General features: G+C 63.3%; 57 protein-coding genes and 1 riboswitch (1 of these 58 cut by a window edge). Of the genes, 34 read left to right on the forward strand and 23 right to left on the reverse strand.

The window, feature by feature from the left end:
- Nucleotides 1–80: 80 nt before the first annotated feature.
- On the reverse strand, nucleotides 81–2039 hold the full coding sequence (locus QM609_RS08020) for a glycoside hydrolase family 15 protein (RefSeq protein ID WP_003944557.1): 1959 nt from the start codon (nucleotides 2037–2039) through the stop codon (nucleotides 81–83).
- An 82-nt stretch (nucleotides 2040–2121) separates the two neighbouring features.
- Here QM609_RS08020 and QM609_RS08025 point away from each other — a divergent pair, with 82 nt between their 5' ends.
- From QM609_RS08025 to QM609_RS08045, 6 genes are all read left to right on the forward strand, one after another.
- On the forward strand, nucleotides 2122–2328 hold the full coding sequence (locus QM609_RS08025; RefSeq protein WP_007731042.1) for a hypothetical protein: 207 nt from the start codon (nucleotides 2122–2124) through the stop codon (nucleotides 2326–2328).
- A gap of 123 nt (nucleotides 2329–2451) precedes the next feature.
- Complete coding sequence (locus QM609_RS29200; RefSeq protein WP_309599318.1) at nucleotides 2452–2541, forward strand: Ms4533A family Cys-rich leader peptide; 90 nt, start codon at nucleotides 2452–2454, stop codon at nucleotides 2539–2541.
- A gap of 196 nt (nucleotides 2542–2737) precedes the next feature.
- The gene (locus tag QM609_RS08030) at nucleotides 2738–3769 is read left to right on the forward strand and encodes a sulfate ABC transporter substrate-binding protein (RefSeq protein ID WP_003944569.1); all 1032 of its coding nucleotides are present in this window, start codon (nucleotides 2738–2740) and stop codon (nucleotides 3767–3769) included.
- Nucleotides 3770–3776: 7 nt separating this feature from the next.
- Complete coding sequence (gene cysT / locus QM609_RS08035) at nucleotides 3777–4625, forward strand: sulfate ABC transporter permease subunit CysT (RefSeq protein WP_030536617.1); 849 nt, start codon at nucleotides 3777–3779, stop codon at nucleotides 4623–4625.
- Complete coding sequence (gene cysW / locus QM609_RS08040; protein ID WP_003944503.1) at nucleotides 4622–5428, forward strand: sulfate ABC transporter permease subunit CysW; 807 nt, start codon at nucleotides 4622–4624, stop codon at nucleotides 5426–5428. The genes cysT and cysW overlap by 4 nt, the downstream gene beginning before the upstream one ends.
- On the forward strand, nucleotides 5425–6474 hold the full coding sequence (locus tag QM609_RS08045) for a sulfate/molybdate ABC transporter ATP-binding protein (RefSeq protein ID WP_007731046.1): 1050 nt from the start codon (nucleotides 5425–5427) through the stop codon (nucleotides 6472–6474). The genes cysW and QM609_RS08045 overlap by 4 nt, the downstream gene beginning before the upstream one ends.
- A gap of 125 nt (nucleotides 6475–6599) precedes the next feature.
- Here the strand turns inward: QM609_RS08045 and QM609_RS08050 are convergent, their stop codons facing one another.
- From QM609_RS08050 to QM609_RS08080, 7 genes are all read right to left on the reverse strand, one after another.
- A complete protein-coding gene (locus QM609_RS08050) occupies nucleotides 6600–7496 on the reverse strand; it encodes a universal stress protein (RefSeq protein ID WP_003944544.1) in 897 nt (298 codons plus the stop codon).
- A gap of 55 nt (nucleotides 7497–7551) precedes the next feature.
- Complete coding sequence (locus QM609_RS08055; protein ID WP_030536614.1) at nucleotides 7552–8328, reverse strand: DUF998 domain-containing protein; 777 nt, start codon at nucleotides 8326–8328, stop codon at nucleotides 7552–7554.
- Between the two features lie 94 nt (nucleotides 8329–8422).
- On the reverse strand, nucleotides 8423–9178 hold the full coding sequence (locus tag QM609_RS08060; protein ID WP_007731050.1) for a sirohydrochlorin chelatase: 756 nt from the start codon (nucleotides 9176–9178) through the stop codon (nucleotides 8423–8425).
- Between the two features lie 4 nt (nucleotides 9179–9182).
- Nucleotides 9183–10469 carry a sulfate adenylyltransferase subunit 1 gene (locus QM609_RS08065; protein WP_020969973.1) on the reverse strand — a complete coding sequence of 429 codons (1287 nt, stop codon included), beginning with the start codon at nucleotides 10467–10469 and terminating at the stop codon, nucleotides 9183–9185.
- On the reverse strand, nucleotides 10469–11404 hold the full coding sequence (gene cysD, locus QM609_RS08070; RefSeq protein WP_007731054.1) for a sulfate adenylyltransferase subunit CysD: 936 nt from the start codon (nucleotides 11402–11404) through the stop codon (nucleotides 10469–10471). The genes QM609_RS08065 and cysD overlap by 1 nt, the downstream gene beginning before the upstream one ends.
- Nucleotides 11401–12114, reverse strand: a complete 714-nt coding sequence (locus tag QM609_RS08075) for a phosphoadenylyl-sulfate reductase (protein ID WP_047270796.1) — start codon at nucleotides 12112–12114, stop codon at nucleotides 11401–11403. Before QM609_RS08075 ends, cysD begins: the two co-directional genes overlap by 4 nt.
- Entirely contained in the window at nucleotides 12111–13841 is a 1731-nt protein-coding gene (locus tag QM609_RS08080) for a nitrite/sulfite reductase (RefSeq protein WP_042450188.1), read from the reverse strand. Before QM609_RS08080 ends, QM609_RS08075 begins: the two co-directional genes overlap by 4 nt.
- A gap of 502 nt (nucleotides 13842–14343) precedes the next feature.
- Here QM609_RS08080 and hemW point away from each other — a divergent pair.
- Nucleotides 14344–15570, forward strand: coding sequence for a radical SAM family heme chaperone HemW (hemW, locus tag QM609_RS08085; RefSeq protein WP_042450186.1), 1227 nt, complete (start codon nucleotides 14344–14346; stop codon nucleotides 15568–15570).
- A gap of 35 nt (nucleotides 15571–15605) precedes the next feature.
- Nucleotides 15606–16226 (forward strand): CG0192-related protein, encoded by a 621-nt coding sequence (locus QM609_RS08090; RefSeq protein ID WP_050654662.1) that lies wholly within the window; start codon nucleotides 15606–15608, stop codon nucleotides 16224–16226.
- A gap of 3 nt (nucleotides 16227–16229) precedes the next feature.
- On the opposite strand, the gene QM609_RS08095 is transcribed toward QM609_RS08090, so the two are convergent.
- Nucleotides 16230–16553 carry a type II toxin-antitoxin system VapB family antitoxin gene (locus tag QM609_RS08095; protein WP_003944521.1) on the reverse strand — a complete coding sequence of 108 codons (324 nt, stop codon included), beginning with the start codon at nucleotides 16551–16553 and terminating at the stop codon, nucleotides 16230–16232.
- A 157-nt stretch (nucleotides 16554–16710) separates the two neighbouring features.
- Here QM609_RS08095 and hrcA point away from each other — a divergent pair, with 157 nt between their 5' ends.
- From hrcA to QM609_RS08120, 5 genes are all read left to right on the forward strand, one after another.
- Nucleotides 16711–17754, forward strand: a complete 1044-nt coding sequence (hrcA, locus tag QM609_RS08100; protein WP_003944583.1) for a heat-inducible transcriptional repressor HrcA — start codon at nucleotides 16711–16713, stop codon at nucleotides 17752–17754.
- Nucleotides 17755–17834: 80 nt separating this feature from the next.
- Nucleotides 17835–18986, forward strand: a complete 1152-nt coding sequence (gene dnaJ / locus QM609_RS08105; RefSeq protein ID WP_003944460.1) for a molecular chaperone DnaJ — start codon at nucleotides 17835–17837, stop codon at nucleotides 18984–18986.
- Between the two features lie 2 nt (nucleotides 18987–18988).
- Entirely contained in the window at nucleotides 18989–19750 is a 762-nt protein-coding gene (locus QM609_RS08110; protein WP_003944495.1) for a 16S rRNA (uracil(1498)-N(3))-methyltransferase, read from the forward strand.
- Nucleotides 19751–19873: 123 nt separating this feature from the next.
- Entirely contained in the window at nucleotides 19874–21112 is a 1239-nt protein-coding gene (locus tag QM609_RS08115; protein ID WP_003944568.1) for a L,D-transpeptidase, read from the forward strand.
- Nucleotides 21113–21126: 14 nt separating this feature from the next.
- A complete protein-coding gene (locus QM609_RS08120) occupies nucleotides 21127–21903 on the forward strand; it encodes an alpha/beta hydrolase family protein (RefSeq protein WP_050654648.1) in 777 nt (258 codons plus the stop codon).
- Here QM609_RS08120 and QM609_RS08125 read toward each other — a convergent pair.
- Nucleotides 21895–23499, reverse strand: coding sequence for an MFS transporter (locus QM609_RS08125; protein ID WP_050654649.1), 1605 nt, complete (start codon nucleotides 23497–23499; stop codon nucleotides 21895–21897). The genes QM609_RS08120 and QM609_RS08125 overlap by 9 nt on opposite strands.
- Nucleotides 23500–23627: 128 nt before the next feature.
- On the opposite strand from QM609_RS08125, the gene QM609_RS08130 reads away from it, so the two are divergent.
- The 5 genes from QM609_RS08130 (at nucleotide 23628) to era (ending at nucleotide 28383) form a co-directional block, all read left to right on the forward strand.
- Nucleotides 23628–24323: a TetR/AcrR family transcriptional regulator gene (locus QM609_RS08130; protein ID WP_007731067.1), complete on the forward strand. Its 696-nt coding sequence runs from the start codon at nucleotides 23628–23630 to the stop codon at nucleotides 24321–24323.
- Between the two features lie 112 nt (nucleotides 24324–24435).
- Nucleotides 24436–25524, forward strand: coding sequence for a PhoH family protein (locus QM609_RS08135; protein ID WP_003944580.1), 1089 nt, complete (start codon nucleotides 24436–24438; stop codon nucleotides 25522–25524).
- 48 nt (nucleotides 25525–25572) lie between these two features.
- Nucleotides 25573–26115 (forward strand): rRNA maturation RNase YbeY, encoded by a 543-nt coding sequence (gene ybeY / locus QM609_RS08140; RefSeq protein WP_003944525.1) that lies wholly within the window; start codon nucleotides 25573–25575, stop codon nucleotides 26113–26115.
- Nucleotides 26116–26136: 21 nt separating this feature from the next.
- Nucleotides 26137–27441 carry a hemolysin family protein gene (locus QM609_RS08145; protein WP_003944509.1) on the forward strand — a complete coding sequence of 435 codons (1305 nt, stop codon included), beginning with the start codon at nucleotides 26137–26139 and terminating at the stop codon, nucleotides 27439–27441.
- A gap of 24 nt (nucleotides 27442–27465) precedes the next feature.
- A complete protein-coding gene (era, locus tag QM609_RS08150; RefSeq protein WP_003944451.1) occupies nucleotides 27466–28383 on the forward strand; it encodes a GTPase Era in 918 nt (305 codons plus the stop codon).
- Nucleotides 28384–28455: 72 nt separating this feature from the next.
- Here the strand turns inward: era and QM609_RS08155 are convergent, their stop codons facing one another.
- Together QM609_RS08155 and QM609_RS08160 are read right to left on the reverse strand one after the other, a co-directional pair.
- Nucleotides 28456–29010, reverse strand: coding sequence for a TetR/AcrR family transcriptional regulator (locus QM609_RS08155; protein ID WP_050654650.1), 555 nt, complete (start codon nucleotides 29008–29010; stop codon nucleotides 28456–28458).
- 4 nt (nucleotides 29011–29014) lie between these two features.
- Complete coding sequence (locus QM609_RS08160) at nucleotides 29015–30433, reverse strand: amidase (RefSeq protein ID WP_050654651.1); 1419 nt, start codon at nucleotides 30431–30433, stop codon at nucleotides 29015–29017.
- A gap of 329 nt (nucleotides 30434–30762) precedes the next feature.
- Here QM609_RS08160 and kdpF point away from each other — a divergent pair, with 329 nt between their 5' ends.
- Genes kdpF through QM609_RS08190 form a run of 6 tightly spaced genes read left to right on the forward strand, consistent with a single transcriptional unit; the run spans nucleotide 30763 to nucleotide 38530 of the window.
- Entirely contained in the window at nucleotides 30763–30861 is a 99-nt protein-coding gene (gene kdpF, locus QM609_RS08165) for a K(+)-transporting ATPase subunit F (RefSeq protein WP_007731078.1), read from the forward strand.
- On the forward strand, nucleotides 30861–32546 hold the full coding sequence (gene kdpA / locus QM609_RS08170; protein ID WP_003944472.1) for a potassium-transporting ATPase subunit KdpA: 1686 nt from the start codon (nucleotides 30861–30863) through the stop codon (nucleotides 32544–32546). The genes kdpF and kdpA overlap by 1 nt, the downstream gene beginning before the upstream one ends.
- Nucleotides 32543–34648: a potassium-transporting ATPase subunit KdpB gene (gene kdpB / locus QM609_RS08175; protein WP_050654652.1), complete on the forward strand. Its 2106-nt coding sequence runs from the start codon at nucleotides 32543–32545 to the stop codon at nucleotides 34646–34648. The genes kdpA and kdpB overlap by 4 nt, the downstream gene beginning before the upstream one ends.
- A gap of 6 nt (nucleotides 34649–34654) precedes the next feature.
- On the forward strand, nucleotides 34655–35305 hold the full coding sequence (locus QM609_RS08180; RefSeq protein WP_050654653.1) for a potassium-transporting ATPase subunit C: 651 nt from the start codon (nucleotides 34655–34657) through the stop codon (nucleotides 35303–35305).
- Nucleotides 35306–35312: 7 nt separating this feature from the next.
- Nucleotides 35313–37853 (forward strand): sensor histidine kinase, encoded by a 2541-nt coding sequence (locus tag QM609_RS08185; protein WP_050654654.1) that lies wholly within the window; start codon nucleotides 35313–35315, stop codon nucleotides 37851–37853.
- Nucleotides 37850–38530: a response regulator gene (locus QM609_RS08190; protein WP_050654655.1), complete on the forward strand. Its 681-nt coding sequence runs from the start codon at nucleotides 37850–37852 to the stop codon at nucleotides 38528–38530. The genes QM609_RS08185 and QM609_RS08190 overlap by 4 nt, the downstream gene beginning before the upstream one ends.
- A 9-nt stretch (nucleotides 38531–38539) precedes the next feature.
- Here QM609_RS08190 and QM609_RS08195 read toward each other — a convergent pair whose 3' ends face one another.
- The gene (locus QM609_RS08195; protein WP_050654656.1) at nucleotides 38540–39520 is read right to left on the reverse strand and encodes a zinc-binding alcohol dehydrogenase family protein; all 981 of its coding nucleotides are present in this window, start codon (nucleotides 39518–39520) and stop codon (nucleotides 38540–38542) included.
- On the reverse strand, nucleotides 39517–39978 hold the full coding sequence (locus tag QM609_RS08200) for a MarR family winged helix-turn-helix transcriptional regulator (RefSeq protein ID WP_050654657.1): 462 nt from the start codon (nucleotides 39976–39978) through the stop codon (nucleotides 39517–39519). The genes QM609_RS08195 and QM609_RS08200 overlap by 4 nt, the downstream gene beginning before the upstream one ends.
- A gap of 122 nt (nucleotides 39979–40100) precedes the next feature.
- On the opposite strand from QM609_RS08200, the gene dinB reads away from it, so the two are divergent.
- On the forward strand, nucleotides 40101–41399 hold the full coding sequence (gene dinB / locus QM609_RS08205) for a DNA polymerase IV (protein WP_082238948.1): 1299 nt from the start codon (nucleotides 40101–40103) through the stop codon (nucleotides 41397–41399).
- On the opposite strand, the gene QM609_RS08210 is transcribed toward dinB, so the two are convergent.
- Together QM609_RS08210 and QM609_RS08215 are read right to left on the reverse strand one after the other, a co-directional pair.
- Nucleotides 41396–42676 carry an LLM class flavin-dependent oxidoreductase gene (locus QM609_RS08210; protein WP_050654658.1) on the reverse strand — a complete coding sequence of 427 codons (1281 nt, stop codon included), beginning with the start codon at nucleotides 42674–42676 and terminating at the stop codon, nucleotides 41396–41398. The genes dinB and QM609_RS08210 overlap by 4 nt on opposite strands.
- Nucleotides 42676–43440: a 3-oxoacyl-ACP reductase gene (locus QM609_RS08215; protein WP_046379952.1), complete on the reverse strand. Its 765-nt coding sequence runs from the start codon at nucleotides 43438–43440 to the stop codon at nucleotides 42676–42678. The genes QM609_RS08210 and QM609_RS08215 overlap by 1 nt, the downstream gene beginning before the upstream one ends.
- A 17-nt stretch (nucleotides 43441–43457) precedes the next feature.
- Nucleotides 43458–43551: riboswitch (TPP riboswitch) on the reverse strand.
- A gap of 138 nt (nucleotides 43552–43689) precedes the next feature.
- On the opposite strand from QM609_RS08215, the gene QM609_RS08220 reads away from it, so the two are divergent.
- Together QM609_RS08220 and QM609_RS08225 are read left to right on the forward strand one after the other, a co-directional pair.
- Nucleotides 43690–44130 carry a DoxX family protein gene (locus QM609_RS08220; protein ID WP_003944516.1) on the forward strand — a complete coding sequence of 147 codons (441 nt, stop codon included), beginning with the start codon at nucleotides 43690–43692 and terminating at the stop codon, nucleotides 44128–44130.
- 103 nt (nucleotides 44131–44233) lie between these two features.
- Entirely contained in the window at nucleotides 44234–45223 is a 990-nt protein-coding gene (locus tag QM609_RS08225) for an AurF N-oxygenase family protein (RefSeq protein WP_050654659.1), read from the forward strand.
- Here QM609_RS08225 and QM609_RS08230 read toward each other — a convergent pair.
- Nucleotides 45220–45969: a TetR/AcrR family transcriptional regulator gene (locus tag QM609_RS08230; protein ID WP_003944575.1), complete on the reverse strand. Its 750-nt coding sequence runs from the start codon at nucleotides 45967–45969 to the stop codon at nucleotides 45220–45222. The two genes, QM609_RS08225 and QM609_RS08230, sit on opposite strands and share 4 nt — an antisense overlap.
- 96 nt (nucleotides 45970–46065) lie before the next feature.
- On the opposite strand from QM609_RS08230, the gene recO reads away from it, so the two are divergent.
- From recO to QM609_RS08245, 3 genes are read left to right on the forward strand one after another with little or no spacing between them, the layout of a single operon-like run.
- Complete coding sequence (gene recO, locus QM609_RS08235; protein ID WP_029255636.1) at nucleotides 46066–46881, forward strand: DNA repair protein RecO; 816 nt, start codon at nucleotides 46066–46068, stop codon at nucleotides 46879–46881.
- The gene (locus QM609_RS08240) at nucleotides 46838–47656 is read left to right on the forward strand and encodes an isoprenyl transferase (RefSeq protein WP_003944543.1); all 819 of its coding nucleotides are present in this window, start codon (nucleotides 46838–46840) and stop codon (nucleotides 47654–47656) included. The genes recO and QM609_RS08240 overlap by 44 nt, the downstream gene beginning before the upstream one ends.
- Complete coding sequence (locus QM609_RS08245; protein WP_019749000.1) at nucleotides 47653–48075, forward strand: YbjN domain-containing protein; 423 nt, start codon at nucleotides 47653–47655, stop codon at nucleotides 48073–48075. The genes QM609_RS08240 and QM609_RS08245 overlap by 4 nt, the downstream gene beginning before the upstream one ends.
- A 5-nt stretch (nucleotides 48076–48080) precedes the next feature.
- Here the strand turns inward: QM609_RS08245 and QM609_RS08250 are convergent, their stop codons facing one another.
- Nucleotides 48081–48512 (reverse strand): Fur family transcriptional regulator, encoded by a 432-nt coding sequence (locus QM609_RS08250; protein ID WP_003944514.1) that lies wholly within the window; start codon nucleotides 48510–48512, stop codon nucleotides 48081–48083.
- 11 nt (nucleotides 48513–48523) lie between these two features.
- Complete coding sequence (locus QM609_RS08255) at nucleotides 48524–48907, reverse strand: ArsR/SmtB family transcription factor (RefSeq protein WP_003944457.1); 384 nt, start codon at nucleotides 48905–48907, stop codon at nucleotides 48524–48526.
- A 198-nt stretch (nucleotides 48908–49105) separates the two neighbouring features.
- Between QM609_RS08255 and QM609_RS08260 the strand changes: the two genes are divergently transcribed.
- Together QM609_RS08260 and QM609_RS08265 are read left to right on the forward strand one after the other, a co-directional pair.
- Nucleotides 49106–50497 carry a glycine--tRNA ligase gene (locus QM609_RS08260; RefSeq protein WP_003944491.1) on the forward strand — a complete coding sequence of 464 codons (1392 nt, stop codon included), beginning with the start codon at nucleotides 49106–49108 and terminating at the stop codon, nucleotides 50495–50497.
- 94 nt (nucleotides 50498–50591) lie between these two features.
- Nucleotides 50592–51173 (forward strand): dihydrofolate reductase family protein, encoded by a 582-nt coding sequence (locus QM609_RS08265; protein ID WP_007731101.1) that lies wholly within the window; start codon nucleotides 50592–50594, stop codon nucleotides 51171–51173.
- Here the strand turns inward: QM609_RS08265 and QM609_RS08270 are convergent.
- Entirely contained in the window at nucleotides 51148–51639 is a 492-nt protein-coding gene (locus QM609_RS08270) for a MepB family protein (RefSeq protein WP_007731102.1), read from the reverse strand. The two genes, QM609_RS08265 and QM609_RS08270, sit on opposite strands and share 26 nt — an antisense overlap.
- Nucleotides 51640–51687: 48 nt before the next feature.
- A complete protein-coding gene (locus QM609_RS08275) occupies nucleotides 51688–52053 on the reverse strand; it encodes a nuclear transport factor 2 family protein (protein WP_030536594.1) in 366 nt (121 codons plus the stop codon).
- 138 nt (nucleotides 52054–52191) lie between these two features.
- On the opposite strand from QM609_RS08275, the gene QM609_RS08280 reads away from it, so the two are divergent.
- On the forward strand, nucleotides 52192–52998 hold the full coding sequence (locus QM609_RS08280) for a helix-turn-helix domain-containing protein (RefSeq protein ID WP_030536593.1): 807 nt from the start codon (nucleotides 52192–52194) through the stop codon (nucleotides 52996–52998).
- On the opposite strand, the gene QM609_RS08285 is transcribed toward QM609_RS08280, so the two are convergent.
- Both QM609_RS08285 and QM609_RS08290 read right to left on the reverse strand, forming a co-directional pair.
- Complete coding sequence (locus QM609_RS08285; protein WP_003944487.1) at nucleotides 52973–53710, reverse strand: polyprenol monophosphomannose synthase; 738 nt, start codon at nucleotides 53708–53710, stop codon at nucleotides 52973–52975. The two genes, QM609_RS08280 and QM609_RS08285, sit on opposite strands and share 26 nt — an antisense overlap.
- A 99-nt stretch (nucleotides 53711–53809) precedes the next feature.
- The gene (locus QM609_RS08290) at nucleotides 53810–55876 is read right to left on the reverse strand and encodes a TPM domain-containing protein (RefSeq protein WP_030536592.1); all 2067 of its coding nucleotides are present in this window, start codon (nucleotides 55874–55876) and stop codon (nucleotides 53810–53812) included.
- A gap of 69 nt (nucleotides 55877–55945) precedes the next feature.
- Here QM609_RS08290 and QM609_RS08295 point away from each other — a divergent pair, with 69 nt between their 5' ends.
- On the forward strand, nucleotides 55946–56522 hold the 5' portion of the coding sequence (locus QM609_RS08295; RefSeq protein WP_007731109.1) for a YdcF family protein. It continues 113 nt past the right edge of the window; only the first 577 of its 690 coding nucleotides appear in the window; it begins with the start codon at nucleotides 55946–55948; its stop codon lies off the right edge, out of view.

Here is a 56522-nt window from a genome sequence, read left to right on the forward strand (position 1 = left end):
GGCCCCGGGGGGGGGCCGCTCCCCCGGGGGGCGCCCTTCCCCCCCCGGGGGGCTTAAAACCCCCCCCCACAGCAGGGGGTCTAGGTCGCGTTGTGCGCGGGCTGGAAAGCTCCGGCTTCGGCAGCTTCCTCGGCGCGGATCACGTGGACCACGGCGTTGATCAGCGCCAGGTGTGTGAACGCCTGCGGGAAGTTACCCAGATGGCGACCGGTGTGCGCGTCGATCTCCTCCGCGTACAGCTTGAGCGGGCTCGCGAACCCGAGCAGACGCTCGCAGAGATGCTTTGCCCGATCCAGTTCGCCGATCTCGACGAGGGCGGAGACGAGCCAGAAGGAGCAGATGGTGAACGTGCCCTCTTCTCCGCTCAATCCGTCGTCGGTGGTGTCGACGCGATAGCGCAGGACCAACCCCTCTTCGGTGAGCTCGTCGGCGATCGCCAGCACCGTCGCCCGGATGCGCGGATCGTCGGCCGGCAGGAAGCGCAGCAGCGGTGCCAACAAGAGCGACGCGTCGAGTGAATCGTGGCCGTACCGCTGCGTCAGAACTCCGCGCGAGTCGACACCGTGCGCGAGGATGTCGGCCTTGATCTCGTCCGCGATGGCTGTCCATTGCTGTGCAAAGCTCTTCTCGCCCTGCATCTCTGCCAGCTTGGCGCCGCGATCGAGAGCGACCCAGCACATGATCTTCGACGACGTGAAGTGCTGCGGTTCACCGCGCACCTCCCAGATCCCGCGGTCGGGCTGGCGCCAATGCTTGATCGCTTCCTCGACCTGCTTCTTGAGCAGCGGCCACAACGCCTCGGGGACGCGCTCGCGGGTACGGATGTGGAGGTACACCGAGTCGAGCATGGTGCCCCAGATGTCGTGCTGCTGTTGATCGAACGCCCCGTTGCCGATACGCACCGGACGGGCGCCGTCGTAGCCGGACAGATGGTTGAGTTCGGATTCCTCGAGCGTGCGCTCGCCGCCGATGCCGTACATCACCTGCAAAGGATGCGGCTGACCGTTGTCCGAACTCGACACGTCGTAGATGAAGTTGAAGAAGTCGTTGGCCTCACGGTCCAACCCGAGCGTGTAGAGGCCCCACAGCGCGAAGGTGGAATCGCGAACCCACGCGTAGCGATAGTCCCAGTTGCGTTCTCCGCCTGGTGTTTCCGGTAGCGAGGTCGTCGAAGCCGCGAGTAGGGCTCCGGTCGGTGCGTAGGTGAGCCCCTTGAGTGTGAGCGCACTGCGCTGTAGGTATCCGCGCCACGGGTGATCGGGGAACTTGCCGATCGTCACCCACTCACGCCAGGACTTGGACGTCTGCCACATCTTGTCGGCGGCCTCGTCGAACGTCTGCGGCGCGGGAAGATCCGACCACGAGAGCGCGACGTACACGTTGTCGCCTTCGACCAGTCGCGTCCGCGCTCGTGCTTCACGACCTTCCAGACCCAGTCGTAGGTCGGTGGTCAAGCGCAGAGTGGGATGGTCTCCGGGCTTGGCGGAGCGACACGTTGCCGTTGCTTCCTCGTAGACCTTTCCGGTGTACTCCCAATTCGCCGTGCCACGGTGATAGTCGAACGCGGGCTCACAGCTCATCTCGAGTTCGACGGTGCCGCTGACGCATTTGACCGTACGGAGAAGGGTGTGTTCGGCATCCCAGTCGGTCGGTGTGCGCTTGTGCGTGTTCGATCGCTTGTCGACGTTGTGCCAGGGACCGAGAACCAGGGCGTCGCGGACGACGAGCCAGCCGGTCTCGGTCTGCCAGGTGGTCTCGAGAATGAGTCCACCCGGCAGATAGCGCCGAGCGGCCGGCACGTTCTGGCCGTAGGGGCCGATACGGAAATGGCCTGCGCTGCGGTCGAGGATGGCACCGAACACGCTGGGGGAGTCCGGGCGGGGAACGCACATCCACTCGACAGATCCGTTACGGGCAATCAGGCACGAGGTTTCGCAATCGGAAAGAAACGCATAGTCGTCGATCGGGGGAAAGTTGCTTCGATGGTGACCCGTGGAGGCGGGAGGAATCGTCTGCACCACTTCGTCGTCAGCACTCATTCGGCCATCATCCGGCCAGAATCGGCACACGTCCAATCCACACGCTGTCGGGACCGTATCGTCCGAAGGATAGGGTGTTGGCGTGGATCGGATTGCGGATTGGTGGGACAGCTTCGAGCTGTGGATGGCGGGGCTCCCGTTCATCCCGCAGGTCGCGTTGGTCCTGATCGTCGTCGTTCCGCTGTGCCGCCTGGTGGCCATCGGTCTGGATCGCGTGTTGGCCGCCGTTCTCGCTCTGCCGCTCTTCGGCTGGTTGCGTAGGAATTCTCGAGAAGTAGAGGAAAGCTGATGCCCCGCTCACGGGTCACTCTCGCCCTGATAGCCCTGATTCTCCTCGTGATCGTCGCGTGGCTTCTCACCCGTTAGTTCTCCCGATTAGAGCGGGCGCCGGTGCTCTGCTAAAGTCCACCGCGTGTCCGAAGCAACAGCTCCCGTAATCCGCCACCAGTTGGCGTTGATTGCTGTCGGCATGCTCGACGTCGCTGACGTCGCCTGTTGTTGATTTCCTGAGTTCGACCTCTCCGGTGGTGCTGCGCACCCCACTCGAACTTCTCTGCGCGTAACTCGCGCCCCCGATTCAGGGCTCATCGCCCGTCGGCTCTCCATGTCTGAACATCCCGATGGAATCAGCCCCAGAGGTCTCGGACTTGTCGTTTGACCAACCCTCGTTTGTCAGTCCTTTCAGGAAGGTATCTGCAATGAAACGCCGTTCCCGCACACTTCTCACTGCTATCGCGACCATGGGGGCCGTGGTACTCACAGCGTGCAGTGGTGGCTCGAGCGACACCGTGGGTGGTGACAGCGCCGCCAGCGACGGTAGCGCCGGCACGATCAACCTGTTCGCCTACGCCGTGCCGAAGCCTGGCTTCGACAAGCTCACCGCAGCCTTCCAGGCGACCGACGAGGGCAAGAACGTCAACTTCAATCCTTCCTACGGCGCCTCGGGCGACCAGTCGCGCAAGGTGAAGGACGGTGCCGAGGCAGACTTCGTCAACTTCTCCGTCGAGCCCGACATCACCCGTCTGGTCGATGCCGGTCTGGTAGATCAGAACTGGAACCAGGACGCCTACAACGGAATTCCGTTCGGATCGGTAGTCACCATCGTGACGCGTCCGGGCAACCCGAAGGGCATCAAGGACTGGGACGACCTGCTTCAGCCCGGCCTCGAGGTCGTCACGCCGAACCCGTTCAGCTCCGGCTCGGCCAAGTGGAACCTCTTGGCGCCGTACGCCGCCAAGAGCGACGGTGGCAAGAACCCGCAGGCGGGTCTCGACTACGTCACCGCCTTGGTCAACGACCACGTCAAGATCCAGCCCAAGTCGGGACGCGAGGCTTCGGAAGCCTTCCTGCAGGGTAGCGGTGACGTTCTGATCAGTTACGAGAACGAGGCACTGTTCATCGAAGGCAACGGCGACCCGGTCGAGCACGTCACCCCGCCCACGACCTTCAAGATCGAGAACCCCGTTGCCGTGATCTCGAACAGCAAGGTCCTCGACAAGGCGACCGCGTTCAAGGACTACCTGTACACGACCGAGGGTCAGACGCTCTGGGCCGAAGCAGGATTCCGTCCCGTGGATCCCGCCGTCGCTGCCAAGTTCACCGACAAGTTCCCCGAGCCGACCAAGCTGTGGACCATTGCAGACCTCGGCGGCTGGAAGGCCGTGGACAGTGCTCTGTTCACCAAGGACACCGGTTCGATCGCAGTGATCTACGACAACGCGACCAAGTAAGACTGACGTGACTGACACTATTGACCCCACCCCCGTGGCTCGTCGGCGAAAACTCGCGCGGGTCACGGGGAGTGTGGGGCCGCTCGGAATCGGAGTGGCCACCCTGTGGCTCTCCGTCATCGTTCTGCTTCCGCTCGCCGCGTTGACCGCCACCGCGTTCGACGAGGGGATCTCCGGATTCTGGGACGCCGTCACCGCACCCGTCGCCTTGGCGTCGTTGCGCGTGACGTTGTTGGTCTCGGTGATCGTGGCATTGATCAACGTCGTGATGGGCACGATCATCGCGTGGGTGCTGGTCCGGGACGACTTCCCGGGCAAGCGCATCGTCAACTCGATGATCGATCTGCCGTTCGCGCTACCGACCATCGTGGCATCGATCGTGCTGCTGTCCCTCTACGGCCCGCAGTCACCGATCGACATCCATCTCAATGCAACTCAGCCCGGACTGATCGTGGCATTGGCCTTCGTGACCTTGCCGTTCGTCGTCCGTTCCGTGCAGCCGGTGCTGATGGAGGTCGACCGCGAAGTCGAGGAAGCCGCTGCGTCGTTGGGAGCTTCCAACTGGACGATCTTTCGCTCGGTTGTTCTCCCGACGTTGGCGCCTGCCGTCATCTCCGGTGCGGGCCTCGCGTTCGCCAGAGCGATCGGTGAATACGGCTCGGTCGTTCTGATCGGCGGCAACATCCCACGCGTGACACAGATGACGTCGCAGTACATTCAGCAGCAGATCGAGATCGATCGTCCGACCAACGCCGCTGCCGTCTCGGTAGCGTTGCTGGCCATCGCATTCGTGACGCTGTTCGTCCTGCGAATCTTCGCCTCGCGGGGACAGCGACGTGAGGAGAGTTCCCGATGAACGTGTCCAGAGGATCGAAGATCGGTCTGCGGACCATCGCTCTCGTCTACCTGTTCGTGTTGCTGGTCGTGCCGATCGGTGTGATCCTGACGCGAACGTTCGAGAACGGAATCGGCCCGTTTCTCGAATCGATCACGACACCGGCAGCGATTTCCGCGCTGAATCTTTCGCTGATCATCGTGGCGATCGTGGTTCCGATCAACGTGGTGTTCGGTGTCGTCACGGCTCTGGCACTCGTGCGTGGGCGTTTCCCGGGCCGCGGAGTTCTGCAGTCGGTGGTCGACCTGCCCTTCGCGGTCTCGCCCGTCGTCGTCGGTGTGTCGTTGATTCTCCTGTGGGGTGCCAACGGTTGGTTCGGCGGCATCGAATCGTTGGGGTTCAAAGTCATCTTCGGGTTGCCAGGCATGGTGATCGCGACGATTTTCGTGACGCTGCCCTTCGTCGTCCGGGAAGTCGAACCCGTACTTCACGAGATCGGCGACGAGCAGGAACAAGCAGCCGCGACGCTCGGTGCCTCGGGCTGGCAGACGTTCTGGCGGATCACCTTGCCCGCGATCCGTTGGGGCCTGACGTACGGAATCGTGTTGACGGTGGCGCGTTCGCTCGGTGAATTCGGCGCAGTCATCATGGTCTCTTCCGGCTTCCCGGGGGTATCCCAGACACTGACATTGCTGGTGCACTCGCGATACATCGACGACCACAACACCTTTGGTGCGTATTCGGCGGCAACGCTGCTGATGGGCATCGCCATCATTGTCCTGTTGCTGATGACGCTGCTGGACCGTAAGAGGAGCACCACATGATCACAGTGACCGGGGCCCGCAAGAACTACGGTGATTTCGCGGCGCTCGACGACGTGACGGTCAACATTCCCTCGGGTTCGTTGACGGCATTGCTCGGGCCCAGTGGCTCGGGAAAGTCGACGTTGCTGCGTTCGATCGCAGGGCTCGAAGAACTCGATTCGGGAACCATCACCATCGCAGGCAAGGACGTCACCGGCGTCTCGCCGCAGAAGCGTGACATCGGTTTCGTGTTCCAGCACTACGCGGCGTTCAAGCACATGACCGTGCGGGACAACGTGGCGTTCGGGCTCAAGATCCGCAAGCGCCCGAAGCCGGAGATCGAGAAGAAGGTCAACGAACTACTGGGGATCGTCGGTCTCGACGGGTTTCAGCATCGGTACCCCGCGCAGCTCTCCGGCGGTCAGCGTCAGCGCATGGCGTTGGCGCGCGCTCTGGCTGTGGATCCACAGGTGCTCCTGCTCGACGAGCCCTTCGGCGCGCTCGACGCGAAGGTGCGTGCCGACCTGCGCACGTGGTTGCGTCGCCTGCACGACGAGGTGCACGTCACCACCGTCCTGGTCACCCACGACCAGGAAGAGGCTCTCGACGTCGCCGACCGCATCGCGGTGCTGAACAAGGGGCGGATCGAGCAGATCGGTGAACCTGCCGACCTGTACGACCGCCCGTCCAACGACTTCGTGATGTCCTTCCTCGGATCCGTCGCGAAGCTCAACGGGCAGTTGGTCCGTCCGCACGACATCCGCCTCGGCCGCGATCCGAGCATGGCTCTCGCGCAGGAATCCGGAACGGCCGAGTCGCTCGGCGTCACACGCGCAACAGTCGAGCGCGTCGTGTACCTCGGCTTCGAGGTTCGAGTGGACCTGCGCAACGAGGCAACCGGCGAGCTCTTCTCGGCTCAGGTCACGCGCGGTGACAGTGCAGCGCTGCACCTCGAGGCGGGGGAGACGGTGTACGCGCGTGCTACCCGGGTGCCGGATCTGCCGGAGACCCCGGTGTCGACGCCGGTGCAGGAGCCGGTCACGGTGAGCGTGGTCGGCCAGGTATGACCCGCTCGCCCTGTTCGACCTGTTGTACCCCCACTCCTGTTTGAGCGAACGGCACTTTCGGACTCCTGATGGCGCCGAAAGTGCCGTTCGCTCAGAGTTGGGGGTCGGGCAACAGCGAGACGAGTTCAGCCCTCTCGGCAGACGAGGACCGGGCATTGGGCGTGGTGGATGAGGCTCTGACTGGTCGATCCGACTATCGACGCCATGAACGGGCTGCGGCCGTGGCTACCGACGACTACGAGTTGCGCTTCCGCCGAGTGCTCGAGCAGTGCCTTCATCGGTCCGCTGCGCTGGACACTGCGGGTGACTTCGACATCGGGGTACTTCTCCGTCCAGCCGGCGAGGCACTCGGACAGCAGTGCATGCTCATGCTGTTCGTACGGTCCCCAGTCGACGAAGCGCCTGGCTTCGGAGTACCCGCCCAGCGAGGCGTGCTCGTTCCACGTGTGGACCGCAACCAAAGGTGCGCCGAGGAACGCGGCAAATTCGAAGGCATGCGCGACGGCGAGTTCGCTGAGCTTGCTCCCGTCGACGCCGACGACGATGGGCCTGGTGTCGGCCATCGCGTGATCACCCGTACCGCGGAATACGGCCACGGGACAGTGCGCGCGGTTGACCACCCGAATGGTGTCGGATCCGAGAAACACGGACTGCATTTCGCTGGTGCCGGCCTGACCCAGTGCAACGATGCGAGCCGACTTCGAGAGTTCGACGAGTGTGGTTGCGGGAGTACCGGTCACGAGGCCACGTTCGACGGTGACGTCGGTGTGATCATCGCGGATGGCGTCCTCGGCCTCGTCGAGCAGTTTTGCACCCTCGACGCGAAGGTGGTGGTCGAACATCTCTTCGTCGGTGACGTTTGTACCGCCACCGGACTCGGGTTGTCCTGGCAGCACGTGGGTCAGGCGAAGTGGTTCGTCGAATCTCTTTGCAGCCGAAGCTGCCCACCTCGCGGCGTTGACCGCGCTTGCCGAGCCGTCGATACCGGCCACGATTCCGTGTCGAACAGATGCACTGGTCATGGAAGTCTCCTCGCGTCGCCTCCTTACCAGTGTGTCCCTGCTCACCCCCGGTTCGCTACAAACCGGTCAGCTCCCGTGGTGCGAGAACGTCGGTGGGCACTGCCGCGCGAGATCGACGCGGGCGCAACGACAACAGAGCGGTGATGAATCCGTTACCGGACAGTGTCAGTTCCACGTTCTTCAACACGGTTCGGCGCATCAACGCGAGCAGGGCCGCGACGCCGGTGACGGCCATCCACATAGGCAGCGGGTACAGCGTCAGGCGTTCACCAAGGCCGAAAGTGAGGGTTCGTCCGAGAAGCAGTACGGCACCGACGATTCCGGTAGCCGCGCACAGCCCTGACCACACTGCGATCCATTTGCTGTGCTTCCAGAATTGAATTGCCATGAGGACGAGAACGGCATGACGTGCGACGAAGCCGGGAAGTACGGCGGTCCAATGAACGAAGGTCCCGTCGTTCGCCGGGAAGAGGCCGGTGGCCGCGGTGCTCAATGCAACGACGACGGCAAGACCGAGAATCCACTTCTTCGCACGACCGTCCGGAATGTACTTGTGCAGCAAGGCTGCACCGAGGATGGTGAGCGCACCGAGGATCATGAAGGCCGCGTTCATCACGTCGTGCATCGGCGAACACGAATCCACGCTGCATGTCGTCACGCCCAGCGAACTGATGGAGTCGCGCGCGAAGCTGTACGGCGTCTTCCATGCTCCGGCTGTGAAGATTTCGACAAGCAGGTAGAGCACCGACAGGACCCATGCGATGCCGGCTGTGCCGAGGCGAAGATTGTGAGTGATGGTGTTCCCTCTCGCGGCGCTCTGAGGGGATTGCACCCAAAGATCTGTTTCGCAGGCGAAGGAGGTACCTTCGCGAGCTGGACAGATCCAACACTACGGTAACAATCTGATAACGGCCTGTGAAACCGGATCAGGCGGAGCGGACCAGACGGTCGGGTAGTGCATCAGCGACTTGTCGGTAACGGTCGATCATCGTTTCGATCAGTAGAGAGTGCCCACCGATCGTGTCGGCGAAACGCGCGCGCGGACATGCAGTTGCTGCGGCAGCGCTGAGTCGATCGGTCAGTAGGCCGGGAGCCAAGAACCACGGTGCGACGACAACACGTTCGGCGCCGTCCTGCTCGAGTGCGGAGATCGCCTGGGCAACTGTCGGTTCCGCGGATGTCGCGAAACAGATTCGAACGCCCGACCAGTTGGTTCCGCCGAGGAGAGTGGACGCCAATTCTGCGGTCGCGGCATTGGCGCGCGCGTCGGACGAGCCGACTGCCGCAAGAGCGACACCGACCGACGGATCGTCCGGGCGGGCACCCGCTTCGAGAATTCGCTCGCGTACTGCCTCGATCAGCCGAGCATCGCGACCCAGCACGTCTGCTTGGAACACGGTCAACTGGGGGTGGCGTGTCGCGGCAGCGGCCAAGAGTCCGGGCAGATCTACCCGGGCGTGGAAGGCATTGCCCAGCAGCATCGGAACAACAACGGCGTGAGTGTGGCCGTCGTGTGCAACTCCGTCCAGGACCTGATCGATGGACGGTGCATTGAGGTCGAGGAACGCCAGCCGGACATCGAGGTCTGGCCGGACTTCACGAAGAGCTGCCACCGCAGCCGCGATCACCCGAGCAGAACGGGGGTCACGGCTGCCGTGCGCAACAGCGATGAGCGGAACCATCGACTTAGACGCGCTCGCCCAATTCGACAGCGGAAATGACGTCGCCCACCAGGCCGGCTGCGAGAGTGTTTCCACCAGCGGGATCGATCAGCAGGAAGCTGCCGGTGTGGCGGTTGACGGCGTAGTCGTCAGCCACGATCGGCTCGGCCACCCGGATCGAGATCTTGCCGATCTCGTTGAGCTCGAGAGTGTCCGGGCCCTGATCCGTGGTGAGGTCCTGCTCGTTGAAGCGTTCCACCAAGCTGCCCACGATGGCCTGCGTCGTTCGCGTGCCGTGCTTGAGCAGCAGACGTGCACCGGGGCGCAGCGACTTCTCGGCCAGCCAGCAGACAGTGGCGTCGAATTCGCCGATCGGCTCGGGTGCGTCGGACGGCGATGCGATGGTGTCGCCGCGTGAGACGTCGACGTCGTCGGCCAGGATCAGCGTGACGCTGCGTCCGGCGTGGGCGACGTCCAGTTCGCCGTCGGCCGTGTCGATACGTGTGACGGTGGTGCGCGTACCCGAGGGCAGGATCACCACTTCGTCGCCGGGCACGACGGAACCGGCAGCGACCTGACCGGCGTAGCCGCGGTAGTCGAGGAACTCTGCGGTGCGGGGGCGGATCACGTACTGCACCGGGAAACGCAGACCGACGCGATGTGGCTCGGCGTCGACCGGAATCGACTCGAGGTGCTCGATCAGTGTGGGGCCGGTGTAGTACGGGGTCTTGTCGGAGCGGATGGCGACGTTGTCACCGTGCAGTGCCGACACCGGGATCTCGACGACGTCTTCGCTTGCCCAGCCAAGTGAGCTGGTGAGTTCGTTGAACTCGGCGGAGATCGAGGTGAAGACCTCTTCGGGGTTCTCGACGAGGTCGATCTTGTTCACGGCGAGAACGAGCTTCGGGACACCGAGCAACGCGAGAACCGCTGCGTGCCTGCGAGTCTGCGCGATGACGCCCTTGCGAGCATCGACCAGCAGGATCACGAGCTGAGCCGTCGAGGCACCGGAGACCGTGTTGCGGGTGTACTGCACGTGGCCCGGTGTATCGGCGAGCACGAAGGTGCGCTTGGGGGTCGCAAAGTAGCGGTACGCCACGTCGATGGTGATGCCCTGCTCACGCTCGGCGCGCAGTCCGTCCACCAGGAGCGAGAGGTCAGGGGTGTCGAGACCGCGGTCCACCGACGCACGGGTCACGGCGTCGATCTGGTCGGCGAGAACGGATTTCGTGTCGTACAACAGACGGCCCACGAGGGTGGACTTTCCGTCGTCGACGCTGCCGGCAGTTGCCAGTCTGAGCAGATCGCTCATCAGAAGTAGCCCTCTCGCTTGCGGTCTTCCATGGCCGCTTCGGAAACTCGGTCGTCGCCACGGGTCGCGCCGCGCTCGGTCAAACGTGATGCCGCAACCTCGGCCAGGATGGCCTCGTTGTCAGCGGCATCGGAGAGGACTGCGCCGGTGGTCGAACCGTCGCCGACGGTGCGGTAACGCACCGAAAGGGTCTGCAGCTCTTCGCCGTCAGCCGGTCCACCCCAGACGCCGGGCGTCATCCACATGCCGTCGCGCTGGTACACCGGACGCTGGTGGGCGTAGTAGATGCTGGCGAGTTCGACGTTGTCGCGGGCGATGTAACGCCAGATGTCCAGCTCGGTGAAGTTGCTGAGCGGGAAGACGCGCACCTGCTCGCCGGGGGAGTGGCGACCGTTGTACAGGTTCCACAGTTCCGGGCGCTGCTTCTTGGGGTCCCACTGACCGAAAGCGTTGCGCAGCGAGAAGATCCGCTCCTTGGCGCGGGCCCGCTCCTCGTCGCGGCGAGCGCCACCGAAGACGGCGTCGAAGCGGTTCTCGGAGATCGCGTCCAGCAACGGCACGGTCTGCAGAGGATTGCGGATACCGTCGGGACGCTCGGTGAGGCGGCCGTCCGCGATGTACTCCTCGACGCTGGCCACGTGCAGGCGCAGGTTGTACTTGGCCACCACGTGGTCGCGGAAGTCGAGGACTTCCTGCAGGTTGTGGCCGGTGTCGACATGCAGCAGGGTGAACGGCAACGGCGCAGGCCAGAATGCCTTGATCGCCAGGTGCAGCAGCACGGTGGAGTCCTTACCGCCCGAGAAGAGAATGACCGGGCGTTCGAACTCGCCGGCCACCTCTCGGAAGATGTGGATCGCTTCGGACTCGAGGGCATCGAGAGTATCGAACTGTGTGCCGTCGAGCTGAGGCCGCGAAGGTGTCAAGTCAACTGTCATGATGCGTGCAACCCGCATTCTGTCTTGGAGGCACCGGCCCAACGACCGCTACGCGGATCGCTGCCGGGGGCTGGCTTGCTGGTGCAGGGTGCGCAGCCGATGGACGGATATCCCTCGTCGACAAGGGGATTGACGAGGATGGAATTGGTATCGATGTAGTTCTGCATCTCCTCGTCCGACCAGGGAGCGATCGGGTTGATCTTCACGAGTCCGAAGGCTTCGTCGAAGGAGATCAGGGGAGCGTTGGCGCGGGTGGGCGCTTCGACGCGGCGGATGCCGGTCACCCACGCGCTGTACCCGGACAGTGTCTGCTTGAGCGGCGCGACTTTGCGTAGTGCGCAGCAGCGGTTGGGATCACGGGCGAACAGATCCTTGCCCTCGGCGACATCCTGCTCGGCGACGCTTGCCAGCGCACGAGCGTTGATGACGTTGACGCCGTACACCTGCTCGACCGCGTCACGCGTGCCGATGGTTTCGGGGAAGTGGTAGCCGGTGTCGAGGAAGAGTACGTCGACGCCCGGATGCACCTGTGCGGCAAGGTGAACCAACACCCCGTCCTGCATGTTCGACGCCACGATGTACGAGTCACCGAACGTGTCCTCGGTCCACTGCAACAGTTCCTGTGCGCTGGCTCCGTCGAGTTCTATTGCACCGCGCTCGGCGATGGACCGAAGCTCGTCGGCAGTTGCTCGCGAAATGTCCACTGTCATCGCAAATCTCCTTCGTCTGCGCGCACTGCCCATTCGGCGAACCGTTCACCTTCGTTGCGGTTCTTGACGAACTGACGTACGACGCGGTCGATGTAGTCACCCATCTCGACGCTGGTGACCTTGTGCTGGCGCAGCTTGCGTCCGAAGGCGCTGTCGAATCCGAGGCTGCCTCCCAGGTGAACCTGGAAACCCTCGACTTGATTCCCCTCACCGTCGTCGACGAGCTGGCCCTTGAAGCCGATGTCGGCGATCTGCGAGCGAGCGCAGGAGTTGGGGCAACCGTTGATGTTGATGGTGATCGGCACGTCGAGCTGGCTGTTGATGTCGGCAAGACGCTGTTCGAGTTCGGGCACGAGCACCTGCGAACGCTTGCGGGTCTCGGCGAACGAGAGCTTGCAGAACTCGATGCCGGAGCAGGCCATCAGGTTCTTGCGCCAGTGCGACGGACGGGCGGGAAGACCCAGCGCGTCGAGATCGGCGATGAGCGGCTCGAGCGTCTCGTCGGCGACGTCGAGGATGATCAGCTTCTGGTACGGAGTGAAGCGGATCCGGTCGCTGCCGGCCTTCTCGGCGGCGTCGGCGACCTGAGCCAGGATGTCTCCCGAGACGCGGCCGGCGATCGGAGCGAAACCGACTGCGTTGTGGCCGTTGCGGGTCTTCTGGATACCGACGTGATCGATCGGGCGCTTGGGCTTCTCGGGCGCGGGGCCGTCGATGAGCGGACGCTTCAGGTACTCGGTCTCGAGAACCTCGCGGAACTTCTCGATACCCCAGTCCTTGACGAGGAACTTGAGCCTGGCCTTCGCGCGCAGACGGCGGTAGCCGTAGTCACGGAAGATCGAGACGACGCCCTCCCAGACATCGGGGACCTCGTCGAGCGGAATCCAGGCGCCGACGCGCTGCGCCAGCATCGGGTTGGTGGACAGTCCGCCGCCGACCCAGAGGTCGAGGCCCGGGCCGTGCTCGGGGTGGTTCACGCCGATGAAGGCGATGTCGTTGATCTCGTGAACAACATCCTGCTGACCGGAGATAGCGGTCTTGAACTTGCGCGGCAGGTTGGAGTACTTGGGGTCGCCGATGTAGCGGCGCACGATCTCGTCGATCGCCGGGGTGGGATCGAGGACCTCGTCGAGCGATTCGCCGGCCAGGGGAGAACCGAGGACGACGCGAGGGCAGTCACCGCACGCTTCGGTGGTCTTGAGCCCGACGGCTTCGAGGCGCTTCCAGATCTCCGGGACGTTCTCGACTTCGATCCAGTGGAACTGAACGTTCTCACGGTCCGACAGGTCGGCGGTGTTCCGGCCGAATTCCTTCGAGATACCGGCGATGGTGCGCAGCTGCTCGACGTTCAGAGCGCCGGCGTCGCAACGCACGCGCATCATGAAGTACTTGGCCTCGAGCAGGTCGATGTTCTCGTCGCCGGTGAAGGTGCCGTCGTAGCCTTCTTCGCGCTGGGTGTAGAGACCCCACCAGCGGAAGCGGCCGCGAAGGTCGCCCTTGTCGATGCTGTCGAAGCCCTGCTTGGAGTAGATGTTCTCGATGCGGGCCCGAACGTTGAGCGGGTTGTCGTCCTTCTTGGCCTGCTCGTTGGCGTTGAGAGGCTCGCGGTAACCGAGGGCCCACTGACCTTCGGCGCGACGCTTGGCGGGACGCGCAGCGCGTGCAGGCCGGGCTTCGGCAGCTGCTGCCGAATCGGCGGGTGTGGCGGCGTCGGTGGTCGACGTCATCGATGAACTCCTGGATCTGGGCGGTTGATCGGCACGCGGCACGCACTATCGATGAACTGTGGCGGTGTCTGATCGGGACGCACCGGTCCGTGTCGGAAATCGAGGGGGCTGTCCTCGGTCTCGGAAAGCTCGCGGCCGGCAGGTGTGCTCACGAAAACGAACAGCTGGAGAAGCTGCGTCCCTGAAAAGGCATGTCTCTGCAGAGAGTGTTTCGGTGAAGCAGATGGAGATGAGCGGGAAAGGCTGGAAGATCAGTGAAAGATCAACAGCTACACAGGTGCAGACACGACGAGCTGCACACACGCTTGAAGTCGACATGGCGACGCGCCACAAGTCGCACTCCGAGTCCGGTCATGCGGTCCATTGTGCCACGTCAACTCGATAATTCCGACTCGGGCGCATATTTCCACGAAAAACGGGGGAAATATCGAGTTCAAGCCATACGCCGACCTGCATCGCAGGCTGAATAGGTGTGCGTTCCGGATGCTGGGACACTGGAGGTGTGAATGCCACCAGCACGACTCCCACTCGACAGAGCGAGGCGACGCCCTTCGCCTTGCCCGCGCGATCGCTCGAGGGTGTCGGGAAACGGCCGTTCGGGATCTACATCCACGTCCCGTTCTGTGCCACCAGGTGTGGGTACTGCGATTTCAACACCTACACGGCCGGTGAGCTCGGAACCTCGGCGTCGCCGCAGTCGTGGCTGGAGGGTCTGCGGCGCGAACTCGATCTCGCGGCCGAGATGACGGGCGCCCCGGCGGCGGAGACGGTGTTCGTGGGCGGTGGAACGCCGTCGCTGCTCGGTGGCGACGGATTGTCCGACGTGCTGTCGGCGGTGCGGAGCAGCTTCGGCTTGGCGTCCGGCGCCGAAGTGACCACGGAATCGAACCCCGAATCGACGTCGCCGGAGTTCTTCGGTGCTCTCCGCAGTGCGGGATTCACCCGGATTTCCCTCGGCATGCAGTCGGCCGCCCAGCACGTTCTGAAGATCCTCGACCGCACCCACACTCCCGGTCGCGCCGTCGCTGCCGCGAAAGAGGCTCGCGCAGCTGGTTTTTCGCACGTGAACTTGGATTTGATCTATGGAACGCCAGGGGAGCGCGATCAAGATCTGGACGCCTCTCTCGATGCGGTTCTCTCCGCCGATGTCGATCACGTCTCGGCCTACGCGTTGATCGTCGAGGACGGCACCGCCATGGCTCGCAAGGTCAGGCGCGGCGAGCTGCCCGCCCCGGACGACGACGTGCTGGCCTCGCGGTACGAACGAATCGATTCACGCCTGTCCGAGGCAGGCTTGCGGTGGTACGAGGTCTCCAACTGGGCAAAGGCGGAAACCGCGGACTCCGGTGACACCCGGTGTCGTCACAACCTCGGCTACTGGGACGGCGGTGACTGGTGGGGTGCCGGTCCGGGCGCGCACAGCCACGTCGGCGGAGTGCGGTGGTGGAACGTCAAGCACCCGGCGCGGTACGCGGAACAGTTGGCGCTCGGCGAACTTCCCGTCGGCGGCAGCGAAGAACTGACCGCCGAGGACGAACACATGGAGCGAGTCATGCTGACCGCACGGTTGCGTACGGGACTTCCGTTGTCGGAACTGTCTGCATCCGAACGTCTTTCGGCCGAACAGGTGGTAGTCGACGGGTTGGCCGTGATCGAGAACGATCACGTGGTTCTCACCGACCGTGGTCGCCTGCTCGCCGATGCGGTGATTCGCACGATCCTGACCTGACGCGCAACCATCCTTCGCCGCGTAATGTGGCCGTGGTGGCCATCATTCATCGTGCGCAGCTGAATCCGTCCAAGAACGACCTGCTCCGAGCGTGGGTGCCCAAGCAGCCGTGGCTCGGGTCGGTCGACTGTTCGACGCTCGAACGCGTCGACGCCTATCGTTTCGACGACCCGGACGGTGAGGTCGGAATCGAGACGCACCTGATGCGCTCTGCCGACGGTCGAATTCTTCAGGTCCCGCTCACTTATCGAGGTGCTCCGCTGGACGGGGCGGACGCCGCACTGATCGCGACCATGGATCATTCGGTACTGGGCGAGCGGTGGGTGTACGACGCATGCTGTGATCCGGTCTACGTCAGCGCGGTGGCGACCGCGATTCTGACCGGTGGGGCCGGAGTCGAACTGGTCTTCGCGGACACCGCCGATCGCATCCTCGTGACAGCTCACGTAGTTGGCAGCGGTACGGCCCGCGCTTCCGTACCGGCAGTCGAATCCGTGACCTGCTCGACAGTCGGCACCGACACGATCATCCGCGCGGGAGATCTGGAACTGACTGTGGCGAGAGTGATCGACGCAGATCGAGTCTCGGGCTCGGCGACGCTCACCGGAACCTGGCCGGGGCAAACGACACCTGCGTTGCTCGTGACTATCGCCTGAGCGTCAGCGGACTCCCTCGATGACACCGGGCATCGCGTCGAAGTCGAAGACACGCGCGTGCAGCACGACGCGGTTTCGCAGGGCCGAACGAACCGCTCGGTGCAGACCGTCCTCGAGGTAGAGAGTGCCGCGCCACTGCACTGCGTGCGGGAACAGATCGCCGTAGAAGGTCGAGTCCTCCGACAGCAGGCGATCGAGTTCGAGGACCTTCGTGGTGGTCACGATCTCGTCGAGTCGAACCTGACGTGGAGGGAACTTCGACCAGTCGCGTAGAGACAGTCCGTGATCGGGATACGGTTTGCCGTCCATCACGCCTTTGAAGATCATGTGCCGCCTTGTCCATGGTTGTGCGATCGACCTTTCGCCGATCTCACTCCACAGTAAGGGCAACAGCCGTCTCTGGCGCTCGGGCGATTAGACTGCCAGTGGAAACCGATGTGTAAATGTCGGTGTTCGTTCTTTTCAGGAAACGGAGGTGGCAACGATGTCGAGTACCGACGACAGGCGTTTCGAGGTCTTACGTGCAATCGTGGCCGATTACGTCTCCACCCAGGACCCGGTGGGATCCAAGGCACTGGTCGAGCGTCACAACCTCGGAGTGTCGAGCGCCACTGTGCGCAACGACATGGCATTCCTCGAGGCCGAGGGCTACATCGCCCAACCGCACACCAGTTCCGGCCGCGTCCCCACCGACAAGGGGTACCGCGAATTCGTCGATCGCATCGCCGACGTCAAGCCCATGTCCGGGCCCGAGCGTCGAGCGATCCTCGAGTTCTTGGAGTCGGGTGTCGATCTCGACGACGTTCTGCGCCGCGGTGTGCGACTGCTCGCGCAACTGACCCGTCAGGTCGCGGTTGTCCAGTACCCGTCGCTGTCCGCGTCGTCGGTTCGCCACCTCGAGGTGGTCGCGTTGACGCCGGCGCGCCTGCTTCTCGTTCTCATCACCGATTCCGGCCGCGTCGATCAGCGAATCGTCGAACTCGGAGACGTCCTCGAAGACGAAGACCTTTCCCGGTTGCGTACGCTTCTCGGCGGAGCACTGGAAGGCAAGCGCCTGGCCGCCGCGTCGATTGCCGTAGCGGAACTGGCCGACGAGTCTCCGGCCGACCTTCGCGACGCCGTGATCCGCTCGGCAACGGTTCTGGTCGAGACCCTGGTCGAACATCCGGAAGATCGTCTCGTTCTGGGCGGAACCTCGAATCTCACGCGCAACGCCGCCGATTTCTCCGGTCTGGCCGGCTTCCCCGGTTCGCTGCGCGCTGTGCTCGAAGCACTGGAAGAGCAGGTAGTGGTCCTCAAACTGCTCGCTGCGACGCAGAACTCCGGCACGGTCACCGTTCAGATCGGTGAAGAGACGCAGGTCGAACAGATGCGCGGAACCTCTGTGATTTCGACTGGCTACGGCGCGGCCGGTACCGTTTTCGGTGGTGTCGGTGTGCTCGGACCCACTCGGATGGACTATCCGGGAACAATTGCATCGGTTGCCGCCGTTGCCAGATACATCGGCGAAGTTCTCTCCGAGCGATGACGGACGTCGACATTCGTCGGCACGCCTCCTCGCGAGGACTGAGGAAAACCTAGAAGTAAGAGAAGGACGAGAGACTCAACGTGGCACGGGATTACTACGGATTGCTCGGCGTCGACAAGAACGCGACAGACCAGGAGCTCAAGCGCGCTTACCGCAAGCTGGCACGCGAACTGCACCCGGACGTCAACCCTGACGAGGCGGCGCAGGCCAAGTTCAAGGAGATCTCGACGGCCTACGAGGTCCTGACCGACCCGGAGAAGCGTCGCATCGTCGATCTCGGCGGAGACCCGCTCGAGTCCGGTGGTGGCGGCGGTGGTGGCTTCGGCGGCGGATTCGGTGGCGGCGGCCTCGGCGACGTCTTCGAAGCATTCTTCGGCGGCGGTGGCGGCGCAGGTCGTGGGCCGCGCGGTCGCGTTCAGCCCGGAGCCGACTCGTTGCTTCGCACCAAGCTGACCCTCGCAGAATGTGCGACGGGAGTCAGCAAGCACGTGACCGTCGAGACGGCCATTCTGTGCGACAGCTGCACCGGAGCCGGAACCAACGGCGACTCCAAGCCTGTCCGCTGTGAGACCTGCAACGGTGCCGGCGAAGTTCAGTCCATCCAGCGCTCGTTCCTCGGTCAGGTCATGACCTCGCGTCCCTGCCCGACGTGCCGCGGTGCCGGTGAGACCATCCCGGATCCCTGCCACAAGTGTGGCGGCGACGGCCGAGTTCGGGCCAAGCGTGACATCACCGTGAAGGTTCCCGCGGGCGTCGCCGGTGGCATGCGCATCCGTTTGACCGCGCAGGGTGAAGTGGGCCCGGGCGGCGGACACCCCGGCGACCTCTACGTCGAGATCGTCGAGCAGCAGCACGATGTCTTCGTTCGAGACGGTGAAGACCTGCACTGCACGATCCGCGTTCCGATGGTCGACGCAGCGCTCGGTACGACTGTCACCGTCGACACCATCATCGACGGCCCCAAGGAAATCACCATCGAGCCAGGCACCCAGCCCGGACACGTTGCTGTTCTTCGCGGTCATGGCATGCCGAAACTGCGGTCGGGAGTGCGCGGCGACGTGCACGCTCACCTCGAGGTGGTCATCCCGAGCCGTCTCGATCACAAGCAGTCCAAGCTGCTCAAGGAATTCAAGCTGCTCCGCGATCGTGACGAGGCCGAGGTTGTCTCGACGGCCTCGCAGAACAGCGGTGGATTGTTCTCGCGTCTTCGCGAAGCATTCAGCGGCCGCTGACGGTGGCCGCAACGGTCTTCTTTCTCGACCCGGTTCCCGGCGTCGGTGAAATCGCAGTTCTGGACGGACAGGAGGGTCGCCACGCGGCCACTGTCCGCCGGATCGGCGTCGGTGAGCGATTGGTGTTGGCCGACGGCCGTGGCCGGGTGGCCGACGCCGAGGTGACGAGCGTCGGCAAGGACCGCCTGGAACTGTTGGTCAGTGACGTTCAGGTTCTCGAGCAGCCCAAGCCGTTGGTGACCCTCGTTCAGGCACTTCCCAAGGCCGAGCGTTCCGAGTTGGCCGTCGAACTGGCGACCGAGGCGGGGATCGACGCGGTGATCCCGTGGCAGTCCTTGCGTTGTGTCGCCAAGTGGGAGGGCCCCAAGCTCGCCAAGGGCGTCGCACGCTGGCGAAGTGCGGCAGTGTCTGCGGCAAAGCAGTCCAGACGCGCGTTCGTCCCGGAAATTGCGGAACTGCACAAGACGCCGGCGGTGATCGCGTTGGTTCGTGACGCCGTTGCCCGTGGCGCTGTGGTTGCGGTGCTTCACGAATCGGCGACGACGCCGTTGGCCGGTTTGCCGCTGGCGAGCGCGGACGAGGTATTTCTGGTTGTCGGTCCCGAAGGTGGGCTGGACGATTCGGAGATCAGCGCGTTGTCGGAGGCCGGGGCCACTCCGGTGCTTCTCGGCCCGACGGTCCTGCGTACGTCGACCGCCGGGGCTGTTGCTCTGGGCGCGATCGGAGTGCTGACCGATCGTTGGGGACCACGGCCACTGCACTGATCTTGTTGTGATCCCGAGCTGAATCGGATCCGGCGCTCAGCGAAGTGTCAGATTTGCGCACTATCGTAAAGACGTCGGGGGTCGCCTTCGGCGTGAGTTGGTTCGGGGATTTCAGGAGGCCAGATGTTGTCACGTGCGCATATGCGAATCGTTGGAGCGGTGTGTGCCGCGGCGGCGTTGATGCTCGTCGCGGGGTGCACGGTCTCCACCGGAGACAACACGGGTTCCTCCAGCAGCGCCGTCACCACTACCCCGACCAGCGAGGCGCTCGTCACCGTCACACCGGCGGACGGCGGAACTCCGGTGAGTCCACTCGACCCCATCGAGGTCCAGGTCGCGAAGGGAACACTGACGACCGTCGCGCTGACCAATCCCGAGGGTAAGGAAGTCGCCGGTATCACCACGCCGGACAAGACGTCCTGGAAACCGAGCGAACCACTCGGATACGGCAAGACTTACAAGCTGGTCGTCGACGCCGTCGACGCGAACGGTGTTGCCACGACCAAGAACACGACGCTGACCACCGTCGCGCCGAGTAACCAGACCCGGGCGTATATCAACACCACCGGTGGCGCCTCGATATCGGACGGTGGCACGTACGGTGTCGGCACCGTCGTCGCCGTTCATTTCGACGAGTTGATCGGTGACAAGGCCGCGGCCGAGAAGTCTCTGCTGGTCACAACCAATCCGCCCGTACAGGGATCGTGGTACTGGGTCGACGGTCAGAACGTTCACTGGCGACCGCAGAACTACTACGCACCAGGCACGACGGTCTCGGTGAACGCGAACATCTACGGCAAGCAGCTCGGCAACGGACTGTACGGCCAGCAGGACGACACCGTGTCCTTCAAGATCGGCGACTCCCACGTCTCGGTCGCCGACGACAACACCAAGATGGTGACCGTCTACGAAAACGGTCAGGTGATCAAGGAAATGCCGACCTCGATGGGAATGGGCGGCACCGAGACGATCGGCGGCACGACGCTCTCGTTCTGGACCCAGCCCGGCACGTACACCGTGATGGACAAGGCAAATCCCGTCATCATGGATTCGTCGACCTACGGTCTGCCGATCAACTCGCGCCTCGGCTACAAGGAATCCATCAACTGGGCCACCCGCATCAGCACGGACGGTATCTATCTTCACGAGTTGGAGAGCACCGTCTGGGCGCAGGGAAACACCGACACCTCGCACGGTTGCCTCAATCTCAGTGCGGCCAATGCCAAATGGTTCTTCGATTTCTCGCAGCCGGGAGATGTCGTCGAGATCAAGAACACCGGCGGCGCTCCGCTGGAGGTGTGGCAGAACGGCGACTGGACCCTTTCCTGGGCAGACTGGGCCGCAGGCAGCGCCCTCGCCTGAGATAGATTTCCTCGGTGCCTCGATTCAAGATTCCGTACGGCCGACACGAGCAGCAGTTCGGGCATCTCTACGTTCCCGACGGAGTCGTTGACGGCCCGATCCCGGTCGTCATGCAGATCCACGGCGGCTTCTGGAGCGGGCAGTACGGATTGACTCTGGGCACCGCATTTGCTGTCGAACTCGCGCGGCACGGCGTCGCGGTGTGGAACATCGAATACCGCCGTCTCGGGGCGGGCGGTGGTTGGCCGGAGATGTCCGCCGACGTGAAAACGGCATACGACGAAATCCCCGGACTGGTTGCCGCGAAGTCCTCGGCCGAATTGGATCTGAATCAGATTCGCTTGCTCGGGCATTCGGCCGGAGGACATCTTGCAGTGTGGCTGGCGGGGGAGAAGGACACGTTCACCCGGCCTGAACGGGTCATCGCCCAGGCGGCCGCACTCGATCTGGCGTCGGCAGGCGAGCGTGGACGACGGATCAGCTTCATCGAGGATCTGTTCGGCGTTCCGTTCGACGCGGACCCGGATCTGTATCGCAGTGCGTCGCCGCAGCATCGATTGCCGATCGGCGTCCCCGTTGTGTGCGTTACGGGTGCGGAGGACCTGCAGGTGCCGGCCAAGGTGAGCTCCCGGTACGCGAAAGCCGCGGAAGCGGCTGGTGATCCCGTGTCACTGCGTGTGATCGAGGGCGAAGGACACGACGCATTTCTCTCACCCTCGACCGAGTCGTGGCGGGTCTCCCGCGAGTTGGTTCTCGCCGAAGACCCGCTGGCTCCGAGCACGTCAGACTGACGCGGGGTCCACTTCCACAGGGGCCTTCTTGCCCGGCAGGATGAACGCCACGACAACTGCCCCCACGAACAGTGCAAGACCGCCCGCCCAACTGGCCGCCGAAATCGCGTCGGCGTAGGCACTGCCTGCGGCGTCGAGCAACGGCCCTGCCTGAGCTGCAGCCAACGGGTTGCCTGCCATCTCTTCGGCGACCAACGAAGCGCCGCCGACGGATTCGCCCGACACCTCCATCGCGTACGCGGCCTGTTGTGCAAGTTCGCCCGTCAACTGCGGAACCTGCATTCCATCGATGAATCCGGCAATCGAATCCTTGTAGCTCGCAGCGAGGATCGAGCCGAGGATCGCGATACCCAGCGAGCCGCCGAGTTCGATGGCGGTGTCGTTGAGGCCACCCGCAGCACCGAGATCGTCCTCGGAGAAGTTGTCCATGATGGCGTCGGTGGCCGGCGGTTCGCTGAGACCGATGCCCAGGCCGAGCAGGATCAGTGGGACTGCGAACATCCAGTAGCCCGAATCGCCGTCGACCTGCGTGAGAATCAGAACGCCGATCGCGGCGACCACCATGCCGCCGACGATGGACGCCCGGCCGCCGATCAGCGGAGTGATCCGCCCACTGACAACGGCGCCGATCGAAACGGCAATTGCCAAGGGCAGCAAACGAACACCGGTTTCGAGTGCGCCGTAGCCGAGGATGAACTGGAACTGCTGTGAGATGAAGTAGATGGCGCCGAAGGCGGCCAGGAACAGCAGAAGTACGGCGAGCGTCGCGCCGCCGACCATGCGCTGGCCGAGCTTACGGACGTCGAGCAGTGGCTGCGGGTGACGCAGTTCCCAGACGACGAACGAGACGAGGCCGATCGCAGCGAGTACCGCGGCACCGATGGGTCCGCCGGTCCACCCGAAGTGGAATCCGTTGATGATCGAGTACACGAGCGAGCCGATGGTGACCACCGAGAGTGCGCCGCCGATCCAGTCGATCCGGCCCAGGTGCTCGGCCTTGCTCGGCGGCACCAGAATTACGGCGGCGACGGCAGCGACTGCGGCGATCGGGACGTTGATCAGGAAAGTGATGCTCCAGGAATGACTGTCGAGAATCCATCCGGCCAACAGCGGACCGAGTGCAATCGCGAGACCCGACGTCGCCGCCCACGCCGCGATGGCGCGTGATCGCTCCGCTTTGGGAAAGGTAGCGACCAGAAGCGAAAGCGTCGCGGGCATGATGATCGCGGCGCCGACGCCCATGATCATTCGTGCCGCGATGACGGCGTTGGTGGTGTCCGCGATGCTGCCGAAGACGGCGCCGCCGGCGAACACGGCGAGTCCGGCGAGAAGTGCGCCGCGGCGACTGTACTTGTCACCGATCACGCCGAACAGCAGCATCAATGCGGCGTAGGGGACGGTGTAGCCGTCGATGACCCATTGAAGTTGCGTGCTGGTGAGGCCGAGGTCTCTGGTCATGTCCGGCGCCGCGACGATCAGCGCGGTATTCGCCATCACGACGATCAGCAGACTCAGGCACAACACCCCGAGCGCGGCCCACCGCCGTGAGTACGGCTGGTCCATCTCCGAGACAGGTTTGCTCATGAGTGTCGTCATGACGCGACTCCGTTCCTGATGATCGAAGACACTCCTCGATCTATTTGCACACTGATGTGTAAGTTAATAACTTGCACACCGATGTGCAACTATGATTGACCTAGATCACAGTTGGGCAGTCGAAAGAGGTGGAACGCGCATTGACGCATTCGGGCACAGTCGTTTCGGGAACTGCCGAATCGGGCGGACGGCAGCGTCGTAGTCAGGCCGCGGCCAATCGCAATCGCATCATCGAGGCGGCGATCACGGCGTTCGCTGCTGATCCGGATGCGAGCATGGACGACGTCGCAAAGGCCGCCGGTGTGGTCAGGCGAACCGTGTACGCGCATTTCGACAGCCGAGAGGCGCTGATCAACGGCATCGTGGACGAGGCGTCGACCGATCTCGTAGCTGCGCTGAGCCAAGCCGGCGAGCCGCCCGAGCGCCCGGATCTGGCGACTGCCGTACTGGCATTGCTGTCATGGCCGGTCGGTGATCGCTTCCGGATGCTGCTCAGCTTTGCTCGCAAAGAGTTGGGGGAGCAGCGGATTCTCGATCTGATGGAGCCCGCGCGCGCCGTGAGTATCAGCGTCGTCGAGCGCGGTCAGCGTGACGGAACCTTCTCGAAATACCTGCCGGCCGAGACTCTGGTAGCGATGACCGAGGCGATCACGATCACTTTGTTCGATCAGGCCAACAGTGGGCTGATCACGGACTCGGGCGAATCCTTTGCCGCCGTGTGCCTGGTCATCGCGGGTATCAGTCCGGACAGAAGCTCCGAGATCGTCGCCGAAGCGTCGGAATGGATCCGCGAATCGCTGCCGTCCGGTCGCCGCGAGGATTAGGCCGGGACGATTAACAAGTGGGCCGTGTCCGACTCTGGCGCTAGACTTCGAAGTATCGAGGCTCACGAGTCGAGTGGGCTGATCGGACCAGAAAGCAGGCCATATTCACCACGTGAGTGAACACAGTGAACTCGACGGGAACCGTGTAACTACCATCACCGAGCGCGCTCTGCCCGCAGAGCGCACCGTCCGTTCGAGTATGGATCTGGCGCCGGAGACCGTGCGTCAAATCCTGGGGGCGACGGACGAGAATCTCACCGCGATCGAACGTGAGCTTCGTGCCGACATTCATGTACGTGGCGGAACCATCTCCTTGTCGGGGACGGCTGCAGACGTGGCGCTGGCAGAACGTGTGTTCAGTGAATTGGCGTCGCTGGCCGGTCGAGGGCAGCCCATTGCCCCGGACGCTGTTCGACGAACCATCGGCATGCTCACCAACGAGGTCGGCGAGTCTCCGGCCGAGGTGCTCTCCCTCGACATTCTTTCGCGTCGGGGCAAGACGATTCGGCCGAAGACCCTCAACCAGAAACGCTACGTCGACGCCATCGACGAGAACACCATCGTGTTCGGAGTCGGCCCGGCCGGTACCGGCAAGACCTACCTCGCCATGGCCAAGGCCGTTCAGGCGTTGCAGGCCAAGCAGGTCTCTCGGATCATCTTGACCAGGCCGGCAGTCGAGGCCGGGGAGCGACTGGGCTTTCTGCCCGGCACGCTGCACGAGAAGATCGATCCGTATCTCCGCCCGCTGCACGACGCATTGCACGACATGATGGATCCCGAGGCGATTCCGAAGTTGATGCAGGCCGGAGTCATCGAGGTCGCTCCGCTCGCCTACATGCGTGGCCGGACGCTCAACGACGCCTTCATCATCTTGGACGAAGCGCAGAACACCACGGCCGAGCAGATGAAGATGTTCCTGACCCGCCTCGGGTTCGGTTCCAAAATCGTGGTCACCGGAGACGTGACCCAGGTCGATCTGCCGGGCGGGGCCCGTTCGGGTCTGCGCGCGGCATCCGAAATCCTCACCGGGATCGACGATATTCATTTCGCCACTCTCGACAGCAGCGACGTCGTACGTCATCGGCTGGTCTCTCACATCGTCGACGCTTACGAGCGTCACGAATCGGATCGGTCCGGCGAGTTGGCGGTCGGAAACCGGGCGCAGCGCCGCGCTGCACATGCTCATTCACCGCGACGGTAGGCTGAGCGACGCATCAACCCCTACTTTTCCCAGGAAAGAGCGTCGCACATGAGCATCGAGGTCTCGAACGAATCTGGCATGGACATCTCCGAACCGGAGTTGATCAGCGTTGCCCGTTTCGTGATCGCTCGGATGGATGTCCATCCGGCGGCCGAGCTGTCGATGGTTCTCGTCGACTCCGCGACGATGGCGGATCTGCACGTTCGCTGGATGGACCTGCCGGGTCCGACCGACGTCATGTCGTTCCCGATGGACGAACTCGAGCCGGGTGGCCGTCCCGATTCCCCCGAGCCGGGGCCGTCGATGCTCGGCGACATCGTGCTGTGTCCGTCTTTTGCCGCGGATCAGGCTGACAAGGCCGGGCATTCACTGGCTCACGAACTTGCCCTCCTGACCGTCCACGGTGTGTTGCACCTCCTCGGCTACGACCATGCGGAGCCGGAGGAGGAGAAGGAGATGTTCGGCTTGCAGAACAGCCTCCTCGAAGAGTGGTACGAAGACCTTCGCCGTATCGACCGCGAAGCAGCACTGGCCGAACGCGATCAGAAGCTGCTCGGTAAGACCGGTTTCGTCGACGGAGTGGACCGATAACAGTTATCCGGGGGTTCTGTAGTGAGTAGCGCCATAGCGCTCTTTGTTCTGGCGATTGCTCTTGTCCCGGTCGGTGGTGTGTTCGCGGCCGTCGACTCGGCGCTCAACACCATTTCGTCGGCGCGGATCGACGAGATGGCAAAGGAAGAGCGAGCCGGCGCCGCGCGAGTGCAACGCATCCTGACCGATCGTCCGCGATACGTGAATCTGATGGTCCTGCTTCGCATTTTGTGCGAGATCACGGCCACCGTCGTACTCGTGGGCGGCCTGATCGACGTCCTCTCGCTGGGCTGGGCACTGACCGTCACCGCGGTGATCATGGTTCTCGTCTCGTACGTGGTCATCGGCGTCGGACCGAGAACGCTTGGGCGCCAACATGCGTACTCCATCGCGATGGCCGCGTCGCTGCCACTGCTGTGGATCGGGGTTCTGCTGGGGCCGATCAGTCGCGTCCTGATCCTCGTGGGTAACGCATTGACCCCGGGTAAGGGCTTCCGCAACGGCCCGTTCGCGTCGGAAATCGAGTTGCGTGAACTCGTGGACATGGCGCAGGAACGTGGCGTCGTGGCCGACGAAGAACGCCGAATGATCCAGTCCGTCTTCGAGCTCGGAGACACGTCGGCACGCGAGGTGATGGTGCCGCGCACCGACATGGTGTGGATCGAGAACGACAAGAATGCCGGGCAGGCGACGTCGTTGGCCGTCCGCAGTGGTCACTCGCGCCTGCCGGTCATCGGGGAGAACGTCGACGACGTGCTCGGTGTCGTCTACCTCAAGGATCTGGTCAAGCAGACCTACCACCTGCCCGACGGCGGCCGGAACGTCAACGTCTGCGACGTCATGCGGCCTGCCGTCTTCGTTCCCGACTCGAAGCCGCTCGACAGCTTGCTGGCCGAGATGCAGCGCGACCGCAACCACATGGCGATACTCGTCGACGAGTACGGCGGAATCGCCGGGCTCGTCACGATCGAGGACGTCATCGAAGAGATCGTCGGTGAGATCGCCGACGAGTACGACGAGGACGAGACGCCGCCCATCGAGGATCTCGGTGACGGAATGTTCCGCGTATCCGCGAGACTTCCCATCGAAGACCTCGGTGAATTGTTCGATCTCGAACTCGAACTCGACGAGGTGGAGACCGTCGGCGGGCTGATCGGATACGTACTCGGCCGAGTGCCACTTCCCGGTTCCGAAGTGGAGTACGACGGTTTGATCCTGCGCGGCGAGGGAACCAATACGGGCCGAGGCCGGGTACGCATCAGCACGGTGTTCGTGCAGCGCATCCCGCCGTCCGAAGACGAAGAGACAGAAGACACCGATGACTGAGCGAGAGTTCAGCGAGGAGCAGTTATGAGCAAGAACGAATTCCGGTCAGGCTTCGTGTGTTTCGTGGGTCGACCCAATACGGGCAAGTCCACGCTGACCAACGCGTTGGTCGGCAGCAAGATCGCGATCACGTCCTCGCGCCCGCAGACGACGCGCCACACGATTCGCGGCATCGTTCACCGCGAGCATGCGCAGCTGATCCTGGTGGACACCCCTGGACTGCACAAGCCCCGCACTTTGCTCGGGCAGCGCCTCAATGACCTGGTTCGCGACACGTACTCCGAGGTCGACGTCATCTGCCTGTGCATCCCGGCCGACGAGGCCATCGGGCCCGGAGACCGCTGGATCGTGCAGCAGGTCCGTCAGATGGCGCCCAAGACCAAGCTTGTCGGCATCGTGACCAAGATCGACAAGGTCAGCCGCGACGCCGTCGGAAAGCAGTTGCTCGCGCTGTCCACCCTGCTCGGCCCCGAATCCGAGGTCGTTCCGGTGTCCGCGAAGTCGGGTGAACAGGTCGAGATCCTGGTCGACGTCCTCGCCGGTCTGATGGACGAGGGCCCGGCCTTCTACCCGGACGGCGAATTGACGGACGAGCCCGAAGAGGTGCTCATGGCCGAACTGATCCGTGAGGCTGCGCTCGAGGGGCTCGGCGAAGAATTGCCGCACTCTCTGGCTGTGGTGATCGAGGAGGTCATCCCGCGTGAGGGTCGCACCGAGAAGCAGGGCGAGATGCTCGACGTGCATGCGTTGCTCTACGTCGAGCGGCCCAGTCAGAAGGGCATCGTCATCGGTAAGGGCGGGGCGCGTCTGCGGGAAGTCGGTACCAGTGCGCGCCTGCAGATCGAGAAGCTGCTCGGTGTGCGGATCTTCCTGGAGCTGCACGTCAAGGTCGCCAAGGACTGGCAGCGCGACCCGAAGCAGCTCGGCCGGCTGGGCTTCTAGGGCCTTCGGCCCCGTGAGCGGTTAACCTTCGGCCCCGTGAGCGGTTAAGGAGTCCAGGGACTGCCTAACCGCTCACAGGGGCCGGAGGACCCTGAGGATCGCCGCGCCGATGTCCTGCTCGTCGACGCCGGTGGCCAGGCGTCGGAGTTGGAGCCCGGTGATGACGGCGACGAGCGTCGATGCAATCGACTCCGGATCAGGTACACCGAGTGCCGTCAGAATCGTGACGGTCAAATCGTCGTAGGCGGCAAAGCATTCGACGGCGACTTCGTGGAGTTCGTGGTCGCGCCCGGCGGCGATGTACATCTCGAACGGCGCGATCCGCTCCGCCGAGAACGAAAGATCTCGCGTCACCTTTTCGGCTATTGCCGCGGCGTCCTCGACGCTCAGACCTTTGTCGCGGTACTCCTCGGCCAAGGCGCGCAGGCGCGTCGTCTCGTCGGTCACGAAACGAGACAGCGCGGCCCGCAGCATGTCCGACTGGCTGGCGAAGTGATACGTGATCGATCCGAGTGAGACGCCGGCCTGCGCGGCGATGCGCCGGTTGCTCACACCCGGGATGCCGTCGGTACCGACGACGTGCAGAACGGCGTCGAGTATTCGCGCGCGGACGTCCCTGTTACTCATCGAGTCACCACCACGGCTCGGGGCGGACCTGATCCCAACGCAGGACCGATTCCAATTGTGAAGCGAGGGAGACCAACAGAGGTTCGGTGTTCTCGTTGCCCATCAACTGCGCACCGATGGGAAGGCCGGTGTTGCTGAACCCGGCCGGTACGTTGACCGAGGGCCAGCCGAGGACGTTCCACGGCCACGCGTACGGGCAGGCGCCGGTCATGACCTTGTCTGTGTCCCAGCCACCGATGCCGTCGATCGCGGTCGCCATGATCGGTGGAGTTGCCGTCGTGGGTGCCAGGACGACGTCGTAGGTGTCGAAGATCGCTCCGATCCGCTTTCGCATCCGCGGCTCGGCCGCGCGGGCCGCGCGCAGAGGTGCGCCGCGAAGTAGCTTGCCGTTCTGGGCATTTCCGCGTGTTCTGGCATCGACCAGTGTCGGGTCGGGAACGCGTCCGAGCCAGTCGTGGACCCCGACGAGCGAGCGGGGCAGAAAGTTCAGGCCGAAGATCAGGCCGTATGCGGGATCGTCGACGACGACATGGTGTCCGAGTTCCCGCAGCGTGTCGGCGATCGAATGCACGGCCAGGCGCACTTCCGGGTCCAGCTTCACGGGAGTGGCGGTGAACGGATTGCGAAGGGAAAGCGCGATTTTCAGTTTTCCGGGGTCGCGTCCCACCGCGTCGCTGACGGTGACCGGTGTCGGCTTGTGGAGATCGCCGTCATGGTTGCCGGCAGCGACGTCGAGCAGCAGTGCCGCGTCGGCGACGGTGCGAGCGAGCGGGCCGTTGACCGTCAGGCCGTAGAACGCTTCGGCGTCGGGCCAGGTGGAGATGCGCCCGCGCTGCGGTTTGATTCCGACGAGGTTGGTCCAGGCCGCAGGGATTCGGATGGAACCGGCACCGTCGGAACCGATTCCGGCGCTGACCAATCCGGCGGCGACGGCCGCGGCGGTGCCGCCCGACGATCCGCCTGGAGTGTGGTGACGCGACCACGGATTGCGCGTGTAACCGAAGGCTGAACCGCTCGTGAGCGGCCACTGGCCCAATTCCGGACTGTTGGTCTTGCCCACGATCACTGCGCCGGCGTCGCGAAGGCGTCGAATCATCTCCGAGTCCTCGGTCTTGGCCGGGAAATCGCCAGGGCAACCGAAGGCCGTGGGTTCGCCGGTGATGTCGACGTCGTCCTTCACTGCGATCGGCACACCGAGCAGCGGCAGACGCTCGCCGCGTGCGAGACGTCTGTCGGCCTCGGCAGCTTCCTCGAGTGCCTTCTCTCGCCGCACGATCTTGAACGCATTGAGGTGAGGCTGAGTGGCCTCGATCCGGCTCAGCGTTGCCTCCGTGGCCGCGACGGACGAGGTTGCGCCCGAGGCCAGGCTCGCAACCTGGTCGACAAGACCGGGGGCGAGATCGTGGTCGGTTCGAGAAGTCATCAGGTTCCCTTCGCAAAACTGTTCGTTCGAACGAACAGTAACTTGTTTCAGTATTAGTGAACTTCGGTTTCGCGTCAAGATCGCGTCAAGACGCCAGGTCAGTGCGTAAGCGGATCGTCAGAGACGCGGAATCGGCCTTTCCGGAGGTCGAAGCTGAGAGAGCGCATCCGGTCGAGGGCGACCGCGCGTCATGGCTGCGATGCACAGCAGCACGGCAAAAGATTTCGAAGAGGGAAGCTCATGGCCGATCTGGCCTACGTTGCTCTGATTCTCGGCGGTTTTCTCGTGTGCGCGCTGGTACTGCGCGCCCTACAGGCGAGCGCTCCCAAATGACGGTTGCCGGTGTGGTCAGCGTGGTTCTGATCGCCGTCGCCGCGGCATTGGTCATCTACCTGCTCGTTGCACTCGTAGATCCTGAGAGGTTCTGATGTCGCCCGCTCTTGCAGCCGGCCTGCAGATCGCTTTTGTCCTCGTCGTTCTGGCAATCGCCTACGTCCCGGTGGGCGACTACATGGCGCGTGTTTACTCGTCGACGCGAGATCTTCGGGTCGAGAGTGTGATCTACCGCGTCGGTCGGATCGACTCCAGGGCCGAGCAGACGTGGTACGGCTACGCCGCAAGCGTTCTCGGATTCTCGCTGGCCAGCGCATTGTTCCTGTACTTCCTGCAGCGGATTCAGGGAGTACTGCCGCTGAGTGACGGTCTGTCCGGGGTCAGTCCCGCCGTAGCGTTCAACACTGCGATTTCGTTTGTGGCGAACACCAACTGGCAGTCGTACACGCCGGAAACGACGATGAGCAACTTCGTTCAGCCCGTCGGTCTGGCGGTGCAGAACTTCGTCTCGGCAGCGGTCGGCATGGCGGTGGCCATCGCATTGGTTCGCGGCTTCATTCGGGTGGCCAGGGGCGGCGAGATCGGCAACTTCTGGGTCGATCTGACGCGTGGTTCTCTGCGCATCCTCCTCCCGTTCTCCTTCGTGATCGCCCTGATCCTGTTGAGCCAGGGAGTGATCCAGTCGTTCCACAGCGGTTTCGCCTCCACCGGCCTCGACGGCAATGCGGTCACCAATGCACTGGCCCCCGTCGCGTCCCAGGAAGCGATCAAGGAACTCGGCACCAACGGTGGCGGGATCTTGGCTGCCAACTCGGCGCACCCGTTCGAGAACCCCACCCCGTTGAGCAATGTCGTCGAGATCCTGGCGATCCTGTTGATTCCGGTCTGCCTCACCCGAACGTTCGGAACTCTCGTCGGGGATCGTAGGCAAGGCCTCACCCTGCTGGCAGTGATGGGAATCCTGTGGAGCGGGCTGCTCGCAGTCACGCTCGCTGCCGAATCCGGCGCACGCGGTGTTGCCGCCACAGCAGCTGGTTCGATGATGGAGGGCAAGGAAGTTCGCTTCGGAATCCCCGGATCGGCGTTGTTCGCGGTGGCGACCACGGGAACGTCGACGGGCGCGGTGAACTCGGCCCACGACAGCATGTCCCCCCTCGGCGGCGGCGCGGTCCTGCTCAACATGTTGCTCGGCGAAATTGCGCCAGGTGGAGTCGGAACCGGCCTCTACGGGATTCTTGTGCTGGCATTGATCGCAGTGTTCGTCGGCGGACTGCTGGTCGGTCGCACGCCCGAATATCTCGGCAAGAAGTTGGGTCGACGCGAGATCACCCTTGCGGCGCTGTCGATTCTGGTCATGCCCGCGCTGGTCTTGATCGGTACCGCCATCACCGTCATCCTCGGTTCGACCACCGGTTATCAAGGCAATGGGGGAGATCCGGGTACGCCGGGATCGATCCACGGGTTCAGTGAGGTGCTTTACGCCTTCGCCTCCGCCTCGAACAACAACGGCAGCGCCTTCGGCGGTCTGACGGTCACCAGCGACTGGTTCCAGTCGTCTCTCGGAATCTGCATGCTTCTCGGCCGATTCCTGCCGATCATCTTCGTTCTCGCTTTGGCCGGTGCTCTTGCCTCGCAGAAGAAGGTGGCGCCGACGGCCGGCACCCTCCCGACGTCCGGACCGATGTTCACGGGTTTGTTGACCGGCACCGTCGTTCTTGTTGCTGCACTTACATTCTTCCCGGCCCTCGCGCTGGGCCCGCTAGCGGAGGCTCTTCAATGACCGTGCGTATCAGTGAGAAACCCGTGGTAGCGCAAGACGCTGCCGACAAGGTTGATCCAGGGCAGTCCCGTCAAGTACACGCAGGCGTTTTCAACCCGCGGCAGATGATCACCGCGTTGCCGGGGGCCGTGCGCAAACTCGACCCACGCCACCTCGCCCGCAACCCGGTCATGTTCGTGGTGTTCGTCGGTTCCGTCATCACCACTGTCATGGCGATCGCCGATCCCTCGGTGTTCTCCTGGGTGATCACCCTGTGGCTCTGGTTCACGGTGATCTTCGCGAACCTCGCCGAATCCGTGGCCGAAGGGCGCGGCAAGGCGCAGGCGGCGAGCCTGCGAAAGGTGAAGCAGGACACCACAGCACATCGGATCACGATGAGCGGTGCGATCGAATCGGTTTCCGGCACCGAACTGGTGGTCGGCGATCGGGTGATAGTGGTTGCCGGCGAGGTCATCCCCGGCGACGGCGACGTGGTCGAAGGTATTGCCTCCGTAGACGAATCGGCGATCACCGGTGAATCCGCGCCGGTGGTCCGTGAATCCGGTGGTGACCGGTGCGCCGTCACCGGTGGTACGACGGTTCTCTCGGACCGCATCGTCGTGGAAATCACCGCAGCACCGGGCAGTTCGTTCGTGGACCGGATGATCGCGCTCGTCGAGGGTGCTTCACGTCAGAAGACACCCAACGAGATTGCGCTCAACATCCTGCTCGCGTCGTTGACCGTCATCTTCCTCCTCGCCGTCGTAGCCATCGGCCCGATGGGCTTGTACGCGGGGCACGAGCAGGATCCGATCAAGCTGATCGCACTTCTCGTCTGCCTGATCCCGACGACCATCGGAGCGCTGCTCTCGGCGATCGGTATCGCGGGCATGGACCGCCTCGTCCAGCGCAACGTTCTCGCGATGTCGGGACGCGCGGTGGAAGCTGCGGGCGACATCGACACCCTGTTGATGGACAAGACCGGAACCATCACTTTCGGTAACCGCCGGGCCACCGCACTCCATCCGGCGCCCGGTGTATCCGCCGACGATCTTGCTGCGGCAGCTCGCTTGTCGAGCCTGGCCGACGGAACTCCCGAGGGACGGAGCATCGTCGAGCTGTGCGCAGCGGATTTCGGTCTCGCTGCCGAGCCGACGCTGGACGAGGAACGCGCAGAGTTCGTTCCGTTCACGGCACAAACCCGGATGAGCGGACTCGACCATTCCGGACGCCAAATCCGAAAGGGTGCAGCAGATGCGGTGATGAACTGGGTCGTCAGTGGCGGTGGACACGCGGAGAGCGCGGTGACCGACACCGTGAACGACATCGCCCAAGCGGGCGGAACGCCGCTGGTAGTTGCCGTCAAGCATGGTGAGAGTACCTCGATCCTCGGCGTGATCGCGTTGTCCGACGTCGTAAAGCCGGGAATGGCTGACAGGTTCGCCGAACTCCGGGCGATGGGTATTCGCACGATCATGATCACCGGCGACAATCCGTTGACCGCGAAGGCGATTGCCGACGAGGCGGGCGTCGACGACTTCATGGCGGAGGCCACCCCGGAAGACAAACTGGCCCTGATCCGGAAGGAACAGGAAGGCGGACGTCTCGTCGCGATGACAGGTGACGGGACCAATGATGCTCCCGCCCTTGCCCAGGCGGATGTCGGGGTCGCGATGAACACGGGAACCTCGGCAGCCAAAGAGGCCGGGAACATGGTCGATCTCGATTCCGATCCCACCAAGCTGATCGAGGTGGTGGAAATCGGCAAGCAATTGCTGATCACCCGCGGCGCGTTGACCACATTCTCGTTGGCGAACGACCTGGCGAAGTATTTCGCAATCCTGCCGGCCTTGTTCAGCGGCATCTACCCGCAGCTGGACGCGTTGAACATCATGCGTCTCGCCACCCCCGAATCGGCGATCGTCTCGGCCGTGATCTTCAACGCCTTGGTGATCATCGGTTTGATTCCGTTGGCACTCAAGGGTGTTCGATACCGACCGTCGACGGCATCGCAGTTGCTCGGACGTAACCTGCTCGTCTACGGTCTCGGCGGTGTGATCACACCGTTCGTCGGTATCTGGTTGATCGATCTCGTCGTACGTTTGATTCCTGGAATTGGGTGACCTGACATGCGTTTCACTATCGGTTTTGCCAAACAGGTGTGGGCGGGTTTGCTCGTATTGCTCGCGCTCACCGTCGTTCTCGGTGTGGTCTATCCCGCCGCGGTGTGGGGTGTCAGCCGGATCAGCTCCGGATCTGCCGAAGGCTCACCGGTCACCGATGCCGCCGGTTGCGTGGTCGGCAGTGCCTGGGTGGGTGTCGATCCGCAGGTCGCCGAAGGGCAGCAGGACCCGTTCTTCCACAATCGTGTTGTCGGATCCGTTTCGGACGAGGATCCGTTTGCCACCGGTGATCCCGCTGCGGCACTGCCGTCCAACCAGGGGCCGAGCAGCGAGATTCTGGCCGGATTCGTCATCGAGCGCCGGGCAGCCATCGCGGCACGTGAGGGTGTCGACCCGGCATCGGTTCCCGTCGACGCAGTCACCGGTTCGGGCTCGGGTATCGATCCCCACATCAGTCCGGCGTACGCCCAACTGCAGGTCGCGAGGGTGGCGGCGAACAACGGCATCTCGGAAGACCAGGTGCGGGACTTGGTGGCCGAGCACACCGACGGTCGGCAACTCGGATTTCTCGGAGCCGAGCGAGTCAACGTCCTGGAATTGAACCTGGCACTCGGATTGACGGCACCTACGTGTGCTGCACCGACGACTGGTGGATGATTGTCACGTGAGTTCTTCGGAGAAGGTCGGTCAATCTTTCGGTAGGGCACGCAAACGTGGTGAATTGCGTATCTACCTCGGCGCTGCGCCCGGCGTCGGAAAGACCTTCGCGATGCTCGGTGAGGCTCATCGGCGTCGAGATCGTGGCTGTGACGTGGTCGCGGCCGTCGTGGAGACACACGGCCGCGCCCGCACCGCGGCGCAGATCGGAGACCTCGAAATAGTGCCGCCCAAGCTGGTGGATTATCGCGGAACACGGATGCCGGAACTGGACGTCGAGGCCGTGTTGGCTCGGCGTCCGGCCCTTGTCCTGGTGGACGAGTTGGCACATACCAACACGCCAGGGAGCAAGAATCACAAGCGCTGGCAGGACGTACAGGAACTGCTCGAAGCCGGGATCGACGTTCTGTCCACGGTCAACGTGCAACACCTCGAAAGCCTCAACGACGTTGTCGCGCACATCACCGGCGTGGTTCAGCAGGAGACGGTTCCGGACGCGGTAGTGCGTAGTGCGGCGCAGGTCGAGCTGGTCGACATCACCCCGGAGGCGCTGCGCCGCAGACTTTCTCACGGAAACGTGTATTCACCGGAACGGGTCGATGCGGCCTTGGGCAATTACTTCAGACGCGGAAACCTCACGGCGCTACGCGAACTGGCTCTGCTGTGGGTGGCCGATCAGGTGGACGCCGCACTGGCGAAATACCGGGCCGAGAACAAGATCACCGATACCTGGGAAGCGCGCGAGCGTGTCGTCGTTGCCGTGACCGGGGGACCGGAGTCGGAAACCCTGGTACGACGCGCATCTCGAATCGCGTCGAAGTCGAGCGCCGAGCTGATGGTGGTCCACGTCGTACGCGGTGACGGACTCACCGGTGTCTCGGCCCCCGAGATGGGCAAGGTGCGCGCGTTGGCTGTCGGAGTCGGCGCCACGCTTCACACTGTTGTCGGTGACGACGTACCGTCGACGCTCCTCGAGTTCGCGCGTGAGGAGAACGCCACACAGTTGGTGCTGGGAACGTCGCGGCGTTCCCGCCTGGCTCGCATCCTCGACGAGGGGATCGGCGCTGCGGTGGTTCAGCAGTCCGGTGGTATCGACGTTCACATGGTCACGCACGAGGAAGCGACGGCGCGACGACGCATTTCGGTGCTGGGGCGCTCGGAGCGCCGGGTCCTGTCGTGGATTGCGGCGATCGTCGTGCCTTCGCTCGCGGCCGCGATCATGGGTCTCGTCGACCGGATCTCCGGGGTCAACGGCGAGAACGCGCTGTTCTTCGTCGTGGTCGTTCTGGTCGCCCTCCTCGGCGGCGTCGGCCCGGCGATATTGTCGGCCCTGATCTCGGGACTGCTGCTCAATTACTTCTTCACCGATCCGCGGTACAGCTTCACCATCGCCGAACCTGACAACTTCATCACCACTGTCGTGCTGTTGATCGTGGCTGTGGCAGTTGCCGTTCTGGTCGACGCCGCAGCAAAGCGCGCCCGCGAGGCGAAGCGCGCATCCGAGGAAGCCGAACTGCTCACACTGTTCGCGGGATCAGTTCTCCGCGGAGCGGATCTGTCGACACTTCTGGCGAAGGCACTCGAAATCTATCGCCAGCGAGGGGTTTCCGTCATTCATCACGACGACGGAGTCATCGCCGCCGTGGGTACGCAGCCGCCGACCACGGACGACGAAGCGGATACGGTCTGTGAGGTCAACGACGGGGAATACGCGCTGTTGTTGGCTGGGCCCGACCTGAGTGCGCGGGATCGACGAGTGCTGACGGTGGTGGCTCACCAAGCAGTTGGGATGATCCGCCAGGAGAAACTGACAGTCGAGGCGAGCAAGGCTGCCGCGCTCACCGAGGCTGATCAACTGCGTCGAGCCCTGCTGTCAGCGGTAAGCCATGACCTGCGAACGCCTCTCGCCGGAGTGAAGGCGGCGGTGTCGAGTCTGCGCAGCGACGACATCGAGTTCTCGGCCGAAGACACCGCTGAATTGTTGGCAACCATCGAGGAGTCGGCGGATCAGTTGACGGCGCTGGTCGGGAACTTGCTCGACTCGTCCCGACTTGCCGCCGGGGTGGTGAAACCCACGCTGCGGCCGGTGTATCTGGACGAGGTGGTTCACCGCGCGTTGCTGGGCCTCGGCATCGGTGGACGCTCGGATTCGCGGGCTCGAAGTGTAGTCGTCGACGTGGGTACCGTTGCAGTGCAAGCAGATCAAGGTCTGCTCGAGCGGGTGATTGCGAACATCGTCGACAACGCTCTGCGCTACGGGGGAGAAACCCCGGTGCGCGTCGGGGCGGCGCAACTCGGTGATCGTGTGGTGATCAGTGTTGCCGATACGGGCCCAGGTGTTCCGCGAGGTGAGGCCGAAACGATGTTCCAGCCGTTCCAACGGATGGGAGATCGCGACAACACCGGCGGAGTGGGCCTCGGACTTTCCGTGGTGCGCGGATTTGTCGATGCGATGGGCGGAACGGTCAGCGCCACAGACACACCTGGTGGGGGATTGACGATGATCGTGGAGTTGGCTGCGGCCGGTACGAATGGGAATGGATCATGAGTCGAATCCTGGTAGTGGACGACGAACCGCAGATTCTGCGAGCTCTGCGTATCAATCTTTCGGTGCGCGGGTACGAGGTGGTGACCGCGTCGACGGGCGCCGGTGCCTTGCGGGCTGCTGCCGAGCGTCCACCGGACGTCGTGGTACTCGATCTCGGACTGCCCGACATGGACGGCACCGAAGTGCTTGCCGGCCTGCGTGGCTGGTGCACGGCGCCGGTCATCGTGCTGTCGGCGCGCACGGATTCCGCGGACAAGGTCGAGGCTCTCGACGCCGGTGCGGACGACTACGTCACCAAGCCCTTCGGGATGGACGAGTTTCTGGCCCGCGTGCGCGCTGCGGCGAGGCGGGGAACCTCCGCGGCGGACACTTCGGAACCGTCGGTCGAGACCGCGTCCTTCACGGTGGACTTGGCTGCGAAAACAGTGAGTCGGCGCGGTAAACAGGTGCACCTGACTCCGACCGAGTGGGGCATGCTCGAGATGCTTGTGCGCAACCGCGGAAAGCTGGTCGGGCAGAAGGAGTTGCTTCGGGAAGTGTGGGGACCGGCGTACGACACCGAGACCCACTATCTGCGTGTCTACCTGGCTCAACTTCGTCGGAAGCTCGAGGATGACCCGGCGAACCCCAAGCATCTGATCACCGAGGCAGGAATGGGTTATCGATTCGTGGTGTGAGAAGCCAGGTCAGAGCACAACTACCAATTTGCCACGTGCCGTACCGGCTTCGATCTTGGCATGTGCTCGCGCGATGTCCTCGAACGCGAACACCTCGTCGATCGGTACCACCGCCTCGCCTGACGCGACAGCGGAGAGGAAGTCTTGCAGTACGTCGGCAGGCAGGTCGGACGCGTCCCCACCGTACGAGGTCAATCGCACTCCGCGTGGAATGTAGTCGATCGGATAAAAGTCTTTGACTGTCCACTCGTTGGACAGCATTCCCGTGAAACATACGGTGCCGTGAACGCGGGTCGCGCGCAACGTGTCGGGAAGTGTTGGTGTTCCGACCAATTCGAGGGCCAGATCAACACCGCCCGGGAGGATGTCTCGAACCTGGCCGGCCACAGCACCGTCGTCGACGATAACGTGGTCAACCCCGATCGCGGTCAACGACGACGCTTTGTTCGCATCTCGGGTGGTCGCAAGGACAGTGAGTCCCCACTGCTTCGCCAGGACTGCGGTTGCCATGCCGACCGAGGAGGTTCCTCCCCGGATCAACAGGGATTGACCGGATTTCGCGTCCAGTCCTACCGTCAGCGAGCCGTAGGACGTCTGCAGCATCTCGGGAACAGCTCCCACTGTCGACCAGTCCAGTTCGCTCGAGAAGGGAACGACCTGACTGACGGGAACGCACGTGTACTCGGCATAACCGCCGTCGAACGTCCTCCCCATCCCACCCATCATGGCGGCGACTTGCCGGCCTTCGGTGAGCTCCCCGCCGGGGCAGTTCACCACTTCGCCGACGGCCTCGATGCCCAGCACCCTCGGGAATGTCACGCCTTCGGCGAGGCCGAGGCGGGTGTGAAGTTCGGATCGATTGAGGCCGAAAGCCTTCACCCGGACAAGTACCCAGCCCGCAATCGGCACGGGTATCGGAATCACTTTGCTAGTCAATGCTTCTGGCGGGCCGGGGGCGTCGAGCACGATTGCACGCATTGTGTCGGTCATGCTTTTTCCTTCGTGGTCGGTGTCAGGCTTCGGTTGGCTTCACGCAGCGTGGCCAGTGTGGCGCCGAACCGATCGAGAGCGTCGGGCGTCAGCACGGAACCGAGACGGCGCTCCAATTCGTCGTCGAACGTTGCCTTCGCCCGCCGCAACAGCTCATTGCCCTCGGGAGTCAACTCGATGAGTGAGGATCGTTTGTCGGTGGGATTGGATTTTCGACGGCAGTGTCCAGCCGCTTCGATTCGATCCACCAGCTTGCTCGTGCCACCGACGGTGATCGCGAGGGCCTCGGCGATGTCGAAGACCCGACAGGAGCCGAGCCTGTCGATGATCTGCATCGGCTCGAATCGACTCAGTGGCAGGTCGTGCTCGATTCGGAGTCGCTGGTCGACGGCCGTCCACAGTTCGGTTTCGAAGCGGACGAGGTTGTCGAAGTGCCTGCTCAGGGCTGATCTGGTCAAGAGCAGACTCCGAACCGATATGCATTCCGTGGAATCATTCTTTCACCGTACGCCCGATTCGTGATTAATTCCATGGAATCTATTTCCGAACCTTACGCAGTGTCGGTGGGTCATGGGAACATATGTTCGTGTCATATGAACCGCTGGACCAAGAAACGCCAGGTGAGCACCCCGGCGATACTCGTTCTGGCGAGAACTGTTCTGGCGGTAGTCGGCCCACGGGTGACGCAACGATCCTGCATGCGGACCTCGATTCGTTCTACGCATCAGTCGAGCAACGCGACGACCCGACTCTGGCTGGCAGGCCGGTCATCGTCGGCGGTGGGGTGGTTTTGGCGGCAAGCTACGAGGCCAAGGCGTTCGGGGTTCGCACAGCCATGAGCGGTGGTCAGGCCCGATCACTGTGTCCTCAGGCGATAGTTGTCCCTCCGCGAATGTCGGCGTACTCGCAGGCGAGCAAAGACGTGTTCGACGTCTTTCACGACACGTCGCCGCTGGTCGAAGGAATCTCCATAGACGAGGCCTTTCTCGAGGTCGGCGGGCTCGCCAAGATCGTGGGCAATCCGCTGCAGATCGGGGCCAACCTCAGACGCGATGTGGCCGAGCAGGTCGGACTACCGATCACGGTCGGAATCGCACGCACCAAGTTCCTGGCCAAGGTCGCCAGTGCATTCGCGAAACCCGACGGATTGCTGCGAGTGCCGCCGGAGGGCGAGACCGAGTTCCTGCATCCCTTGCCGGTCGAGAAGCTGTGGGGCGTCGGCAAGATCACGGCCCAGAAGCTGCGAAACTTCGACATCGTGACGGTGGGTGACATCGCTCGGCACGACGAATCCTCGATCGTCTCGATCCTCGGGGGCGGCGCCGGTCGCCATCTCTACGCACTCTCACACAATCGAGATCCGCGCCCCGTCCGCGCCTATCGTGGCCGCAGTTCGATGGGTGCTCAGCATGCGCTGGGTCGCGGATCCCATCCCCGCGCAGAACTCGATGCGTCGTTGATGTCCCTTGTCGACCGTGTCAGTCGACGCATGCGTTCGGCGCAGCGGACGGGGCGCACGGTCACGCTCCGGCTCCGCTTCGCGGATTTCACGCGGGCAACTCGATCTCACACGCTGCGCCGGTCCACCGCCGACACAGCGGAATTGCTGAGCGCCTCGATGGTGCTGCTGGACGAAGCGATACCGATGATCGCGGACAAGGGCATCACGTTGATCGGTGTCGCTGTCTCCAACCTGGATCGGGACGGCGCCGAACAACTCGAATTGCCCTTCGACGGTCCAGGATTCGCGGGTCCGGACACTGCCGCCCTCGACTCGGCAATGGACAGTGTCCGGAAGAAGTTCGGCTCCGCGGCCCTCACGAGGGGAGTGCTCCTGGGACGCGATCCGGATCTGTCGGTGCCGCTACTGCCGGACTAGGTGAGGTTTTCTCGCAGAGTCGCTCCCTCGTATTCGCGACGGAACAACCCACGCGCCTGCAGCACTGGAATCACGTGATCGACAAAATCTTCGAGACCCTGCGGATAGGTCGGCGTCATCAGATTGAAACCGTCGGCACCGCGGCCGTTCAACCAGGATCCCATCTCGTCGGCAATCGACTCCGGTGTTCCGATCATCGTTGCGTGACCACCACCCGCAGCGAGCGTCCCGAGGAGTTCCCGCACAGTCGGTGCGTCCTTCTCGACGATCCGCAAAATAGTGGCGTAGCGGCCCTGCGGCCCGGTGAACGCTTCGAGTGGAGGCAACGGGGGCACGGGCCCGTCGAGATCCCAGTTCTCGCAATCCTGTCCGGTGAACAACGAGAGTTGGCGTATCGACTGTTCGGTGGGCAGCAGGAGATCGAGTTCGGCCTTCTTCGCCCTGGCCTCGGCGACGGTGCTGCCGACGTAGGTGACCAGTCCCGGCATCACGGCGACCGAACTCGAATCCCGGCCGGCTCGCTCGATTCTCGATTTCACGTCCGCGTAGTAGGTCTGTGCGCTGGGTAAGTCGTAGGCAACCGAATAGATTGCCTCGGCGCGACGCGCCGCCAGATCGCGGCCCTGCTCGGACGCCCCGGCCTGGAACAACACCGGCCGGCCTTGCGGGGAGCGCGGAACCGTCAACGGCCCGTCCACCCGAAAATGTTTGCCGTCGTGATCGATTCGAGAAATCCTGTTTGCGTCGGCAAAACGCCCCGACCGGTCGAGAATCAGCGCGTCTTCCGACCATGAATCCCACAATGCGAGGGCCACTTCGACAAATTCGTCGGCTCGTTCGTATCGGGATGCGTGATCGGGCATCGCCTCGAGTCCGTGGTTGCGCGCCTCCTGGTCGAACATCGAGGTCACGACGTTCCAGCCGGCCCGTCCGCCGCTGATGTGGTCGAGCGAGGCCAACAGTCGCGCCGCGTGAAACGGCGTGTAGAAAGTGGTGGAAATGGTGGTCACCAGGCCGATGTCCGCTGTCGCTCGTGCCATGGCAGTCAATGCGGTGATCGGCTCGAGAAACCACGACGCACCCGACTCGGGTTCGCGAACACTGTGACCGTCAGCGAAGAAGACGGCGTCCAGCTTGCCGCGTTCGGCGATCTGGGCGAGCGACTCGTAATACGTGATGTCGCCGAGACTTTCAACCGGTGAGTCGCGATGACGCCATGCCGCACTGTGATGTCCGCAACCGAGCAGGAACGCACCTATCCGCAGCTGTGCGCCCATCAGTTCTTGACGAGTCCGCCGTCGACAACCAGGTTCTGGCCGGTCACGGCCCGCGACCATGGGGAGGCGAAAAAGAGTGCAGCGTCGGCAAATTCGTCCGGCGTGGTGACTCGGCGCAGGGGAGTGCTTGCCGCGATCATGTCGAACACGGCTTCCGGTGTTGCGGCGCTCGCATCGGTGGTGCGGAGCAAGCCGCCCGAGACCATGTTGACTGTGATCCCGTCCGGACCGAGGTCGGCGGACAGCGTCCGTGTCAGTGCCAACAGTGCGGCCTTGGCAGCGGTGTAGTCGTGGTACGGAACTACCGGATTCTGGACCAGATTGGTTCCGACAGTGATGATTCGGCCGAAGCCGAGTTCGCGCATGCCTGGTAGCGCTGCCTGGGTGGTATTGAGTGTTCCGGCAACAGCTCCGCGTAGTTGAGAGTCGAAGTCGGCCCAGGTGATCGTGTCCGCGTTCGGCCGTGCATCGCCGTTGAACGAGAAGTCGACCAGTGCATTGTCGACCACGGTCGAGATCGGTGCGTCGAATCTCTCGCGTGCAGCGGAGAACAACTGGTCGACGGAACTGCGGTCCGTCACGTCCGCCTGGACTGCGAAGGTGCGATCCTCACCCAGTTCGGCGACCAGGGCCTCGGCGGCATCGCGGCTCTTGTTGTAGTTCACGATTACGCGGGCGCCCGAGCGGGAGAATGCTCGGCTCAGTGCGGCGCCTAGCCCGCGGGCGCCACCGGTGATCAGAACGATCTGCTCGTCGAGGTTCAATGCGCGCTGAAATTGCTGTTCGGTCACGTCGACATCCCTCCGCCAGTGCTAACTGGTCAGGTTCATCGGGTCTGATCTCAGCCGACTTTTTCGGCACCCCGTGTCACCGTCCATCAGACCACGTGAGGTGAATCGTCCTGAACGCCGGGTGCGTTGTAACGGCCGGCGCGATGAGTTTTCGATCGCGCGGGAGTCGTAATTGCAAGCGAAGTGGCAACCGGCCGCTCGCCTTCGCCCCAGGAGATTCCGATGACCACCCAGCCCGTCCACAACGAAACTGTTTCCGGTAACGCCACGACGACGACACCTTCGGCCACGGCTCGCAAGCTCGGATACGTCCTGAGTGGGCTGTTCGTCGTTTTCATGCTCTTCGACGGCATCATCCACATTCTCAACCTTCAGACAGTCAAGGATGCGTCGGCTGAACTTGGGTTGCCGGACTCGCTGGCATTGACGGCTGGGGTGGTGCAACTGATCTGCCTTGCGCTGTACGTGATTCCGCGAACGTCGATACTCGGCGCGATTCTGCTCACCGGTTACCTGGGGGGAGCGGTGTTGACCAACCTTCGAGCTGAACAGCCTCTGCTGAGCACGACCCTGTTTGCCGTCTACACCGGAATCGTCATGTGGGCGGGACTGTATCTCCGGGACGAGAAGGTTCGCGAGATCATCCCGCTGCGTCGGGCCTGAAATAGGCCCCCGAGGGGGTTGCGTGGGACGCGGTGTCCCATTATGTTTGACCTCATTCAAGTCCGTCGACTGCAATCGACGGACTGGCCGTGAGGAGACACCGATGGCTCGGTCAGCGTCGATCGAAGTGGAAAAGCCGTACCACCAGGTACTGCAGACTTTGTCCGAGGGCTCAGTTGCCCGCAGTTTCGATCCCTATCTCGACATCGACTGGGATTCACCAGAGTTCGCGATCGATCCGCATGATCCGAGATGGGTGCTCTCGTCCGTGTCGGACCCCCTCGGGGCGACGCAGTGGTACCAGGATCAGTCGTTGGAGCGTCGAATCGCCATGGGAATGTGGCGTCAGGCGAACGTGACCAAGGTGGGTTCGGCCTTCGAGAGCATCTTGATCCGGGGAATGCTGCAATACATCATGGCGCTACCCAACCAGTCGCCTGAGTTCCGGTACTGCCTGCACGAGATGACCGAAGAGTGCAATCACATCCAGATGTTCCAGGAACTCGTCAATCGCATGGACATCGACGTGCCGGGTATGCGTCCGATGTTCCGGCGACTGTCGCCGATCATCGGAGTGCTGGGAGCAAAGTTCCCGGTCATCTTCTTCATCGGCATTCTGGCTGGTGAAGAACCGATCGACCACTTCCAGAAGGATCTCATCCGTGAGGGTAAGGACACGCCGCCGGCGATGCTCCGCACCATGGAGATCCACATCGCCGAAGAAGCGAGACACATCTCGTTTGCTCACGAGTTCCTGCGCAATCACGTACCCAGACTCAGTCGTACGAGTCGAGCCATCACATCGGTCGCCTTCCCCGGCGCGATGCGTTGGCTTGCGGGTGAAATCATGTCACCGCCAAAGGAATTCGCCGAAGAATTCGGAATCCCGGACGAGGTGATGAAGAGCGCCTTCTGGGGGAGCCCGCATTCACGCCGCATCCTGGGTAACTACTTCGGTGAAATGCGAGCCCTGGCAGACGAACTCGGATTGATGAATCCGGTGTCGAAGCGTGTGTGGCGAAAGCTGCGCATCGACGGCGACTACGCCCGCTACCGCGGCGAGCCGAAGCGTTCCGACAAGACCCGGATCTAGTCCGGCCGCGAAGTTCCTCCGTCGGAGGACACCAGCTCGGCTATGAGCGTGGACAATTCGACATGGGGATCGATCTGTAGTCCGCTCGAGCGGGCAACGCCGTCGAACATGTACCAGGTGTATTTCGCGAGGTCGGCGACGATCTCTTCGCGGCTCGGTTTCGGATCGGTGCTTCGGACCCAGTGGGTGAGCGTGCCCTCGACCATTGTCACCACTGCGAACGGTAGTGAATCGAAGGGTGAGGAGTCGATCCCCACGGATCGACCGACTTCGGTGATAGTGGTGCGGGCGGAGTCGGCGATTGTGGCCTTCAGACTGCTGATCGCGTCGATGCTCTCGTCGTCGTAGTCGGTGGGGCCGGTACCCATGAACTCGTGAATCCGCGGATGCTCGGTGATCCACTCGGCGACGGCGCTGATGGTTCGGGTCAGGATCTGGTCGAGAGTGCCTACCGAAATGCTCATCGAAGCATCCAGGGCCGCCGCAAATTGGCCGAGCACGAACGCTCGCACTCGTCGATCGAGGTCGTCTCGGCCGCTGAATTGGCGGTACACCACCGACTTGGCGAGGCCGGCACGATCGGCGATCTGCTGGACGGACACCTCGGCACCTGCCGCACGCTCTTCGATCAGTTCGACCGCCGAGGTGAGTATCCGTTTCTGACGCTCGGAGTTGTGTCGCTCCCACCGCGCTTCGCGACCGGTCAACTCTGCAGTGACAGGTTGCACAATTGCGTCGCTCGGCATCGCGCCAGTCTATCCGGACGGACCTGCCGTGTTTCCGACTTGTCATCGGGCGCGGCATCGGGATCGGTCGTCGGTACAACGTGGGACACTGGTCGAGTGAGGTTGTATCGAGACACGGCGGTGGTGCTGCGCCTGCACAAACTGGGCGAAGCCGACCACATCGTCACGTTGCTCACCCGTCAGTTCGGGTTGGTACGTGCCGTGGCCAAAGGTGTCCGCCGAACCACCTCCAAATTCGGTGCCAGACTCGAACCGTTTGCTCACATCGACGTGCAACTACTTCCGGGCAAGAATCTCGACATCATCACTCAGGTGCAGACGGTCGACGCATTCGCCACCGACATCGTCGACGACTACAGCCGGTACACCACGGCCTGCGCCGTACTCGAAACTGCCGAGCGGTTGGCCGGCGAGGAACGCGCGCCGGCCCCGCAGCTTCAGCGATTGACGGTGGGAGCACTGCGTGCGATCGCCGAGCAGGCACGACCGGTCGAGTTCGTGCTCGACGCGTTCTTGTTGAGAGCCATGGGCTATGCGGGTTGGGCGCCTGCCCTCGAAGAGTGCGCCCGCTGCAGTGCTCCTGGCCCGCACCGGGCCTTTCATGTCGCCGCAGGCGGAGCCGTGTGTACCTATTGCCGCCCGGCGGGTGCTGCGACGCCGTCGCCCGGAGTGCTCGACTTGATGGAAGCCCTGCTCCGAGGGGAGTGGGAGGGTACCGATTCGGCGCCCGCGACGCTGCGGACGCAAGCCAGCGGACTGGTCGCGGCACACCTGCAGTGGCATCTCGAGCGCCAATTGCGGACGTTGCCGCTGATCGAGCGTTCGAGGCCGCATGCAGCCGTCGAGGTCGACTTGCCCGTGAGGCAGGATGGAACACGTGATTCGACGACGCGAACCGCGAACTCCGCTTGATTCTGCTGCTGACCGGGTGATCCGACCACCGGACCCACATCCGTCCGGGGCGACCCCGCCGATCCTGCAGACCGAACTGATCCCGCGCCACGTCGCTTTGGTGATGGACGGCAACGGACGATGGGCGCAGGAGCGCGGTCTGCCCCGAACCGCCGGGCACGAACGCGGCGAAGCTGTCCTGATGGACACCGTCTGCGGGTGCATCGAGATGGGTGTCGAGTGGCTCTCCGCTTACGCCTTCTCCACCGAGAACTGGAAGCGCAGTCCCGACGAGGTTCGATTCCTGATGGGCTTCAACCGTGATGTCATCCGCCGTCGACGCGACGAGATGAACGAAATGGGTGTGCGTGTTCGCTGGGCCGGTCGTAAGCCACGCCTGTGGGCCAGCGTGATCAAGGAACTCGAGATCGCCGAAGAACTGACCAAGAACAACACCGTCATGAACTTGACCATGTGTGTGAACTACGGCGGCCGGGCCGAAATTGCCGATGCGGTAAAGGAAATCGCGAAGCGTGTCGCGGCCGGTGAGATCAATCCGGACAAGATCACCGAGGCGACGGTTGCCAAGTACCTCGACGAACCCGACATGCCCGACGTCGATCTCTTCCTGCGTCCGTCGGGGGAACAGCGGACGTCCAATTTCTTGATCTGGCAATCTGCCTACGCCGAAATGGTGTACCAGGAGAAGCTGTTTCCCGATTTCGACCGCCGCGACCTTTGGGCCGCCTGCGTCGAGTACGCCTCACGTGACCGTAGATTCGGTGGCGTCAAATGACAGGGGAGAACATGACCGACACCACCGACGAAGCAGCCCGCCTACAAGAACGCGCGGCCGCCTCGCTGGCGCATTTCGTGACGGTCGATGTGGCTGCCGACGGATCACTGGGTTTCCAGTACTCCGGCGCGCTGTGTTCCATCCAGGCGATGAATCTGTCCGAGGGTCTGGACGTGCTGTCCATGACGTGTGTTCTCGCATGGGACCGACCGGTGAGCGCGGCACTGCATCGCAAGGTGGCCGAGCGGAATCGCACCATCCAATTCGGCTCCATCGCGGTGTTCGGCCACGGCAGTCTGGCGGACGTCATCCTGCGTTACACGTTCCCTGCCGCCGGACTGGACGACGAGGCACTGACCACGATGTTGCTACTGGCGCTCACCGGTGCCGATACCGCCCGGCAGGGTTTGATTCCCTGACGCTCTCAGGCGGCGGCGCAGTCGCGGCAGGTGCCGAAGATCTCGACGGTGTGACTCACTTCGGTGAAACCGTTGTCCTCGGCGATGGTCTGTGACCACTGCTCGACCGTCGGGCCCTCGACCTCGACGGTGAATCCGCAGTTGCGGCACACCAGGTGATGGTGGTGCCCGGAGGAGCAGCGTCGGTAGACGGACTCACCTGTGTCGGTGCGTAGGACGTCGATGGTTCCGGCGTCGGAGAGTGCCTGCAGCGTGCGGTAGACGGTGGTCAGGCCGATGCCTTCACCTCGCTTGCGCAGTTCGTCGTGCAATTCCTGTGCCGACTTGAATTCGTCGATGTCGTCGAGCAGGGCGGAGATGGCGCTGCGCTGTTTCGTGGAACGAACGCCGACTGTGGCCGGTCCACGTTTCGAGGTCGTACTGCCCGGGGTGTTCATGCGGTGGAATCTCATCCTTCTTCGGCGTGGGCGACAGCGTCGACGACGATGTGTGCAAGGTGATCGTCGACGAGTCGATAGAGAACTTCTCGTCCGTTGCGTTCGCCGCGGACGACGCCCGCTGCTTTGAGTACGCGCAGATGCTGGCTGATGAGTGGCTGAGTGACACCGAGAGCTCCGACGAGTTCGTGAACGCAACGCTCCGACTCGTGCAACTGAAGCACGATCGCGATCCGAACGGGTGCAGCGAGCGCCCGCAGAATTTCGCCGGCTGCCGCCAGGGTTTCCTTGGGCGGCACGGGCGCGGGCGGTGCGGCTTCGAACGGGTCGTGCGTGTGTCCGAGGTCGGAATGATCATGGCTTTTGTGGAGATCGCCGGTATCCGCAATGCTCACAGCGAGGCTCCTTCGAGGGGTAGATCATGATGTCCGGGCATAGCCATCTCACCACATTATTGCAAATCACTTTCATTTTGATATGCACAAGTATGCATGTCAACCTTGGACGGAAGTGCGTGGCAGCCGCCAGATAGGCTGATGGTGCGAAAAGCGCACGAAAATCATGCATCTATTACCCAGATGGAGAGCAATCGAGTGGCACCCAAGTCCAAGATCGAAGCCGTTGTCAATCTCGCCAAGCGGCGAGGCCTGGTCTACCCGTGCGGTGAGATCTACGGCGGTACCAAGTCCGCATGGGACTACGGCCCATTGGGTGTCGAGCTCAAGGAGAACATCAAGCGCCAGTGGTGGCGCAACATGGTCACCAGCCGCGAGGACGTCGTCGGCCTCGACTCGTCGGTGATTCTGCCCCGCGAGGTGTGGGTCGCGTCCGGTCACGTCGGTGTCTTCAACGACCCGCTCGTCGAGTGCCTCAACTGTCACAAGCGTCACCGTCAGGATCACCTGCAGGAGGCGTACGCGGAGAAGAAGAAGCTCGACAACCCGGACGACGTCTCGATGGATGTCATCGGTTGCCCCGATTGCGGCACCGTCGGCCAGTGGACCGAGCCGCGCGACTTCAACATGATGCTCAAGACGTACCTCGGCCCCGTCGAGAGCGAAGAGGGCATGCACTACCTTCGCCCCGAGACCGCACAGGGCATCTTCGTGAACTTCGCCAACGTGCTGACCACCTCGCGTAAGAAGCCGCCGTTCGGCATCGGCCAGATCGGCAAGAGCTTCCGCAACGAGATCACCCCCGGCAACTTCATCTTCCGCACCCGTGAGTTCGAGCAGATGGAGATGGAATTCTTCGTCAAGCCGGGCGAGGACGAGCAGTGGCATCAGTACTGGATCGACTACCGCCTTGACTGGTACACCGGCCTCGGTATCAACAAGGACAACCTGCGTCTGTACGAGCATGCGCCGGAAAAGCTTTCGCACTACTCGAAGGGCACGACCGACATCGAGTACCGCTTCCACTTCCAGGGCAGCGAATGGGGCGAGCTCGAAGGTATCGCGAACCGTACCGACTTCGATCTCTCGACGCACTCCAAGCACTCGGGCACCGAGCTGAACTACTACGACCAGACGACGGGCGAGCGGTACACGCCGTACGTCATCGAGCCGGCGGCCGGTCTCACGCGTTCGCTGATGGCCTTCCTGGTCGACGCCTACACCGAGGACGAGGCGCCCAACTCCAAGGGCGGCGTCGACAAGCGCACAGTGCTCCGCCTGGATCGTCGACTCGCTCCCGTCAAGGCTGCCGTTCTGCCGCTCTCGCGTAACGCGGACCTGACGCCGAAGGCCAAAGATCTTGCAGCGCAGCTGCGTCAGAATTGGAACGTCGAGTTCGACGACGCCGGCGCCATCGGTCGTCGTTACCGTCGCCAGGACGAGATCGGCACACCGTTCTGCATCACGGTCGACTTCGACACTCTCGAAGACCAGGCTGTGACGGTGCGTGAGCGTGACTCCATGGCGCAGGAACGCGTCGCCCTCGATCAGGTGGAAAGCTACCTGGCCGCACGGCTGATCGGCTCCTGATTCTCGTTCGAAGCTGACGGGCGGTCCTTCTCAATCGAGAAGGACCGCCCGTTTTCTCTTTCCCCGATGGTCCTTCAGGCGCAGGATCGAAGTTATGAGAAAACTCAGCGTGACCAACAGCGTGACTCTCGACGGTGTCATGCAGGCACCTGGTGGGCCGGACGAGGACCGTCGTGGCGGATTCGAGCACGGTGGGTGGGCAGCACCCTTCAACGATTCCGTCATGGCGCAGAAGATGGGGGAGGGGATGGCGAAGAAATCGGAGTTGCTGTTGGGCCGCAGAACGTACGAAAACTTCGCCTCGTACTGGCCGTTTCAGACCGACAATCCGTTCACCGAGGTGCTCGACAACACGCAGAAATACGTAGTTTCAAGAACTTTGGGCGTACAGCTCCCGTGGAAGAACTCGACCTTGTTGAAAGGTGATGCCGCCGACGCGGTCGCCACGCTCAAGGAAAGTGAGGGCCCGGATCTGGTGATTCTGGGCAGTGGCGACTTGATCACGTCCTTGGCCGATCGGCGTCTCGTCGACACCTACACTCTGCTGATACATCCGCTGGTTCTCGGAACTGGGCGCAGATTATTCCCCGACGGAGCTGCGCTCGCTCAGTTCACCCTCACCGACAGCGTCCCTACGACAACAGGCGTCATCATCGCGACGTATCAGTTGAGCTGAACGCAGTTGAGCTGAACACAGTCGAGCTGAGTACATCAGGGAACTCGCCGAAATGCCGAATCTGCCAGCGCTGAGTTCTGACTGCTTGCGCGCTGGTCGGCGTAACCCAGGGCGCATAGACCCGGACAGCGCGCTTACCGCCGGAGAAGTTCGTCGAGACGATCTCGTGTTCGACGAGGGTTTCGACGGGAAAGACGAAGTGCCCCGAATGCTCTTCGTCGTATACCTTCACCACAAACAGCGCGACGCCGTCGCTGGTGTCGAATGGGCGGATGGGCCCGGCCTCGGAACGGCGCCACAGCGTGACGAACTGACCGAGCTTGGTCGGCGTCGTCTTGGCGGTTCGATAGACGGAGGCAAGGCCGTTGACGGTCAACGTGTGAGCGTCGTACTCAGCACCCTCGGACTCGGGAATCGGTGTGGACCAGGTAAATCCGTCGGCGTTCATCGGCACCGATGATGCCACGAACCACCGACAACCTTCGTGACGAACGCTGTCGGTGGTAGTCCCGATTCAGGCCGAAGGCACCTTGTCGAGGAACCCGAGGACAAGCGTCACCCGGCCGTCGTCGTCGCGTTCGAGTACGTCGAATCCGTCGATCAGTGACTCGGCCCCCGACGGGCCGAGAGCCCAACCGAATCGGGCCTGTCGGTGATGCGCGTCCACCGGTCCGACGAGGGTGAAGTGCATGCCCGGAAATTGTTGCTGCACAGCGTTGATCATCGCGTCGATCTGATCGTGTCCGGTGACGTCCGCGAGCGGATCGGTGTAGCGACCGCCGGGTGCGAACAATTGCTCGACCCGTGCTTTACGGGCGGTGGTTTCGGTTTCGTTCCACATGTCGATGTAGGCGTCGGCGATTGCGTCGAAGTCGCTCATGGTCGCTCCCTTGATCAGTTTCCGGTGGTGAATGTCCGGCGGCCTCGCTGGCTGAGACCACTGTTCCTCCGAAACTGCTTCGGGTCGATTACCTCTGAGGTCATGGCCTCGGCTACCTCGGGTCGCTAACTTGAAAGAATGACCTTCGAGACGATGGACGTGGGCTCCGAACTCAAGCGGTGGCGGGAGCGGCGAAGGCTCACTCAGTTGGGACTCTCGGCGGCGGCAGGAGTGTCGACCAGGCATCTGAGCTTCATCGAAACCGGCCGCTCCAAGCCGAGCCGGGACATGATTCTTCACCTGTCCGAATGTCTGGATGTTCCTCTACGACAACAGAACACGCTTCTGCTGGCAAGTGGCCACGCGCCGGAGTACTCGCAGAAGTCGTTAGCAGAAGCGCCGATGTCAGCGGTGAGTGAGGCCATCGATCGCATCATCGACGCGCATGACCCGTATCCGGCCGTGGTGGTCGATCAGCAGTGGGAGATGGTCGCCGGGAACCAGGCCGTGGGAATTTTGACCGCGGGCGCCGCTGATTTCCTCCTGGAACCACCGGTGAACGTATTGCGTCTGAGCTTGCATCCCGAGGGCATGGCGCCGCGGATCGTGAACCTCGCGCAGTGGCGGGCCCACCTGCTCACAAGGCTGGCTCGGGAAGTGGAGGTCAGTGCGGATGCGCAGCTGTCGTCGTTGCTCGACGAGCTGCGCGCCTATCCGAGCGGCGGAGACTGGCACGACGACCGCGCGAATTCCCTGCTGGTTCCGTTGCGTGTACGCGTCGACGATACCGAACTGGCGATGTTCAGCACCACCACCGTGTTCGGTACGCCGCGCGACGTCACGCTCGCAGAGATTGCGATCGAATCGTTCTACCCGTCGGACACGCAGACGGCCGACTACTTTCGATCGGCCGCCGAGGTCACAGGGACTTCTTGCCGAACTTGAGCTTCCACGGCACCAGTGCAGACTCCAACTGAACCGAGAGACTCATCTTGGAGACGCCTTCGGTGCGCTCCTCGAAGCGGATGGGCGTTTCGGCGATCTTCATGCCGCGCTGAACAACTCGGTAGTTCATCTCGACCTGGAACGCGTAGCCGTTGCTCTGCACCGATTCGACGTCGATGTCGCGCAAGGTCTTTGCATGCCACGCCTTGAAGCCGGCGGTCGCATCCTTGACGTGCAGTCGCAGAATAGCGTTGACGTAGAAGTTCGCCCAGGCGGACAAGGCCTTGCGGTGCCACGGCCAGTCGCCGGCGACTGCGCCGCCTTCGACGTAGCGGGAGCCGAGAACGACTGCCGCGTCGGTAGTGGTGAGGATCTCGATCATGGCGGGGATCGCTTCGGACGGGTGCGAGAGATCTGCGTCCATCTGAATGACGATGTCTGCGTTCTCTGCCAGAGCCCGGCTCATGCCCGCGACGTAAGCACGGCCGAGTCCGTCCTTGACCGTGCGGTGAAGCACTCCGACCGGGATGGGACCGTCGATACCCAACTTGTCCGCAACCTCGCCCGTTCCGTCGGGGGAGTTGTCATCCACCACGAGGACGTGCAGGTTCGGGATCTTCAACGCGGCGAGGCGATCGACGAGCTTTGGCAGGTTCTCACGCTCGTTGTATGTAGGTACAACGACGGTTATCTGCGGGGCGACGCTTTCCATAACACCTTCGTATGATCTGTGATCCCGACTTGCCGGATGAAGCGTACGACGAGTGCGGTCGTGAACAAAGTAGGGATTTTACTACCTCGACGGGATCCGTCAGAACCGGCCGCCGCCGCCTCGACTGGTTCGGCCGCCGCCCCCGCCGCCGAAACCACCGCCGCCGCCACCGCGACCGGAGCGTCCGCTGCTGCTCGGTCCGCCGTACGAGCGGGGCCCTCCGCCACCTCGCAGAATGCTGTTGATCAGGATGCCGCCGAGGATCGCTCCCGTCGCATCGCCGCCGCCACCGCGGGGTCGTTGGTTTGCTTCCCAGGTGTTGACGTCGTTCTGCGCGGCGCGAAGTGAGTGCGTCGCCAAGGTGGTCGCGGCCTGGGCGTGTTGCAGCGCCTTCGACGGATCCGAGGCCTGCAATTGCTGGGCCGCCTGCAGGTGCCGCTGAGCCTCGGCGTAGCGAGTGCGCGCCTCCGCTCCGATCGCGCCGCGCCTGGTTCCGAGGAAGTCGCCTGCAGCGGTCACCTGAGCCTGTGCGGCCAGAATGTCCTGGGCGAGGCGCTGCTGTGCACGTTCGAGCTGCTGCTTCTGCTCCTGAGCGTCGGCAAGAAGCGCGTCGAGTTGGGCGTCGGCTGCGACGATCTGGTTGAAGGCTGTCAGCGGATCGCTGTCCTTCGACGTCTGAGCATTCGCCAACGCTGCCTGGGCTGCGGCCTTCGCGTCCGCCAACTTCTGCCCGCCTTGCGCCAGGTAAGCGTCCGCAGCGGTGATGCCCTGCTGGACGTCGTCCATCGCGGACGGAAGTGTCGCGATGGCGTTTCGGATGTCGTCGGCGGCGTGATCGACGCCGTCGAGTAGCTTGCGTGCCTGATCGAGGGCGGCTTCGGCCGTGCGAATCGCAGTGACGGCAGCGCCTTGCTTACCGGCCGGCAGTGCCGTCGCGTCTCGTCCTTCCTCGATCGACTTCTCGGCGAGCGTCAGGCGCTCACTCGCCATCGTGACGTTGTTCACGACCGATGCCAGCGTCGGCGCGGGGAATTGATCCTTCAATTTGGTCAGAATCGCCTCGGATTCGGGCAAGCGCACGCTGAGAGAAACAACACTCTGCGTCAACGCATCGAGACGGGCGGGGGCGTTGATGAGAAGGTCGCGAAGCCCGTCGAACTCCTCGACGCGAGCTTCGAGTTCTTGGTCGGCTCGACCGCACGAGGAAATGATGTCGATCAGCATCTGGCGGCGTTGATCGGGAGTTTCCGGGATGGCGTCGTCGAGTCGCTGCCTGATCGCGAAGGCTTCGGCGAGGGTGGCCTTGGCCTTGTCGAATGCTGCCGAGAAGGGTGCGACGGCGGAATCTCCGAACTCGCTGCGGGCCAGATCGAGTTCCTCCTGGCTGCCGGCGATCGCGTTGTCCGTCTCGACGAGGATCTCCTTCGCGCGTTCGTCGAGCGTTGGCAGCGGGAGTGCATTGAGGCTGGCGATGTCGTCGGGGGAGATGTTCTTCGCGGCTTCGACGCTTGCCTTGTTCTTGTCGTTCTTGCGCTTGCGTGAGTACAGGACCACGCCGCCCGTCCCGACCACCACAGCGCCGCCCGCGATGAGGAGTGTTCCGACTCCCATTCCGCCGCTCGTGTTGTTCGCGTCGCCGAGTGCGCCGGCCGCGGCAATCGCCGCGCCGGTCCAATCATCCTCGGCGAGAGCCGGTTCCACCGCGTCGGTATTGATCGATTCGATGTCGGAATCCGTGATGTTGCTCAGCTCAGCGGGCACATCGAGGTAGTAAGCACGCTCCGCCGTGGCAACTGCAAGCAGGACGGACTTGGTACTCAGCGTCGACTTCGTGGCTGTCTGCTGCGCCCACGCCTGGCCACCCAGGTTGTTGAAATCGGGGACGAACGCGACCCACAGATCGATCTGGTGGTCCTCGCCGAGTTGATCGATCGCGGCTTGTATGTCGCTGCGTTGCCCGGCGTCGAGAACCCCGGAGGTGTCGGTGATGTGATTCGGCAACACCATCGGGGCGTCCGCCGAGGCGAGCGCAGGACTGAAGACGAGCGCCAGCAGAGCGAAAATCGCAGCGACGGCGGCGGCGCTTCCCCGACGGCGAACGGGTCGGGTGATTGTCCGACTCTGCTCTACCGAGGACAACTGCGAGAAGTGTGGTGCGAGGGCCATGACGCAAATCTATCCGTTGTGGCGCGTCGGCATCGGAGGTGATCGCCGCGAACTGGCAGAATTGCGGGAGTGAAACCTGCTTTCGGTAACCGCCCCCACGACCCATCACCCTCACGGGCGGGCGGCTTCGGGGCAGGATTGGCTCGCTGGACGCGCCGACTGATCGCCGGTGCCGTGTTGATGGCCGTGGTTCTGGTCGGGGGTACTGCGTTCCGGGTGTGGCAGGTGGCGCGCATCGACGACACGCGGCCGGCCGACGCGATAGTCGTTCTGGGCGCGGCTCAGTATTCCGGCACTCCGTCGTCCGTCTTCGAGGCCCGACTCGAGCAGGCGTACAAGCTGTACAAGCGCGGAGTGGCGCCACAGATCATCACTGTCGGCGGCAAACAAGAAGGTGACGAGTACACCGAAGCGGCGTCGGGAAAGATGTATCTGACCGATCGCGGAATTCCTTCGAGTGCGATCACCGCGGTGGAGACCGGTTCGGACACACTGCTCAGTATCGACGCGGTGAGCGCCGAGATGTCCTCGCAGGGAATCAATTCCGCTGTCCTGGTCAGTGACCCGTGGCACTCCTTGCGAACGCGGACGATGGCCCGCGACACAGGACTCCAGGCGTGGACCGCACCTACTCGTCAGGGCCCGG

The organism is Rhodococcus sp. IEGM 1302 (assembly GCF_030056935.1).
GTDB lineage: Bacteria > Actinomycetota > Actinomycetes > Mycobacteriales > Mycobacteriaceae > Rhodococcus_F > Rhodococcus_F qingshengii.

Bases quoted from the DNA above. Each gene is read 5' to 3' on its own strand.
- QM609_RS08020 (WP_003944557.1), bottom strand. From the start codon at position 2,039: ATGAGTGCTGACGACGAAGTGGTGCAGACGATTCCTCCCGCCTCCACG.
- QM609_RS08030 (WP_003944569.1), top strand. From the start codon at position 2,738: ATGAAACGCCGTTCCCGCACACTTCTCACTGCTATCGCGACCATGGGG.
- cysW (WP_003944503.1), top strand. From the start codon at position 4,622: ATGAACGTGTCCAGAGGATCGAAGATCGGTCTGCGGACCATCGCTCTC.
- QM609_RS08045 (WP_007731046.1), top strand. From the start codon at position 5,425: ATGATCACAGTGACCGGGGCCCGCAAGAACTACGGTGATTTCGCGGCG.
- QM609_RS08050 (WP_003944544.1), bottom strand. From the start codon at position 7,496: ATGACCAGTGCATCTGTTCGACACGGAATCGTGGCCGGTATCGACGGC.
- QM609_RS08060 (WP_007731050.1), bottom strand. From the start codon at position 9,178: ATGGTTCCGCTCATCGCTGTTGCGCACGGCAGCCGTGACCCCCGTTCT.
- QM609_RS08065 (WP_020969973.1), bottom strand. From the start codon at position 10,469: ATGAGCGATCTGCTCAGACTGGCAACTGCCGGCAGCGTCGACGACGGA.
- cysD (WP_007731054.1), bottom strand. From the start codon at position 11,404: ATGACAGTTGACTTGACACCTTCGCGGCCTCAGCTCGACGGCACACAG.
- QM609_RS08075 (WP_047270796.1), bottom strand. From the start codon at position 12,114: ATGACAGTGGACATTTCGCGAGCAACTGCCGACGAGCTTCGGTCCATC.
- QM609_RS08080 (WP_042450188.1), bottom strand. From the start codon at position 13,841: ATGACGTCGACCACCGACGCCGCCACACCCGCCGATTCGGCAGCAGCT.
- QM609_RS08095 (WP_003944521.1), bottom strand. From the start codon at position 16,553: ATGATCTTCAAAGGCGTGATGGACGGCAAACCGTATCCCGATCACGGA.
- hrcA (WP_003944583.1), top strand. From the start codon at position 16,711: ATGTCGAGTACCGACGACAGGCGTTTCGAGGTCTTACGTGCAATCGTG.
- QM609_RS08115 (WP_003944568.1), top strand. From the start codon at position 19,874: ATGTTGTCACGTGCGCATATGCGAATCGTTGGAGCGGTGTGTGCCGCG.
- QM609_RS08125 (WP_050654649.1), bottom strand. From the start codon at position 23,499: ATGACGACACTCATGAGCAAACCTGTCTCGGAGATGGACCAGCCGTAC.
- ybeY (WP_003944525.1), top strand. From the start codon at position 25,573: ATGAGCATCGAGGTCTCGAACGAATCTGGCATGGACATCTCCGAACCG.
- era (WP_003944451.1), top strand. From the start codon at position 27,466: ATGAGCAAGAACGAATTCCGGTCAGGCTTCGTGTGTTTCGTGGGTCGA.
- QM609_RS08155 (WP_050654650.1), bottom strand. From the start codon at position 29,010: ATGAGTAACAGGGACGTCCGCGCGCGAATACTCGACGCCGTTCTGCAC.
- QM609_RS08160 (WP_050654651.1), bottom strand. From the start codon at position 30,433: ATGACTTCTCGAACCGACCACGATCTCGCCCCCGGTCTTGTCGACCAG.
- kdpF (WP_007731078.1), top strand. From the start codon at position 30,763: ATGACGGTTGCCGGTGTGGTCAGCGTGGTTCTGATCGCCGTCGCCGCG.
- kdpA (WP_003944472.1), top strand. From the start codon at position 30,861: ATGTCGCCCGCTCTTGCAGCCGGCCTGCAGATCGCTTTTGTCCTCGTC.
- kdpB (WP_050654652.1), top strand. From the start codon at position 32,543: ATGACCGTGCGTATCAGTGAGAAACCCGTGGTAGCGCAAGACGCTGCC.
- QM609_RS08180 (WP_050654653.1), top strand. From the start codon at position 34,655: ATGCGTTTCACTATCGGTTTTGCCAAACAGGTGTGGGCGGGTTTGCTC.
- QM609_RS08190 (WP_050654655.1), top strand. From the start codon at position 37,850: ATGAGTCGAATCCTGGTAGTGGACGACGAACCGCAGATTCTGCGAGCT.
- QM609_RS08195 (WP_050654656.1), bottom strand. From the start codon at position 39,520: ATGACCGACACAATGCGTGCAATCGTGCTCGACGCCCCCGGCCCGCCA.
- dinB (WP_082238948.1), top strand. From the start codon at position 40,101: ATGTTCGTGTCATATGAACCGCTGGACCAAGAAACGCCAGGTGAGCAC.
- QM609_RS08210 (WP_050654658.1), bottom strand. From the start codon at position 42,676: ATGGGCGCACAGCTGCGGATAGGTGCGTTCCTGCTCGGTTGCGGACAT.
- QM609_RS08220 (WP_003944516.1), top strand. From the start codon at position 43,690: ATGACCACCCAGCCCGTCCACAACGAAACTGTTTCCGGTAACGCCACG.
- QM609_RS08225 (WP_050654659.1), top strand. From the start codon at position 44,234: ATGGCTCGGTCAGCGTCGATCGAAGTGGAAAAGCCGTACCACCAGGTA.
- QM609_RS08230 (WP_003944575.1), bottom strand. From the start codon at position 45,969: ATGCCGAGCGACGCAATTGTGCAACCTGTCACTGCAGAGTTGACCGGT.
- QM609_RS08240 (WP_003944543.1), top strand. From the start codon at position 46,838: ATGGAACACGTGATTCGACGACGCGAACCGCGAACTCCGCTTGATTCT.
- QM609_RS08245 (WP_019749000.1), top strand. From the start codon at position 47,653: ATGACAGGGGAGAACATGACCGACACCACCGACGAAGCAGCCCGCCTA.
- QM609_RS08250 (WP_003944514.1), bottom strand. From the start codon at position 48,512: ATGAACACCCCGGGCAGTACGACCTCGAAACGTGGACCGGCCACAGTC.
- QM609_RS08265 (WP_007731101.1), top strand. From the start codon at position 50,592: ATGAGAAAACTCAGCGTGACCAACAGCGTGACTCTCGACGGTGTCATG.
- QM609_RS08275 (WP_030536594.1), bottom strand. From the start codon at position 52,053: ATGAGCGACTTCGACGCAATCGCCGACGCCTACATCGACATGTGGAAC.
- QM609_RS08280 (WP_030536593.1), top strand. From the start codon at position 52,192: ATGACCTTCGAGACGATGGACGTGGGCTCCGAACTCAAGCGGTGGCGG.
- QM609_RS08285 (WP_003944487.1), bottom strand. From the start codon at position 53,710: ATGGAAAGCGTCGCCCCGCAGATAACCGTCGTTGTACCTACATACAAC.
- QM609_RS08290 (WP_030536592.1), bottom strand. From the start codon at position 55,876: ATGGCCCTCGCACCACACTTCTCGCAGTTGTCCTCGGTAGAGCAGAGT.